The organism is Kocuria sp. APC 4018, assembly GCF_030407675.1.
GTDB classification, from domain to species: domain Bacteria; phylum Actinomycetota; class Actinomycetes; order Actinomycetales; family Micrococcaceae; genus Kocuria; species Kocuria rhizophila.
In genome coordinates this window covers 1-57,671 of record NZ_JASDCY010000010.1, presented here as the reverse complement: position 1 = coordinate 57,671, position 57,671 = coordinate 1, and the positions used below count along the sequence as shown (strand labels likewise).

The window sequence follows — 57,671 nt, the reverse complement described above, 5'->3', positions numbered from 1 at the left end:
CGAGGCTCGCCGGGCCGGTGCTGCCGTGGCAGCCGCCCAGGATGTTCGCGCACACCACGAACCAGCGGGTGGTGTCGATGGCCGCTCCCGGTCCGATGAGCCCGTCCCACCAGCCGCCGGTGTCCGCCGCGACACGGTGCCCGGCCATGTCGAAGGGCGCTGTGTCCCCGTACCCCACGGCCGTGCCGCGCGCCGCGTGCGAGTCGCCCGTGAGCGCGTGCTCGACCAGCACCGCGTTGGAGCCGTCCGGGGCCAGCTCACCCCACGTCTCGTAGGCCAGGCGCACGTCCGGCAGCCGGAACCCGGACTCCAGGGTGAGCTCCCCGATCTCCGCGGCCCGCACCACACCGTCCCGGCGCACCGCCGGGGCTGTCTGCACCACGGTCATGCCGCGGGCTCGGCGGCCACGTCCGCACGCGCCGTCGACGACGCCGCAGGGCCGCCTTCCGCGCCGGTCCCGGCAGCCGCGGCGGGCTCCGCACCGGCGTCCGCGATCGGCTCCATGCTTCCCAGGGGCCGGTCCGCCGGTGAGGTCGCCGGGTCCCGATCGCCCCGCTCGTGGGTCGACTCCTGGGTGCCCGGTGCCGCGGCCACCGCTGCGAACCCCGCTTCCAGGTCCGCCAGGATGTCCTCGATCCCCTCGGTGCCCACCGAGAGCCGCACGAAGCCCGGCTCCACGCCCGCCGCGAGCTGCTCGTCCTCGGAGAGCTGCGCGTGCGTCGTCGACGCCGGGTGGATCACCAGGGACCGCACGTCCCCGATGTTCGCCACGTGGGAGTGCAGGCTCAGCGCGTCCACGAACGCGATCCCCGCCTCCTTGCCGCCCTCCAGCACGAAGCCGAGCACGGAACCCGCCCCGCGCGGTGCGTACTTCCGCGCGCGCTCGTGCCACGGCGAGGACGGCAGCCCCGCGTAGGACACCGAGCGCACCTCGGGGCGGGACTCGAGCCACTCGGACACCCGCTGGGCGTTGGCCACGTGGCGCTCCACGCGCAGGGACAGGGTCTCGATCCCCTGCTCGATGAGGAACGCGTTGAACGGGGAGATGGACGTGCCCAAGTCCCGCAGCAGCTGCACCCGGGCCTTCAGGACGTAGGAGAGGTTCACGCCGAAGGCGCCGTCCGCGCCCAGGTCACGGGCGTACACCAGACCGTTGTAGGTGGGGTCCGGCTGGTTGAAGCCCGGGAACCGCTCCGGGTCCGCGCCGTAGTCGAAGCGCCCGGCGTCCACGATGAACCCACCGATCGCGGTGCCGTGCCCGCCCAGGAACTTGGTGCCCGAGTGCAGCACGATGTCCGCGCCCCACTCGATGGGCCGCACCAGGTACGGGGTGGCCACTGTGTTGTCCACGATCAGCGGCACCCCGGCCTCGTGGGCGATCCCGGCAACGGTCTCCACGTCCAGGACGTCGTTGCGGGGGTTGGGGATCATCTCCCCGAAGAACGCCACGGTGGTGGGGCGCACGGCGTCCCGCCACTGCTGGGGGTCGTCCGGGTCCGCCACGAAGGTGGTCTCCACGCCCAGGCGCGGCAGCGTGTGCTTGAGCAGGTTGTAGGAGCCGCCGTAGAGGGACGGGCTGGCCACCACGTGCGTTCCCGCTCCGCCCAGGTTGAGCACCGCGAGCGTGGCCGCGGCCTGCCCGGAGGAGACCATCAGGGCTCCCACCCCGCCCTCCAGCGAGGCGAGGCGCTTCTCCACCACCTCGGTGGTGGGGTTGGTCAGGCGGGAGTAGATGGGGCCCATGTCCTGCAGCGCGAAGCGCGCGGCGGCCGTGTCCGCATCCGGGAACACGAAGGACGAGGTCTGGTGGATGGGCAACGCCCGCGAACCCGTCACGGGGTCGGGGTTCTGGCCCGCGTGGATCTGGCGGGTCTCGAACGCCCAGTCCTGGGAGTTGTCGGGGGTGGGTGCAGTGCTCATGGCCGTGCTCCTTCTCGGAAGGATCAGGGGCCAGGCGACCGTCCGCACGGTGCCCGTACGAACGGGCGACCGGTGGCCCGCGCTTGCCGTGGACGTCGGACGACGTCACGGCCAGGTCTTCACCCAGGGCACCCCGCCGCGGTAGGGAGGGTTGCCGGTCAGCAAGCTGGGGCTTGGCGCTGACTCTCGTGACCTAGACCTCAAGTGTGGGAACCGGGGGGCCGCCGCGTCAAGTTCGGTGTCCGCAGTGTTGCACCCGCCGATTTGGACCCCCGTGTGACGGGTGCCACCATGACTGCATGAAGCTGGACCACGTTTCCTTCGCAGCGCAGCCGGACGGGCTGGAGGCCACCACCGAGCGGATAGCGGACCGCCTGGGGATCGAGCCCGTGAAGGGCGGCGTGCACCCCCGGTTCGGCACGCAGAACATGATCCTGCCGCTCACGGACCACCAGTACGTGGAGGTCGTGACCGTCCTGGAGCACCCCGCCGCGGACAAGGCGCCGTTCGGTCAGGCCGTCCGCGCGCGTTCGGAGGCTGGCGGCGGCTGGCTCGGGTGGGTCGTGGAGGTCCCGGACCTCGCCCCGTTCGAGCAGAAACTGGGCCGCCCCTCCGTGCCGGGCGGCCGGATCTTCCCGGACGGCCGCCGCCTGGACTGGCACCAGATCGGCGTCAAGGGCCTGATCGCGGATCCGCAGCTGCCGTTCATGATCCACTTCGACTCCGCGGACGAGATGCACCCCTCCCAGGCGCGGCTCACGGACGTCCGACTGACCGGCATGGACATCGCCGGCTCCCCCGAGCGCGTCACGGACTGGCTCGGTGGCCCTGTGGAGGACGTCCTGCGCTCGGTGGACGTCACGTGGTCCGCTCCCCACGGCACGCCCGGTCTCATGGCGGTCACCTTCGGCACGCCGGACGGGCCCGTCACCATCTGATCCGGCGGGGCACGACGCCGCCACCCACCCAGGCGGTCAGCCCGCCAGGAGCTGCGGTGCGAGGAAGCCGACTGCGTCCAGCAGGAAGTGCGCGACCAGAAGCGGCATCACACGCCCGTACCGGCGGTAGCACCACACGAACACGAGCCCCATGACCAGGTTGCCCAGCGCCGGTCCCACCCCCTGGTACAGGTGGTAGCTCGCCCGGAGCACTGAGGACACGATCGCCACCGTCCACCACGAGCGGCCCAGCCGCCGCATCCGTTCCGCGAGGAACGCCACCACGATGATCTCCTCCACGAGCGCGTGCCGCAGGGCGGTGAGCAGCAGCAGCGGAACCGTCCACCACGTGTTCTCCAGGGTGGACGTGGTGATCTCCGCCGTGATCCCGAGCGCCCGCCCGGCCTGGTAGAGCACGAGGGTCCCACCGCCCATCACGGCGAACAGCGCGAGGCCCCGGGCGGCGTCGTGCCCCGGGCGGCGCGCGTCCGCACCGATGCCGCGCAGGACCGCGGGGATGCGGGAGGTGGTTCCCGCCAGGAACCACAGGGCGAGCACCACGGGCACGATTGCGAAGCAGATGCTGGTGAGGCGCCGCAGCGCGTCGATCACCGGAACCGGGCTGAGGGGCTGGTTGAGCGTGGTGGAGCTCTCCGCGATCGAGGACTGCACCGCCATCTCCACGAGGTCCAGCACCGAGTACACCGCGGAAGCGCCCAGGGACACCCCGAGCACCAGCAGGATCTGCATGCGGAGGTCGGCGCGCGGCACACGGGGCGAGGTGTCGAGGGAGGCGATCACCCCACCATTGTGCGTGGTGCACCCGGACAGCCCCGCGAGCGACCTCGGTAGGGTGAACCCATGCACCCCGCCCCGGACACCTCCCCGCCCCACCGCGCCCTGCCGCCGGGGTGGCGCTGGCGGGATGCCCGGGGTGCCGGCGTGCTGGCCCTGGCCGGCGTCGAGCTGGTGTACCTCTCCGACTTCGTGCAGTCGGTCCCGTGGAAGGCGGATGTCGGGTGGGTTGCCCTGGGCGCCGTCGTGCTGGCCGCCCCGCTCGCATGGCGGCGTCGCTTCCCCGTGGCCGTGATGGTGGCGGTGTCCTTCGTGTACTTCGCGCTGGTCACGTGGGTCGGGATCGAGATGTACGCCTCCCAGGTGGTGCTGTTCCTGGGCTTCTACTCCGTGGGGGCCTGGTGCCCGGACCGCCGTCGCGCCACGTGGTCCCGCGCCGCCGTGGCCGTGGGGATGGCGGTGTGGCTGGGCTGGAGCACCGTGGAGCAGTTCACGGATCCGGAGGTGGGTGAGCGCGGCGTCAACGCCTACATGGCGATCGCCGCGATCCAGTTCGTCGTGAACATCGCCTACTTCGCCGGGGCGTGGGTCTTCGGCGACGGGGCGTGGAACGCGGCCATCGAGCGGCAGGAGCTCGAGGCCGCCCACGCCGAGATCCGGCAGCAGCAGGAGCGGCTCGCGGAGCAGGCCGTGAGCCTCGAACGGCTCAGGATCGCCCGCGAGCTGCACGACGTAGTGGCCCACCACGTCACGGCCATGGGCGTCCAGGCCGGGGCGGCGCGCCTCACCATGTTTCAGGATCCCCGCGCCGCCGCCGAGCACCTGCGCGGTGTGGAGTCCTCCGCACGGGAGGCCGTGACCGAGCTCAAGACCATGGTCCACACCCTGCGCGACGGCGAGGAGGCCCCCGACTCCGTGCCCCGGCTCTCCGACCTCGAGGCACTCGTGGCCGACGCCCGGGCGATCGGCCAGGACGCAGTGCTCAAGCGGATCGGCCCGGAGCCGCAGCTGCCGCCGCCGGCCCAGCTGGCGCTGTACCGCACGGCACAGGAGGGGCTCACCAACGCCCGCAAGCACGCCGGGCCACGGGCGGTCGTCACGGTGCGGCTGCGCACGGAGGCCAGCCGCGTGGAGCTGGAGATCAGCGACAACGGGCGCGGCGCCCGGCCAGGGAAACCGGCCGCCCACGGCACGGGCACGGGCCTGATCGGCATGGAGGAACGGATGGCGTCGATGGGCGGCACACTGGACGCGGGCCCCAAGGCGGACGGCGGCTGGCTCGTGCGGGCCACGGTGCCCGTCCACGCCCCGCAGGAGGTCCTGCCGTGAGCCTGAGTGTCCTGCTCGTGGACGACCAGCCGCTGATTCGCCTCGGCTTCTCCGCCATCCTCACGTCGCAGGAGGACATGGAGGTGGTGGGAGAGGCCGCGGACGGCGAGGAGGCCCTGGAGCTCGCCGCGGCCCTCGACCCGGACGTGGTGTGCATGGACGTGCAGATGCCGCGGCTGGACGGCATCGAGGCCACCCGTCGGCTCGTCGCCTCGGATTCCCGTGCCGCCGTGCTGATCCTCACCACGTTCGACACGGACGAGGCCCTGTTCGCGGCGCTCTCCGCCGGTGCCTCGGGGTTCCTGCTGAAGTCCGCGGGACCCGAGGAGCTGATCCAGGCGGTGCGGGTGCTGGGCCGCGGCGACGCGCTGCTGGACCCTCTGGTCACGCGCAGGGTGCTGGCACGCACCGTCGAACCGGCGGCGGAGGTCGATGCGCAGACCGGCCGTGCCCCGGCGGGTGACGCGGCGGCGTCGTCCGCCGGCCGTCCCGGCCCGGAGTCCGAGATCGCGGACGGGCAGGACGACGCCGCCCGCGCGGGTCTCACCGCCCGCGAGACCGAGGTGCTGGCCGCCATGGCGCGCGGCCTGTCCAACGATGAGATCGCGCGCGAGCTGTTCGTGGGCAGGGCCACGGTCAAGACCCACGTGTCCAACGTGCTGCTGAAGACGGGGGCGCGTGACCGGGTCCACGCCGTGATCTGGGCGTTCGAGCACGGTGTGACCGGTGCCTGAGACCGGCCCCACCGCGCAGTGGGCGTCTCCTCCCCCGGGCGGAGGATCGCGGGGGTGCAGAATCCGCCGCCCGGGGGAGTCGGACGCGGGCGTGACTTCCTAGGCTCGAACCATGATCACAGTGAACGGGGTGAACAAGTCCTTCGGGTCGGCGCACGTGCTCGAGGACCTGACCTTCAGCATCCGCCCGGGCCTCATGACGGGGTTCGTGGGCGGCAACGGCGCGGGCAAGACCACCACCATGCGCATCCTCCTGGGGGTGCTCTCGGCGGACTCGGGACGGATCGAGGTGGACGGCTCCCCCATCACCGCCGACTACCGCGCGGGCATCGGGTACATGCCCGAGGAGCGTGGGCTGTACCCCAAGATGACCGTGCTGGACCAGCTGGTCTACCTGGGCCGGTTGCACAGCATGACCGGCGCGGACGCGAAGGCCCGGGCCATGGCGCTGCTCGAGCGCCTGGGGCTCGCCGGCCGCGCGGGCAGCCGGCTCGAGGAGCTGTCCCTGGGCAACCAGCAGCGGGCCCAGATCGCCGCCGCACTCGTGCACGACCCGGTGGCCCTCGTGCTGGACGAGCCCTTCTCCGGGCTGGACCCCCACGCCGTGGAGACCACGGTGCAGGTGCTGCGGGAGACCGCGGACACCGGGGTTCCCGTCCTGTTCTCCTCCCACCAGCTGGACGTCGTGGAGCGGCTGTGCGACGAGCTCGTCATCCTCGCGGACGGGCGGGTGCGCGCCGCGGGCTCGCGCGCCGAGCTGCTGGCCGCCCACGCCGTTCCCGAGTGGGAGCTCGACGCCGCCGCGGACACCGGCTGGGTGCGCGAGGCCCCCGGCGTGGAGGTGCTCGCCTTCGACGGCGGGCGCGTCCGCTTCCGGGCGGCCTCGGACGCCACGGCCCACGCCGTCCTCACCGAGGCCGTGGCCCGGGGCACCGTCCACCGCTTCGGACCCGTCACCCGCACCCTGCACGAGATCTTCACGGAGGTCACCCGATGAGCACCGCCACCGCCACCCCCACGAGCACCACCCACCAGCGCCAGCCACGGCGCACGCCCTTCTGGTCCGCGGTGGGCACCGTGGCCGCACGCGAGATGGGGGTGAAGGCCACCTCCAAGCCCTTCATCATCACCACGCTGATCCTGCTGGCCGCCGCACTGGCCGCCACGCTGCTCGTGCCACGCCTGGGCGACCTGTTCGCCGGGGACGCCACGAGCGTGGCCGTGGTGGACCAGACCGCACCGTCCGTCCAGGCCCTCGGCGAGGACTACGCTCCGCAGACCGTCGCCTCCGCGGACGCGGCACGCGAAGCTGTGCTCTCCGGCGCGGCCGACGCCGCCGTGGTGCCGGATCCCGGCAGTCCGGCCGGTGTGAGTGTCCTGGCCATGACGGACGCCCCCTCGGGTCTGGTGCAGGCGCTGTCCACGAGCCCGGGGGTGGAGCTGCTGGACCCCGCAGCGCCGAACCCCGCGCTGCGGTACCTCATGGCCTTCGGCTTCGGACTCGTGTTCTTCATGGCCGCCGTGACGTTCGGCCAGCAGATCGCGGTGTCCGTGATCGAGGAGAAGCAGTCGCGGGTCGTGGAGATCCTGCTCGCAGCAGTCCCGGCGCGGGCCATGATGGCCGGGAAGGTACTGGGCAACGCGGCCATGGCCATCCTGCAGGTGGCGCTGCTGGCTGGGGCACTGCTGCTGGGGATGCAGATCAACGGCAACGTGCTGCCCCTGGACGGGATGGGTGTGCCCATCCTGTGGTTCGTGATGCTGTTCTCCATCGGGTTCGTGATGATCGCGGCCCTCTACGCCGCCGCGGCGTCCATGGTGTCCCGGCAGGAGGACATCGGCTCCACGTCCATGCCCGTGATGATGCTGATCATGCTCCCCTACTTCGGTGTGATCTTCTTCAACGACAACCCGGAGGCGCTGCGCATCATGAGCTGGATCCCGTTCTCCGCCCCGGTGGCCGTGCCGCTACGCATCTTCCTGGACCAGGGCGAGTGGTGGGAGCACATCGGCTCCCTGGTGCTGCTGATCGTGACGACCGCCCTGGCCATCTGGCTCGCCGCGGTGATCTACGAACGCTCCATCCTGCGCACGGGCAAGGCGCTCAATTGGCGGGAGGCCCTGAGGGGCTGACGGCCTGGCCACCGGTCGCGGACCCCGGTCCCGCAGCAGGCGGGTCCGGCGCGCGAAGGTTTGGGGCGCGGCTCCCGCGCCGGGCCTGGCAAGCCGCAACTGGAACGCAGCGCCACCCCGGTGGGCCGTGCGGTGAGACTCCCGCACGGCCCACCGCCGCGTCCCTAGACTGGGGCGCATGACTTCCGAGCAGCAGACCTTCCCCGTGGCACCCCGCCGTCCCGTGGAGCGCACGTTCCACGGTCACACGTTCGCCGACCCCTACGAGTGGCTCCGCGAGAAGGACTCCCCCGAGGTCCGGGCGCACCTGGACGCCGAGAACACCTACGCGGAGGCCGTCACCGCGGACCTCGCCCCGCTGCGGGAGAGCATCTACACGGAGATCAAGGACCGCACGCAGGAGACGGACCTCTCGGTCCCCAGCCGCCACGGGGACTGGTGGTACTTCGCCCGCACCGTGGAGGGCGGCGCGCACCAGGTGTTCTGCCGGGTTCCCGTGGCGGACCCTGCGGACTGGACCCCGCCCGCCGTGGAGCCCGGAACGCCCCTGGACGGCGAGCAGACCCTCCTGGACGCGAACGCCGCGTCCCAGGAGCACGAGTTCTACGCCCTGGGGGCGTTCAGCGTCGCGGAGGACGGCTCCCGGCTCGCGTGGTCCGAGGACACCGCCGGGGACGAGCGGTTCACCGTCTACGTCAAGGACCTCACCACCGGGGAGCTGCTCGCGGACCGGATCCCCCAGACCTCCTACGGCGCGTTCCTCACCCCGGACGCGGCCCAGGTGGTCTACACCGTGGTGGACGAGTCCTGGCGTCCGTACCGCGTGTACCGGCACGTGATCGGCACGGACGTGGCGCAGGACCAGCTGCTGTTCCAGGAGGACGACCCGGGCCTCTGGCTCGGCGCCGAGCTCTCCGCGGACAAGCAGTGGCTCATGCTGTCCTCCTCCTGCTCGGAGTACAGCGAGTACCGCATCCTGCGCCTGGCTGAGCTTCCCGCGGACGACGCCGCCGTGCCGGGTTCCCATGGCCAGTCCGCCGGGGCGGCCCCCTCCACCGCGCACCGGGACGCGCCCGACGAGTGCACGGGAACGGCGCCCGGTCACGGTGATGGCACGAAGAAGGCACGCGCAGAGACCCCCGCGGACCTGCCGTGGCGGGTTGTCCTCTCGCGGGACGAGCGGGTGCTCTACGAGGTGGAACCCCTCACGGTGGCCGGCACCGATGTCCTGCTGCTCTCCCACGACGCGCACGCCCCCAACGGGCGCATCAGCCTCATGCCGCTGGAGCACGCTGGGTGGAGCCTCACGGAGGTGGACCTGGTGGACGTGGTCCCGGCCTCGGACACCGTGCGCGTGGAGTCCGGCATCCCCACGGCCACCCACCTGGTGGTGGCCTTACGTGAGAACACCACACCCCGGGTGCGCCTGATCCCCCGCACGGCCCTGGAGCCGCTGGTGGCCGGGGCGGCGCACGACGGAACGGGCGCGCGGGCGGGCGGAGCGGCGTCGTCGTCCCCGGACACCGGCACGGCGGCGGACGCCGGGCTGCTGGCCGGGACCGAGGCCGCGTTCGACGAGGACCTCAGCAGCACCGGCGTGCTTTCCGCGGAGTACGAGAACCCGGTGGTGCGGGTGTCCTACACGTCCTTCGTGACGCCGCCGCGCGTGTACGACATCCCCACGGGCGAACCCGGGGCCGGTGCGCTGGACGAGTTCGGCGTGGGCGAGCCCGTGCTGCGGCGCGAGGCCACCGTGCTGGGCGGGTACCACAGCGAGGACTACACCGTGGAGCGGGACTGGGCGGTCGCCGAGGACGGCACGCGGATTCCCGTGAGCCTGATCCACCGCGCGGACCTGGACCCCGCGGTGCCCGCGCCCGTGCTGCAGTACGCGTACGGCTCCTACGAGATCAGCACGGACCCGGCGTTCTCCATCTCGCGGCTGTCCCTGCTGGACCGTGGGGTGATCTGGGCCGTGGCGCACGTGCGCGGTGGCGGTGAGCTGGGGCGCGCGTGGTACGAGAACGGCAAAAAGAACACCAAGACCAACACGTTCACGGACTTCGTGGCCGTGACCCAGCACCTGGCCGCGCGCCCGGACGTGGATGCGCGGCGGATCGCGCTGATGGGCGGCTCGGCGGGCGGTCTGCTCGCGGGCGCAGTGCTGAACCTGGCCCCCGAGCTGTACTGCGGCGGGCTGGCCGCGGTGCCGTTCGTGGATGCGCTGACCTCCATGCTGATGCCCGAGCTGCCGCTCACCGCCCTGGAGTGGGAGGAGTGGGGCAACCCCGTGGAGTCCGCGGAGGTCTACGAGTACATGCGCTCCTACTCCCCCTACGAGAACGTGCGGGACGCCGACTACCCGCCGATCCTCGCCGTCACGAGCCTCAACGACACCCGCGTGCTCTACGTGGAGCCCGCCAAGTGGGTGGCCGAGCTGCGCACCCGCGTGGCGCACCCGGAGACCGTGCTGCTGCGCTGCGAGATGGCCGGCGGCCACGGTGGCGCGTCCGGGCGGTACGCGCAGTGGAAGGACACCGCGTGGGAGTACGCGTGGCTCGCGCGGCAGCTCGGGGTTGCGGACTGACAGGGGTCCCAGCACCCCCCCCCCGGGGATGAGGCCGTCAGCGCCCCGCGCTACTGGTAGTCGCCCAGGTCCAGCCTGAGGTCCAGGTCCTGCCGGACGTGGTCCAGGTGCTTCAGCTGCAGCGGGTGCAGAACGCCGCCCAGCATCCGGGTCCAGGAGACGGGGTAGCCCACCACCTCGCCGCGCTCCTCCCCGGGGAACTCCGCCGCCTGGTCCGCCCAGTAGCCCATTCGGCGCTCGACCTCCCGCAGCCACTCCGCGGTCAGGGGGGTGTGGGAGCGCACCAGGTAGGCCCCCATGCCCACGAGCCGGTGGTGGTGCCACGCCAGATCCGTGCCGAGCGCGCCGGTCAGCCGGGTCACGTCCTGTGCTGCTCTCTCCGGGTAGCCGCTCAGCCACGCCTGCTGGTCCGCATCCATCCGCGCGAAGGCGGCCTCCCAGGACGTCACGGGCGCCTTGAGGTCGCAGTAGCCCCCGCCCTGGTGGTGCATGAGGTATGCCCGCAGGTAGTCGGAGCGGTGGACCAGGGACAGGTTCTCGTACGCCGGGTGCAGCGGATGCCCCGGCACCAGCCACTGGTCCAGGTTCTCCCGTGTGACCAGCTCCACGGGCAGTCCGATCCGGTCCCGCATCACGTCCAGGTTGGCGCGTCGCCGCGGAGTCAGGGGATTGTCCCCGAGCCACAGGGTGACCACGCGCCGCGGCAGCTCCTGCGGCCCGTCCGGGGCCGGGGGCGTGCGGGCCACGAAGGAACGACGGTAGCGGGCGGCGTCGAACTCGTAGGTCGTCAGACGTGCGTGCCACGGCGCCGCCGTGGTGACCGCGGCGAAACGGAGGGCCTTCTGGGTTCGGCGGCGCCGCTTGTTCACCACGAACAGCGCGTGCTTGACCTGGCGCGCGGCCATGAGCGGATCCACCGGGCTCACGCGGCAGGCTCCGGCTGCAGCGCCCCCACCGTCCGAGGGCTCAACCAGTCCCCCACATGCCCGGCGACAACCTGCTCGGCCGCCGCGGTGGCCATCGCCGCGCTCGTCTGGAAGCCGTAGCCACCCTGCCCGGCGAGCCAGAACACGCCCTCGGCCGCGGTGTCCCAGCCGCACACGGGCACGCCGCACGCGCGTTCCGTCCGCAGTCCGGTCCACGCCTTCACCACCCCGGTGATGCGCAGTGCCGTGTTCTGCTGGACGGTCGCGATCAGGCGCTCGACGGCGCCCGGGTGCGGTTGCGCGTCGCACGCCTCGCTGGGCTCGGACTCCCCCACCGAGATCATGGCCCCCACGGGGTCGGGCCGGTAGTACCAGTGCTCTGCGGCATCCATGACCATGGGGTGCTCCGCGGGCATGGCCGAGTCCAGACGGACCAGGGCTGCGGTGCGGCGCAGCGGCTGCAGCCCCTGCGGCGCGGCACCCAGCAGCGAACCGACGTGCTCCGCCCACGCCCCGGCCGCGTTCACCACGGTGGCCGCGCGGACCGTGTCGCCCGGGTCCGTTCTCCGCCCGCCCACCACGGGCGACAGCTCCCAGACCTCACCGGACCGCTGCGCACCGGCCACGCGGAACCCCGTGCGGATGCTGACCCCGGCCTCCTCGGCCCGGCGCCTGTGCCACGCGAGCAGTGCCGAGGCGTCGGAGCGCACGGCGGAGTCGTCCACCGCGGCGGTGCGGTAGCGCGCCGGGTCCGCCCGGAGCTCGGGGCACAGCGCCAGCAGCTCTGCGTCGGTGGCACGGCGCAGGCCAGGCACCGTCTCCGCCGCGACGTGCTCGGCGGAACCGGCCACCATGAACGGGCTCGGCCACACCAGGGGCGAGGGCAGCTCCGCAGAGACCTCCGACAGCCGGGCAATGGACCACCGGGTCAGCTCCAGCACCGGTTCCGGGCCGTAGCTGGGAATGAGCTGCTGGGCGGAGCGCGCGGAGGTGTGCTGGGCGACGTCGTCCTCCGCCTCCAGGAGGCAGATGCCGTGCCCCGTGCCGCGCAGCCACGCCAGTTCAGAGGCCACGGACAGGCCCGCGATGCCCGCCCCAATGATCACGATGTCGAACTGCATGAGCCCATGGTGTCACCGCCACGGCGGCAACCCGTGCACGGCGGGCGGCGCGCAGGCTGCGGACGTTGGATGTCGGACGCCAGACCTCGGGCACACGAAGAACCCCGCCCCTCACCATGACGGTGAGGGGCGGGGTTCTGCGACCGACCCGGTCGATCGGCTCGGCCGGGTCAGCCGGTCATCGACGAGCGATGAGGTGCCTGGATCAGGCGGGGATGTTCAGGACCTGACCCGGGAAGATCAGGTTGGCATCGGCCACGGAGCCGGCGTTGGCGGCGTAGAGGGCCTCCCAGCCACCGTTCACACCCAGCTTGTTGGCGATGGTGCCCAGGGTGTCCCCGGCCTGCACGGTGTAGGTGCCGGCGGCGGGAGCAGCCTGCTGCACGGGGGCGGCGGGAGCGGTGTACTCGGCCACCGGAGCCTGCTGCACCGGAGCGGCCTGCTGCACGGGAGCAGCCTGCTGGACCGGGGCGGCCTTCGGCGCGGGAGCGGCCTGCTGCACGGGAGCAGCCTGCTGGACCGGGGCGGCCTTCGGCGCGGGAGCGGCCTGCTGCACGGAGGTGGACTGCGGGGCCACGGAAGCGGCCGAGGCGACGCCGCCGCCGTTGCCGTGCAGGCCCAGGCTTGCGGAGCAGGCGGGCCATGCGCCCCAGCCCTGGCCGGCGAGAACGTTCTCGGCCACGCGGACCTGCTCGGCCCACGAGGCGTTGTGGGCGGAGCCCTGGCCACCGAAGGCGGCCCAGGTGGACGGGGTGAACTGCAGGGCGCCGGAGAAGCCGTTGCCGGTGTTCGTCGAGGCGTTGCCACCGGACTCGCACTCGGCGAGAGCGTTCCAGGTCTCCATGGAAGCAGCGTTGGCGGGGACGGCGAACGCGCCCACGGCCAGGCCGCCCATCATGACAGCAGCGGTACCACGGCGGATAGCGGTTGAAGTCTTCATCATGCTCCGTCAGGCCACCTGCGCTCGTTCCCATCCCTGGGTGTCTTCGCGCCGTCGTCTACCCATAACAGTTAGGTGTGAGGGGTAGAAACTACGGAATGCTGCCATGTAGACGACGTACGGTGTGCGGCAGCATCCAGCACAATCCAGACGACGGATCGTGTGCGTCTGGTAGCGAACTTCCGCTCAGGAGAGTTCGCTGAGGAAGTTGTAAATAACGATAGCGTAACGGTTGCCCCGAGTTCAAGAGCTTCGTTACTTTTTCGTTATCCCGCTTTGGGGGACAACCCCCATCGCGGGCATGTATCACGGCACCCTGGCCGGTCAACCTGAGCCACGGTAGGTCACCCCCGCGTGACGGGTCAACCCAGGGAGCCCCGCGCTGTGCATAACGGCCGGATACACCGTTGATAACGGGAAGATTTCCCCCGCGCTATCCCGCGCTCCAGGCGGCGATCACGCTGGCCAGACGGGCCTTCTCGTACTCGGCCTCCCGCTGCTGGAGAGGCTCGGGCGCTGCGTTGCCGTGGGACTCGTCACACAGTGCCGGCGGGGCGGGGAGGTCGGGACGGTGGACCACCGCTCCGGCCTCGTGGGCGATCAGCGCGCCGGCCGCCCAGTCGTGCTCGTGCAGCGCCCGTTCCGAGTAGCCGTCCAGCGTGCCGTCCGCGACCATGCAGAGGTCCAGGGACGCGGCCCCGAGCCGTCGCATGTCCGAGTAGTCCTCCATGGTGTCCAGGAAGGATCCGAACTGTTCACGACGCACCTGGGCGTCGTAGGAGAAGCCGGTGCCGTAGAGCGCCCCCCGCTGCCCGGGCACCGGACCGCTCAGGCGCGTGTCCCTGCCCTGGCGTCGGACCCATGCGCCCAGGCCCGTGATGCCGTAGTACACCCTGCCGAGGGCTGGTGCATTGACGACCCCCACGAGCCAGTTCCCCTGCTCGTCGCACGCCGCCACCGACGTGGCGTAGTAGACGATGTCCCGGATGAAGTTGGTGGTGCCGTCCAAGGGGTCCACGGACCATCGCAGCCCGGAGCGCTGCGGCGGCACCCAGGTGCCGGACTCCTCACCCGTGATGGCGTCGTACGGCCTGCGTTCCCGCAGCACCGCCGTGACGGCCTCCTCCGCCGCGACGTCGAACGCGGTGACCCAGTCGCCGTCCGAGGACTTGGTCACCGCCTCGAAGGCCGCCGCATCCCGGCCGCGCAGCACCTGCGCCCCGGCCTCGGCCGCGGCCAGCGCCACCTCCAGGAGCTCCTGCAGCTCGTCCGTACCGGGCCCCAGGCCCTCGAGAGCATCCGCCACCGGTTCCCTCACTCCCCTTCCGCGGGAGTCGCACCCGTGGTTCCGGGAGCATCGCCGGCGGCCCCCTCGGCCAGGTCCGTGCCCTCCTCGTCCCCGAAGGCGTCCGGGCCCTCCGCGAGCAGCCGCTCGAACCCCGACTCGTCCAGCACGGGAACCCCCAGCGACTCGGCCTTGTCCAGCTTGGTCCCGGCGTTCTCCCCCGCCACGAGGAAGTGCGTCTTCCTGGACACGGACCCGGAGGCCTTGCCGCCGCGCTTCAGAATGGCCTCCTTGGCGGAGTCACGGCTGAAGCCTTCGAGGGAGCCTGTGACCACCACGGTGATCCCCTCCAGGGTGCGCGGGGTGGACTCGTCCACCTCCTCCTCCATGCGCACGCCCGCGGCGGCCCACTGCTCCACCACGCGGCGCCGCCAGGGCTCGTCGAAGAACTCCCTGACCGCCTGGGCGATCACGGGCCCCACGCCATCGGTCCCGGACAGGGTGTCCAGGTCCGCAGAGCGGATCGCGTCCATGCTGCGCAGGGACGTGGCCAGGGAACGGGCCGCCGTGGGGCCAACGTGCCGGATGGACAGTGCCACCAGCACGCGCCACAGCTCGGTGTCCTTGGCCTGCTCCATCTGGGCGAACATCTGCTCGGTGGTCTTGGACGGCACGCTGGGCCTGGCCCTGGTGGGTTTGGTCCAGAAGTACGGCACCAGCTCGGGGGTGATCCGCTGCGTCTTCTCCCCGGTCTCCTTGTCCGTGACCGTGCGGCGGGAGTCCCGCCACACCATGACGTCCCGCAGGTCCTCGGGGGTCAGGTCGAACAGCCCGGCCTCGTTGCGCAGCGGCGGAACGGAGAAGTCGCTCCCGTCCGGTGCGTCCAGCGGCACCGGCTGGGTCAGCGCCCTGGCGGCCTCCTCCCCCAGGGCCTCGATGTCGAAGGCGCCACGGCCGGCCGCGTGGTTCACCCGCTCCTTGAGCTGGGACGGGCAGGTCTCCGCGTTGGGGCAGCGGATGTCCACGTCCCCCTCCTTGGCGGGGCGCAGCGGGGTGCCGCAGGACGGGCACTCGGTGGGCATGACGAACTCCCGCTCGGTGCCGTCCCGCAGCGCCACCACGGGTCCCACGATCTCGGGGATGACGTCACCGGCCTTGCGCAGCACCACGGTGTCCCCGATCAGCACGCCCTTGGCCTTGACCACGTCCTGGTTGTGCAGGGTGGCCATCTCCACCGTGGAGCCGGCCACGCGCACGGGATCCATGAGCCCGAACGGGGTCACCCGCCCGGTGCGGCCCACGTTCACCAGGATGTCCACGAGCGTGGTGTTGACCTCCTCCGGCGGGTACTTGTACGCCACGGCCCAGCGCGGCACGCGGGAGGTGTAGCCCAGGCGGAACTGGGTGCGGCGGTCGTCCACCTTGACCACGATGCCGTCGATCTCGTGCAGCAGCCCGTGCCGCTTGTCCCCGAACTCGGCAATGAACTCGAGCACCTCCGCCACGGTGGAGAGCACCCGGGAGTACGGGCTCACGGGCAGGCCCCACCCGCGCAAGATCTCGTACGCCTCCGACTGCGTCTCGAGGTCGACGCCGCGCACGTACCCGATGCCGTGCACGAACATGGACAGGGGCCGCCGGGCCGTGACCTGGGGGTCCTTCTGCCGCAGGGAGCCAGCGGCGGCGTTACGGGGGTTGGCGAAGGGCGCACGCCCCTCCTCCACCATGGCCTCGTTCAGCGTGCGGAAGTCCTTCGAGGAGATGAACACCTCGCCACGCACCTCCACCTCCTCCGGGAGGTTCTCCCCGGAGAGCCGCTGCGGGATGGTCGTGATGGTGGCCACGTTGTGGGTGATGTCCTCGCCCGTGGTGCCGTCACCGCGCGTGGCGGCCCGCACGAGCACGCCGTCCCGGTACAGCAGGTTCACGGCCAGGCCGTCGATCTTGACCTCGCTCAGCCATGCGACCCCCGGGGCGCCGGGCAGCTCCGCGACCTGCTTCTCGGCGCGCTCGAGCCACGCCACGAGCTCGTCCGTGGAGAACACGTCCTCCAGGGAGTACATCTTCTCCAGGTGCTTGACCGGGCTGAAGGCCGCTCCGACCTCCCCGCCCACCTCCTGGGTGGGAGAGTCGTTGGCCTTGAGCTCGGGGTGCAGCGCCTCGAACTCCTCGAGCGAGCGGTAGAGCTGGTCGTACTCGGCGTCCGAGATCACGGGCTGGTCGTGCACGTAGTACGCGGCGCGGGCCTCACGGACCCGGTCCGAGAGCTCGGCGTACTCCTCCCGCAGGGCCTCGCTGGGCTCCTCGGGGTTGAGACTCTGGCCGCTGGCGTCCGTGGCGGGCTGCGCGCCCTTGGCGTTGACTGTGCTCACCGGACCATTGTGACCCAGGACTCCGACAGGCACGAGCGGCGGCCCCCGCGCCCCTCCACGGCCGTCACGCGGCGCGCCCCGGCCGGGCACCGGACACCTCCCCCGCGACCGCCCGGCCCCACGGCAGCGCCACCAGCACACGGTGTCCATGCCCGCGCATCGCACCCGCGGCACGCAACGGGCCCCTCGGATCCGTGGATCCGAGGGGCCCGGCGAGCAGTGCACCGCTACAGAGCGGCCACCCGAAAGTCCGCGTGCGGGCGGCCCCGCTTGGGATCCCACACCTGGACGCGAGATGCGCTCCAGTGGGCGCCCCGACCGTCGTCGTCCACCGCGACCGCCACCGTGGCCGGGAGGCGCACCGGTGTGGCGAACTCCACCGACCACGTGAACGGCACCTCGGACGGCACGCCCGTGAGCGCGAGCGCGCGCGAGGCCGTGTACATGCCGTGGGCGATCGCACCCTTCATGCCCAGGGCCCTTGCCGAGGGGTCCGAGAGGTGGATGGGGTTGTAGTCCCCGCTCACCGCGGCGTACTCACGGCCGGTCCCGGCGCCCAGGGACCACTGCCCGGTGGGCTGCGGCGCCTCGAACGGCGCGTGCTCGCGCTGCGCCTCGTCCTCGGCGCCCGCGCGGGGCGCGTCACCGGCGATGGCGGTGTGCACGCCCTTGGCCAGGTATCCCGAGCGTCCGGCCCACGCCACCGAGCCGTCCTCGCGCGTGAGGGTCACCACGGCGTCGAGCATGGTCCCCGCGCGGTGTGCGCGCAGGTTCTCGGTCCACGCCGTGGCCGTGACGCGCTCCCCCACGGCCACGTCCGAGACGTGGTGGACCGTGTTGGAGATGTGCACCATGCCCAGCACCGGCAGCGGGAAGTCCTTGCGCGTGAGCACGGACATGGCCACGGGGAACGCGAGCGAGTGCAGCGCGCCGGAGAACACGGCGGTCTCCGCAGAGCCCGGGGCCATGGGCCGCAAGCTGGCGTGCACCACGCGGCAGAACTTCTCGTGCCACTCGGCATCGGCGGACAGGCCCTCGACCACGTGGGCCACGCGCGGCAGCTCGAGCGCACCGGAGACCTTCTCGGCACCCGGTGTGCGCAGCGACGCGGGCAGCACCCGCCCCACGGGAGACTTCCGCAGCGCGGGCAGCACCTTGCGGGAGGCCGACGACGCCGCGCCGCCCGCCGCGCTCGTGGCCGCACGCGCCCCGGCGCTCGCGTAGAGGGCAGGCAGCTTCACCGCGCCCGAGGGCGTGGTGCGCTCGTAGTCAGCAGGAACGGACGGAACGGAATCCGTGGCGCTCACGCGATCACGCCCCCACCATGCTCTGCCCGCACACGCGCAGGGTCTGGCCGTTGATGCCGCCCGCGGCGTCCGAGAGCAGGAACGTGATGGCCTGCGCCACGTCCACGGGCAGACCGCCCTGCTGCAGGGAGTTCAGGCGGCGGGAGATCTGACGGCGCGCGGCCGGGATCTTGGCGGTCATGTCCGACTCGATGAAGCCGGGGGCCACCGCGTTGATGGTGCCGCCCTTCGCGGCGATCAGCGGTGCGGTGGCGGCCACCAGACCGATCACGCCGGCCTTCGAGGCGGCGTAGTTGGTCTGACCGCGGTTGCCCGCCACGCCGCTCGTGGAGGCGAGGCACACGATGTGCGGGGTGGCGCCCAGCTTGTCGGAGGCCAGCAGCGTCTCGTTGATCCGCAGCTGCGACTCGATGTTCACCGCGATGACCGAGTTCCACTTGGCCTCGTCCATGTTGGCGAGCATCTTGTCCCGGGTGATCCCGGCGTTGTGCACCACCAGGTCCAGGCGGCCGTAGCGGGAGGCCACGAGGTCCAGGATCTTCTGCCCGGCCTGCGGGTCCGTGACGTCCAGCTGCAGGGCGGGCACACGCAGCTCGTTGGCCAGCTTGGTCAGGGCGTCCCCGGCCGCGGGCACGTCCACGGGGACCACGGTGGCCCCCGAGGCGGCCAGCGTGCGGGTGACCTGCTCGCCGATCCCGCGCGCGGCGCCGGTGACCACGGCCACCTTCCCCGCCACGGGGTGCTCCCAGTCCACGGTCGCGTCACCGCGGTCGTCACCGACCGTGAGGAACTGCCCGTCCACGTAGGCGCTGCGGCCCGAGAGGAAGAAGCGGATGGCGCCCGTGACGCTCGGGGCGTCCCCGGCCACACCGTCCGCGATCAGGATGCCGTTGGCGGTCACGCCGCCGCGCATCTCCTGAGCGATCGAGCGCAGGATGCCCACGACGCCCTGGCGCGCCGCGGCCTGGGCCGGAGCCAGCTGCTCTGCGCCCGCCACGGTGCCCGACGCCGCTCCGGTGCCGATCCCCGGCGCCGGGCGGGACAGCGTGATCACGCGTCCGCCCGGACGCAGCTTCCGCAGCGCGGAGGCCAGCTCCAGCGCCGGGGCGCCGAGGTCCGCGGGGCTCTCGATGCCGGTGTAGTCGATCAGCACCGCACCCACGCGGTCCACGTCCGCCGCGTGGCGGCGCACGTCCAGGTTCCAGCCGAGCAGTGCCGACGCCGCGGCGTCGCCCGCCGTGCCCTTGCCGAGCACGAGGACCGCGCCGTCCGGGAAGTCAGCGCCCGCCTGGTAGCGGCGCAGGGTGACCGGCCGGGGCAGGCCCAGCTTGGAGGCCAGCTGCTTGCCGAGCCCCGAGTTGACCATGTCCAGATAAGTGTCCGTCACGTGAAGTTTCTCCCTGATCTCGTGGTGTCTCGATTGCCGTGGTGGGTGTTCAGACCGAGCGCAGCAGCATGGCCACGCCCTGGCCGCCCGCGGCGCACACGGAGATCAACGCGGTCTGGGGCTTGCCCTCGGCCTTGGCGCGGGCGGCGAGCTCCTTTGCGGTGGAGGCCACGATGCGCCCGCCGGTGGCGGCGAACGGGTGGCCGGTGGCCAGCGAGGAGCCGTTGACGTTGAGCTTGGATCGGTCGATCGAGCCCAGCGGGGCGTCCAGGCCCAGGCGCTCCTTGCAGAACTCGGGGGACTCCCAGGCCTTCATGATGGACAGCACCGTGGAGGCGAACGCCTCGTGGATCTCCACCAGGTCCAGGTCCTGCAGGGTCAGCCCGTGGCGGGCGAGCAGGCGCGGGACAGCGTAGGCGGGGGCCATGAGCAGGCCCTCGTTTCCGGTGACGAAGTCCACCGCGGCGGCCTCGGAGTCCACGACCTCGGCGAGCGGGGTGAGGCTGTGCTCAGCGGCCCACTGCTCAGAGGTGATCAGCACGGCGGAGGCGCCGTCCGTGAGCGGGGTGGAGTTGCCGGCCGTCATGGTGGCCTCCCCCGCGAGCTTCTTGCCGAAGACCGGGTTCAGGTTGCCCAGCTTCTCCACGGTGGAGTCCGGGCGCATGTTGTTGTCCTTGGTCAGACCCTTGAACGGGGTGACCAGGTCGTCGAAGAACCCGCGGTCGTACGCGGCGGCGAGGTGCTGGTGGGAGGCGACGGCCAGCTCGTCCTGGGCCTCACGGGTGATGCCCCAGTGCTCGGTGGTCAGGGCCTGGTGCTCACCCATGGACAGGCCCGTGCGGGGCTCCCCGGAGCTGGGCACGGCGGGCGCGAGGTCCGCGGGGCGGACGTCCTTGAACGCCTGGAGCTTCTGCATGGTGGTCTTGGCGCGCTGCAGCTTGAGCAGTGCGCGGCGCAGGCCCTCGCTCACGGCGATCGGAGCGTCGGAGGAGGAGTCAACACCGCCGGCGATGCCGGCCTCGATCTGGCCCAGGCGGATCTTGTTGGAGATGGAGCTGACGGTCTCCATGCCCGTGGCGCACGCCATCTGGACATCGTAGGCCGGGGTGGCCGGGTCCAGGGCGGAGCCCAGCACGGACTCGCGGGTCAGGTTGAAGTCGCGGGAGTGCTTGATCACGGCACCGGCCGCCACGGCACCCAGGCGCTCACCGGCAATCCCGGTGCGGGCCACCAGGCCGTCGATCGCCGCGGTCAGCATGTCCTGGTTGGACGCGTTGGCGTAGGCGCCGCCCGCGCGGGAGAAGGGGATGCGGTTGCCCGCGACCACCACGGGGCGGGTGCCGGAGGTGCCCGCGGGGTGCTTTGCGGCGGACCCTGCCGCGGGCGTGGCGCCGGTGCCCTGGGCGGTCGAGGTCTTGGCCGGGGTGCTCTGCGTGTTCTCGGTCATGTCTGCTCCTTGAGAGGGGGTGTGTGCGACGTGGGTCACTTGATACCCAGAGTAGCTGATACTCTCAGTATCGTGAAACAGGTCACGACCCCCGTGGACGGCAGGAACAGCCGTTGGCAGCGTCACCGCGCCAAGCGGCGCACCGAGCTGATCACGGCCGCCCGCGACGCGGTGGCCGCGAACGGTGCTGCCATCTCCATGGAGGAGATCGCCACGGCGTGCGGCACGTCCAAGTCCGTGTTCTACCGCTACTTCACGGACAAGTCCGGCGTGCAGGCGGCCGTGGGCGAGTACTTCGTGACCAGGATGCGACGCCGCATGGTGGCGGCCGTGAGTGAGGCCGACACGTTCGCGGCCATGATCCACGCGCTGGTCTCCGAGTACCTCAAGTCCGTGGCGGGCTCCGCGGAGGTCTACCGCTTCGTGGTGACCGCCCCGGAGGAGCAGGGCTCCACCATCGAGCGGTTCATCGACTCGGTGCGGGACCTGCTCATGGAGCAGTACGAGCGCCACTACGGCGAGGCGGAGACCGGGAACGGCGTCCTGCGCAGCTGGGCCGCGGCCACCGTGGGCATGGTCCGCGGCGCCGGGGAGGCCTGGCTCGCGCAGGGGGACGCCCCGGGAACGCCCGACCGCCACACCATGAGTCGCATCATCACCACGTGGGCCGTGGAGGGTCTGCGCCCCGTGGCCAGCACGTCCGCGGCGGTCTCCGCCGCGACGACGCCTTCCCGACAAGCCCGTACCCAGGACGGCCCCGCCGTCCGCGACACCCCTCAGGAGTCATGATGAGCACCACCCAGGTCAGCGGAACCATTCCCGACACCGACCGCATCGAGGACCTGCCCGAGGACGGGGCTGCCGCCCCCTCGGCGCTCGACACCGCGGAGCTCGGCAAGATCCTCCTGGGCCGCTGGCCCGAGGCGCGCCTGGCCGCCCGCAAGCGCGCCGAGGATCCCCGCTTCCACTCCCAGTACAACCAGTCCGTGGAGGACCAGCGCAACCACACGTACGAGCAGCTCAAGCTGCTCGCTGACGCCGGGCCCCAGTACCTGGGCATGCCCGAGAGCGTGGGCGGGGCCATGAGCCCCGGCGCCAACCTCTCCGCGTTCGAGGAGCTGGTCCTCGCGGACCCCTCGCTGCAGATCAAGTCCGGCGTGCAGTGGGGCCTGTTCGGCTCCGCAGTGCTGAACCTGGGCACGGAGGAGCACCACGAGAAGTGGCTGCCGTCCATCCTGGACCTCAGCATGCCCGGCGCGTTCGCCATGACGGAGATCGGGCACGGCTCGGACGTGGCCTCGATCGGCACCACCGCCACGTACATCCCGGAGACGGACGAGTTCGAGATCCACACCCCCTTCAAGGCGGCGTGGAAGGACTACCTGGGCAACGCGGCGGTGCACGGCCGCGCGGCCACGGTTTTCGCGCAGCTGATCGTCAACGGCACCAACCACGGGGTGCACTGCCTCTACGTTCCGCTGCGTGACGAGAACGGCGAGTTCCTGCCCGGCGTGGGCGGCGAGGACGACGGCCGCAAGGGCGGGCTCAACGGCATCGACAACGGCCGCCTGCACTTCGACCACGTGCGCGTGCCCCGCACCAACCTGCTGAACAAGTACGGGGACGTGGACGAGAACGGTGTCTACTCCTCCCCCATCCCCTCCCCGGGCCGTCGCTTCTTCACCATGATCGGCACGCTGGTCCAGGGCCGAGTGTCCCTGGACGGTGCGGCGACGATCGCCAACCAGGCCGCCCTGAGCATCGCCGTGCGCTACGCGGAGCAGCGCCGCCAGTTCACCACGGACTCGGACATCGAGGAGCAGACGCTGCTGGACTACCAGCGCCACCAGCGCCGGCTGATCCCGCGCATCGCGGAGACCTACGCGATGACCTTCGCCCACCAGCAGCTGCTGGACAAGTTCCACGAGGTCTTCTCCGGTGAGGACGAGTCCGACGGCAACCGCCAGGAGCTCGAGACCCTGGCCGCGGCGTTCAAGCCGATGTCCACCTGGAGCGCCCTGGACACCCTGCAGGAGTGCCGCGAGGCGTGCGGCGGCGCGGGGTTCATCGCCAAGAACCGCTTCGTGGAGCTGCGCGCGGACCTGGACGTCTACGTGACCTTCGAGGGTGACAACACCATCCTGCTGCAGCTCGTGGCCAAGCGGCTGCTCAACGACTACTCCGCCGAGTTCAAGAACGCGGACGTGGGGGTCATGGCCCGCTACGTCGCGGACCGCGCCACCGAGGCCGGCTTCAACCGTTCCGGGTTGCGCAAGCTCACCCAGGCGTTCTCGGACACCGGCGACTCCCGCAAGTCCGTCAACGCGCTGCGCGACCCCGCGGCCCAGCGTGCGCTGCTCACCGACCGCGTGCAGACCATGATCGGGGACATCGCAGACGAGCTGCGCGCCGCGGCCCGCAAGTCCCGCACCGAGCAGGCCGAGGCGTTCAACAACAACCAGAACCGTCTGCTGGAAGCCGCCCGCTCGCACGCCCAGCTGCTGCAGTGGGAGGCGTTCACGGCCGGTCTGGAGAAGATCGAGGACCCGGACACCAAGCGCGTGCTCACGTGGCTGCGCGACCTCTTCGGGCTGAGCCTGATCGAGCGGGATCTTGCCTGGTACCTCTCCTACGGCCGGTTGTCCATGCGCCGTGGCCGCGCCCTGGAGTCCTACATCAACCGCCTCATCGCGCGGCTGCGCCCCTACTCCCTGGAGCTCGTGGACGCCTTCGGGCTCTCCCCGGAGCTGCTGCGCGCGGAGATCGGCGGCACCGTGGAGGCCGAGCGCCAGAAGGAGGCCGCGGACTACTACCGCCGGCTGCGCGCGAGCGGCAAGGCCCCCGTCAAGGAGCCCAAGCCCGCCAGGGACCCGGGTGCCCAGACCCGCGGCAACCACGGCTGAGCGGCCCGCAGGCGTGCGCCGTCCCTGACACGGGGCGGCGCACGCCGGGCACAGCGCACCTCGCGCCAGCCAGAGAAGCGGCCTCGCGGCGTCGTCGAACCACGACGACGCCGCGGGGCCGCTTCCGCGTGCGGGGCGGAGCGGGGTGCCGCGAGCGGGTGGACGGCCGAGAGGTCGGCTCGGCGCACGCGCGGAACGGAGCAGGGGGCGCTGCCTGCGGGTGGATGGTCGAAAGGTGCTCTCAGCGCACGCGCGGGATGGAACTGGTGTTCGCGCGGGGGTCGTCCGCGGTGAGGACGTCAGCGACCACAAGGGTCACGTTGTCCCGCCCGCCCGTGCGCAGCGCCGCCTGCACGAGAACGTCCGCGGCCTCCTTGGGGTGCTGCACCGAGTGCAGCACCCGGGCGATGTGCACCGGGGAGAGCTCCCCCGTGAGGCCGTCCGAGCACATGAGCAGCCGCTGACCCGGCACGGCGGGAAGCACCACGACGTCCGGCTCCCAGATCTGCCCCGTGCCGAGCGCACGGGTGATCACGTTGCGGCGCGGGTGCACCAGGGCCTGGGCGGGAGTGAGCTGGCCGATCGACACCAGGTACTGCACCTCGGAGTGGTCCACCGTGAGCTGGGAGACCCCCACGGGCCCGGACTCCTCCGTGACGGGCTCCCCCACCCGCGGTCCGGTGAGCTGGTAGGTGCGGGAGTCCCCCACGTTGAACACGATCCACAGCCACGTGCCCGCGATCTGCACGAGCCACGCCCCGGTGACCGTGGTGCCGGCACGCGTGCCGCACTGGGCCTGGATGGCCTGGTCCGCCTCCCACAGCACCGAGCGCACCCGGTGCACGGCGTCGAGCGCCTCGGCCGGAATGTCCGGGTCCAGCTTGAGCTGCCGGTCGATGGTGGCCCGGAACCGGGCCACGTCCGAGCCGGGTGCAGGTTCCACGATCCGGTAGTCGCGGAAGTCCTCCAGCGTGAACAGCTCCGAGGCACCCAGGGTGGACACGCACAGGGCGCTGGCCACCTCGCCGGCCTCGTGCCCACCCATGCCGTCCGCCACGGCGCACATGGTGTCGGTGACGATCAGGGCGTCCTCGTTGGTCTCTCGACGCAGTCCGCGGTCGGTCACACCGCCCGATCGGATGGTCAGGGGAGCGGTCATTCGACCTCGTCTTCCAGTAGGGGTCCGCAGCCCTGGGCAAGCGCCACGGGGCGGACGTCCCCGAAGCCGCGGACGTTGCGGGTGGGCTGCGGCTCGAGGACGAAGCGCTCGTCCCCCCGGAGCACGCGGGCGGTGGACTCGTCCACCACCACGCCGCCCGGTTCCGTGAGCGCCACGAGCCGTGAGGCCAGGTTCACGGTGGGGCCGTAGAGGTCCCCCAGCCGGGGCAGCACACGGCCCCACACGAAGGCCACGCGCGCCTGGGGCAGCAGCGGATCCTCCTTGATGATCCGTGCCAGCGCGAGCGAGATCTGGGCCCCGCCCTCGGGGGTCTCCGAGAGGAACATGACCTCGTCGCCGATGGTCTTGATCACGCGGCCGCCGCCGATCGAGATGACCTCCGCGCAGCGCTTCTCGAAGCGCTGCACCAGGTTGGCGAGCGTGCGCTCGTTCATCTGCCGGGAGAGGGAGGTGTAGGAGACCAGGTCCGCGAAACCCACGCCCCGCGCGAGGGGCAGCGCCGAGGCGCCGACGTCCGGAGCGGCGTCGTGCAGGATGACCGTGGAGCCGTCCGGGCGCTCCCCCCGCATGGCCAGGCGCTGGACGGCCGCCGAGAGCTGGCGGCGCCACGCGTAGTCGAGCAGCTGCTCGAGCGGCTGCAGCAGGTCCGGGAGCAGGGTGAGCAGCTCACGGCGGGCCCGGGCGTCCGTCATGTCACGGTGGGCCACCATGTCCTCCACGAGGGCCTCGACCTGCCACACGACCATGCGGTCCGTGAGCTGCGCGACCGAGCGCGCGAGGGACAGCGCCGCCTCCTCGCTGAGCTTGTCGTCCTGGACCAGGCTGGACACCAGTTTGAGGGCGCGGACGTCCTCGTTCGTGAAGTAGACGTCGTCGTCGCTGAGGTTGGGGAAGCCCAGGGCCCGCCAGATCTTGCGCGCGGAGGCCGAGGAGAGGTCCGCCTCGTGGGCGGCCTCGCGGCGGCGCAGGTTCCGCTGGGAGCCGAGCAGCAGGGAGTCCAGGTGGCGCACCGCGGCCTGCGACTCCTCCGAGCCGTAGAGGTTGGACTGCACGGGGTTGTGGAGGTTCAGGTTCAGCTGCTCGGTCTGCGGGCCCGTGACCACGGGTTGCGGGGATTCCGAGGGGTCTTCAGCCACGCGGTCCTCCTTGCTGGGCGGTGTGCGGGCCGGGGCGTCCCGGCCCCGGGATGGTGCCTCCCCCACTGTAGTTGCCCACCTGCGCCGCCGACTCCCGCACGAGCTGCGTGAGACGCGCGGGCTGCGGGGCACCCGCGAGCTTGAGCCCACCCAGGGTCCCGAAATCCGCCAGCACGGTGCCGCGGTCCAGGTGTTCGCGCGCGGCACCCACCTCGGTGGCACCGCGCGTGACACGCACGGACTGCAGGGCGTCGAGCGGCAGGGACACGGCGCCGTCACGCGCCGGGGGCCCCAGCAGCGCCAGGCGTGCGGTGGTCAGGACGAAGCGGGTGCGCCACCACCGCCACACGGGCACCGCCACCCGGCGCCACGCCAGCAGCAGCGCGGCCGCGAGCAGCAACCACCCCACGAACGTGTGCAGTCCGGTCCACGGCGCGTCCGTGGGACGCCACGTGAGGTCCAGGACCCGGCGCAGCGCCGAGTACACCAGGACCGTGAGCCAGGCGGTCACCGCGGGGCCCGCGAGCGCCAGCGGGTGCGGACGCGTGGCCACCACGGTCTCCTCGCCCGGTGCCAGCTCCAGGCCGTGCCGTCCGCTCATGCGGGGCCGCCCCCACCGTGCGCGGGGCGCACGTGCACGACGTCGCCCGCGGAGTACTCGTGCTCCCTCCCGTCCCGGGCGCGCACCACGAGCTGACCGGAGTCTCCCAGGCCCGTGGCAGTCGCGGTCAGCGGATCCCGTGCGCCGGGCAGCTGCAGGCTGACCTCACGGCCGAGGGTGTCCAGCTGCGCCTCGACCTCGCTCCGCAGCTCTCCCCCGCGGCCGAGCTGCCCCGCGGGGTCCTGGGACGCGCGGTCCAGGGTGTCCGCGAACCGGCCGAGCACCGCGGTGAGCAGCCCGGCGCGGCTGGGGACGGCGTCGGAGTCCTGCACCTCGAGTGCGAGGGACGTGGCGGTGGGGACGGGGAGCTCGCGCTGGCTCACGTTGATGCCGGCACCGACCACCACGGTGGGTGCCGCACCGGGAGTCGGCGCAACCATGGTCGCGAGGATGCCGCAGAGCTTGCGGTCGCGGACCAGGACGTCGTTGGGCCACTTGACCACGGCGGGCACCCCGGTCAGCTCCCGCACCGCCCCGGTGATGCTGTGCGCCATGAGCAGGGTGAGCCACGGGATCAGCTCCTGCGGCCACGGACGGCCCGAGCGGTCCACGGGGGTGCAGGCCACCGAGAACGTCACCGCGGTGCCCGGGGGCGTGATCCAGCCACGGCCCAGCCGCCCCCTGCCCTGGCTCTGGAAACCGGTGACCACGGCCTCGAGGCCGTTCCCACGCCCCTGGTCCCCGGCGCGCGGCGCCACCCGCTCCGACAACCAGGTGTTCGTGGAGCCCACGGTGTCCACCACGGTCACCGACCGGTAGCCGTGGGACCGCAGCGCGTCCTCCAGGTCGGACTGGTGGTAGTCCGCGGCGGGCTGCTGCTCCGTGGCGTGCATGTCTGCTCCTCACAGGACGGGACGGCGTGGCCGTCGGGGGTCTCCTCCAGCTTAGGTGTACCCGCACGGCCCGGGCATATGCTGAGATCTGTCAGCCCAGACCCCCACGTCGAGCCGGAGGATCCCGAGCATGAGCGTCTACGCCCTGACCTACACCTACGGCGGCCCGTCTGAGATCCTGGCCGAGCACCGCCCCGCCCACCGCGCCTTCCTGCGTGAGCTGCAGGAGCGCGGCGTCAACCTGGCCTCCGGACCCCTGGGGGACGACGGCGCACTGATCGTGCTGCGCGCGGACAGCGCCGAGCACGTGGAGCAGCTCATCCGAGAGGACCCCCTGGTGGTCCACGGTGCGGTCACGGAGCACGTGGTCCGCAAGTGGTCCGTGACCATCGGAGCCGTGGGCTCGGACTGAACGCACGCCCCGAGCGGAGGGAGATCCCGGGCGCCGCGTGCGGTGACGGGGCACCGGAGTTGTGGAACTCCTACAAGTGCGCGCCCGGTGCCGACAACTACACTGGGGTGGATTCCGAGGGGCCGCGCCCCGCCCCGACCACGACCACGCGAGGTGTCATGAGCCACGACCTGTCCACCACAGCAGGCAAGATCGCCGACTTCCGGCAGCGCCGCGAGGAGGCTGCCGCGCCGGCAGGACAGGGCGCCGTGGAGAAGCAGCACTCCCGGGGCAAGAACACCGCACGCGAGCGGATCGAGATGCTGCTGGACCCGGACTCCTTCGTGGAGTTCGACGCCCTGGCCGTGCACCACAGCACCATGTTCGGCATGGAGAAGAAGAAGCTGCTGGGTGACGGCGTGGTGAGCGGCTACGGCACCGTGGACGGGCGCCTGGTGGCCGTGTACTCGCAGGACTTCGGGGTCTTCGGCGGCTCGCTGTCCCAGGTCAACGGCGAGAAGATCGTCAAGGTCCAGAAGTTCGCCCTGCGCAACGGCTGCCCCGTGATCGGCATCAACGACGGCGGCGGCGCCCGCATCCAGGAGGGTGTGGCCTCCCTGGCAATGTTCGCGGACATCTTCCGCATGAACGTCCGGGCCTCTGGCGTGATCCCGCAGATCTCCCTGATCATGGGGCCGTGCGCCGGCGGTGCCGCGTACTCCCCCGCCCTCACCGACTTCGTGGTGATGGTGGACAAGACCTCCCACATGTTCATCACCGGCCCGGACGTGATCAAGACCGTGACCGGCGAGACCGTGGACATGGAGACCCTGGGTGGTGCCCGCTCCCACAACGAGCGCACCGGCACCGCCGCGTACCTGGCCTCGGACGAGCAGGACGCCTTCGACTTCGTGCACGAGCTGCTGGAGTACCTGCCGGGGAACAACCTGCAGGACTCTCCGCTGCTGGACCACGACCAGGTGGACGAGGTCACGGACGAGGACCTCGCCCTGGACGAGCTGATCCCGGACTCCGCGAACCAGCCCTACGACATGCGCACCGTGATCGAGACGGTCGTGGACGACGGGCAGTTCCTGCAGATCCAGGAGCTCTACGCCCCCAACGTGATGGTGGGCTACGCCCGGGTGGAGGGCCACACCGTGGGGATCGTGGCCAACCAGCCCATGCAGTTCGCCGGCACCCTGGACATCGCCGCGTCCGAGAAGGCTGCGCGCTTCGTGCGCCACTGCGACGCCTTCAACATCCCGATCCTCACGTTCGTGGACGTCCCCGGATTCCTTCCCGGCACGGACCAGGAGTTCAACGGCATCATCCGCCGAGGCGCCAAGCTGCTGTACGCGTACGCCGAGGCCACCGTTCCGCTGATCACCCTGATCACCCGCAAGGCCTACGGCGGGGCGTACATCGTGATGGGCTCCAAGAAGCTGGGCGCGGACATCAACCTGGCGTGGCCCACTGCCCAGATCGGCGTGATGGGGTCCCAGGGGGCGGTGGAGATCCTGTACCGCCGGGACCTCAAGGCCGCCGAGGAGAACGGCGAGGACGCCCAGGCACTGCGCGCCGAGCTCGCCCAGCAGTTCGAGGAGGACCTCCTCAACCCCTACCAGGCCGCGGAGCTGGGCTACGTGGACGCCGTGATCTGCCCCTCCGAGACCCGGGAGCAGATCATCAAGGCGCTGCGGGGGCTCGCGGACAAGCGGGCCTCTCAGCCCGCCAAGAAGCACGGGAACATCCCGCTGTGAGCACGCCGGAGTCAGCGCGGTCCCGGGACCGCCGCACCGGGGCCGACACGTCCGGCACCGCACCGCGCACGCCCGTGGACGCCCGCCACGCCGCAGTGGCCACGCTGCCGGACGCCACCACTGACGCGGACCCGCTGTTCACCGTGACGCATGGCAACCCGAGTCCCGAGGAGCTGGCCGCCCTGGTGGCCGTCCTCGGCGCGCTGCCCGAGCCGCAGGACGCACCTCCGGCCCACCCGCGCCGTGTGCCGCGCCACCAGTCCCGCAGACTCCGGCTCGGCCTGCGCCTGCGGCCCGGCCGCGGGGCGTGGCGGTGGACGCAGCCGGAGCGGTAGCGGCTCCGGACGACGCAGCAGCGGGACAGCGCGCCTGCGGGACGGGGCACACCAGCGCCGAGGGGTTGCCGGTCTGCTCCTCTGCCCGGTCTGCCGTGCCGTGCTGCGGTCAGCACTTCGCGGGAAGGACCTGCTGACCGGACGTGCCCGCCAGCTTCGCGCACGTGCCGTCCGGATAGGTCGTGGAGGTGTCATTGCCGTCGTCGCCGCAGGTCGATGCGTTGGAGGCAGCGGTCATGACGTACTTGATCTCGGGGTAGCAGGTCTGGAGCCCCGATTTGCTGAGGTACCGGTGCGGGCGACGCCCAGTCGTGTTCACCGACGTGGGGTATCGCTTGGCCACGTTGAACTCGAGTGAGGACGTCTTCGCCTGCCCCAGGCTCGGGTCGGAAATGGTGGTGGTGCCCTGGATGGACACTCTCGAACCGGGGGAGATCGTGTACGTGTCGTTCCAGATCAGTGCGGGATTGCAATTGAGTTCCGACTGCGTCACACCATCCTGCAGCACCCGCAGGTGAACAGTGAAGCTAGGGGCAAGGGACCCGGACACCGGGCTCACACCGAGTGACCACCGTGAGTTCTGGCTGTAGTTGAGGGTGGGAACTTCATTGTTGGAACCACCGGACATGGTCACCGTCCACGCGAACTCGGTCCCCTTGGGGATCACCGTGCTCGTGGAGTAGACCCCCAGGTACACCTGGAGTCCCTGGTAGCTGGTGCTCGCACCCGCCGGATAGAACAAGCTGCAGATGGTGGGTCCGTAGACGTCCGTGGATGCCGCGTACGCCGGCGCCGCCACTCCCAGCGCAATGGTGGGCAGGGACCAGGCCGCGCCCTTCGCGAGAGTGCGCCGGGACACTGTCGCCGCTCCGGCGGGCACAGGAGTGGCGTGGGGGGACTCCCGGGGCGCACGAGAGCCCCGGCCCTGCGCGCTCAGCGTCGTGGGGGACGTGCAGTGCCATGCCATGACGTGTGCCCTTGGGCTCATGGTGGAATCCTCCGCGGTCTGTCAGGGGTATCGGACCCGGACGAACGCCCCGACCCCTGTGTTAGGAAACAGATAGTTCCGAACTCGATGCCGATAATACATGCGTCCACATGGACACCCGTTCCTGTCATCTGTGTGTTCACCCCGACCCCCCCGTCCGGGCGCGCACCCGCCTCAGCCCCTGTCCAGCGCACGGGGCCGCGACCCAGCACGGTGGGGATAATGGTCCGGTGACTGTCATCGCCGTCTCCGCCCTCGTCTCGCTCGCGACCGTGCTGCTCCTCAGCGGCGCGGCGAAACTCGCGGTGCCGGGCACCGGCCGCACCATCCTCACCACCGCACCGCTCCCCCGAGCCCTGCGCGCCCCCTGGTTGCAGCGCGCCCTCCCCTGGGGGGAGATTCTGCTGGCCGCGTGCCTCCTCCTCGGCTCCGGCCCGTTCCTGCTGCTGAGCACTTTTGCGGCCACGGCACTGTTCACCGTCTTCACCGTGGTGGTCCTCCAGGGCACTCGGGCACCTGATCCTGCCTCGTGCGGGTGCTTCGGCGGGCTCTCCCGTGCGCCGGTCTCACGCCGCACCGTGGTGCGCAACGCCGCCTTCACCCTCACGGCCGCCCTGGCACTCGTCCTGTCCGCGGTCGTGTTCCACGGCCCCGTGCTCCATCTGCCGTGGTGGGGCGTGACCGGCCTCGCCATCCCCGTGCTCCTCGTGCTGCTCATCCTCTGGAGCGAGCAGCCCGCACGCGGCGGGGCCGGCGACCCGAGCGACGTCGCCCGCGTCCCACCGCTGCCCCGCACCCTGCGCGAGGACGGCGACGCCGCGGCGTCGCCCCCCGTGAGCCCCGGCACGGCCGCCGCGGACGCGGTCGCGACGGAGGGGCCGGCCCACGAGTCCGGGGTGCCGCAGCCGGCGGACGACGAGCCGCAGGACTACGAGCGGCTGCCGATCCCCTACGCGGGGCTCACCACCGCGGACGGCCAGGTGGTGACGCTGCGGGGTCTGTCCGCCACTCGAGCTCGCGCACTGGTGACGGTGAGCCTCACGTGCGGCTGGTGCGCCCCCGTGATCGAGCGGCTCACCGAGCTCGGGAGCCACACCGGCCCGGTGGCGCTGCACGCCGTGGTGGCGCACGAGGACGAGCGCGAGCAGCTTCCGGAGGCCCTGCGCGGCGCGGCGCTGGTGGATGCCGACCAGGCCGCCGCCATCGTCTTCGACCGGCCCGGCAACCCCTGGGCCGTGGTGCTGGGCGCGGACGGGCTGCTCGCGGGCGGACCGGTGGCGGGCAGCGGAGCCGTGCTGGAACTGCTGGACGAGCTCGCCGAGCGCTTTGCCGGGTGACCGCCGTGCGCGGCGGTGCTTGTCCGTGTCGCCAGTGTGACTAGGGTTACATCCTGTGACTCACACCGACACCTCATCCCCGTCCCACGAACCCCTCGCACCCCTGGGTTCCACGCAGCGAACGGCCACGGCGGCGGACCAGCTCGCCGAGACCTACTTCCACGAGAGCCTCGCCCTGAATCCGAGCGACGCCACCTTCCTGGGCTTCCCCGGGCACGAGACCGAGTACCCGGACTTCGGCCCCGCCGGCCGTTCGGCCCGTGCCGAGCTCGTCCGGTCCACCCTCGCGAGCCTGGAGGAGGTCACCCCGGAGGACGACGTGGACCGGGTGACCCTGCACGCCATGCGCAACGAGCTGGAACTGGAGCGCGACCGCCACGAAGCCAACCTGGACGTCTCCGTGGTCAACAACATCGAGTCCCCCGTGCAGGGCATCCGCCAGGTGCTGGACGCCATGCCGCGGGAGACCGAGCAGGACTGGAAGCACATCGCCGGGCGCATGACCAGCATCCCCGCCGCCCTGGAGCAGTACCGCGCGGGACTGGACGAGGCCGTCTCCCTGAACCGGCCGCCGTCGGCCCCGCAGATCGTGGAGGCCTCCCAGCAGGCGGAGCAGTACGCGTCCGACGACGGCTTCTTCGCCTCCCTCGTGGCGGATCCCGCCGCCCCGGAGTCCCTCCGGGACGAGTTGCGCACCGCGTCCGACGCCGCCCGCGCCGCCTACCGGGACATCGCGCGGATCCTGCGCGAGGACTTCGCCCCGGTCGCACGCGAGTCCGACGCGTGCGGGATCGAGGACTACCGGCTGCACCTCGCGTCGTTCCTGGGCGCGCGTCGTGATCCCCGCGAGGTCTACGACTGGGCCGTGCAGAAGCTGCTGGAGCTGGACGCCGAGCAGCGCGCCGTGGCCGAGCAGATCAAGCCCGGAGCCACCGTGCAGGAGGCCATGGCCGCACTGAACGCGGACCCCGACAGGCAGCTGCACTCCCCCGAGGAGCTGCAGGCGTGGATGCAGAAGCTCTCGGACACCGCGCTGGCGGAGATGGCCGGGACGCACTTCGAGATCACCGAGTCCATGAGCACCCTGGAGTGCTGCATCGCCCCCACGCACGACGGCATCATCTACTACACCCCGCCCAGTGCGGACTTCTCCCGCCCGGGGCGCATGTGGTGGTCCGTGCCGGAGGGGGTCTCCCAGCACAACACGTGGGAGGAGACCACCACCGTGTACCACGAGGGCATCCCGGGCCACCACCTGCAGTGCGCCACGGCCCTGGCCAATGCGGGCGAGCTCAACGAGTGGCGCCGCATGGGCATCTGGGTCTCCGGCCACGGCGAGGGCTGGGCCCTGTACGCGGAGCGGCTCATGGACGAGCTCGGCTTCCTGGACGACCCCGGGGACCGCATGGGCATGCTCGACTCGCAGCGGCTGCGCACCGTGCGCGTGATCTTCGACGTGGGCTTCCACTGCGGCTTCGAGATCCCCGAGGCGCTCGGCGAGATGCTCGGTGGCGCCCGCGCAGGGGAGGTGTGGACCCCCGAGGACGGCTGGAAGTTCCTGCGCCACAACGTGGCGATGGCGGAGGGCACCCTGCGCTTCGAGTGGCTGCGGTACATGGGCTGGCCCGGGCAGGCACCCTCCTACCGGATCGGGCTGCAGATGTGGCTCGACGCCCGCGAGCAGGCCATGGCGCGCGAGGGCGAGGACTTCGACCTCAAGCGCTTCCACAGCCGCGCGCTGCGGCTGGGCTCCGTGGGCTTGGACACACTCACCTACGCCCTGGCGCTGTAGGGAGCGGATTCCCGGGGGCTTCCCCGGGCTGTCCCAGGATCCGGGCGTCACAGTTCGTCACGAGGGGTGTGCGGATTACCATTCGCCGCCCTATCGTGGCGCACATGAATTCCGCAGAAAGTACCCGGCGTCTGCCGCGGTGGATGACCTCCTTCGGGTGGCAGATCCTCATTGCCCTGATCGCGGGCGTTCTCCTGGGGTCCCTGGCCTCTGCCATGGGCGGGGACCCCGAGGAGAGCCCCAACTGGCTCATGACCACGCTGGGCACCATCGGCTCCAGCTACGTGACCATCCTCAAGGCGGCCGTGGTGCCGCTCGTGGTCACCGCGGTCATCTCCTCGATCGCCAACCTCCGCGACGTCTCCAACGCCGCCCGGCTGGCGTGGAAGACCCTCATGTGGTTCGCCATCACCTCGCTGATCGCGGTGGTGATCGGCATGGTGCTGGCCGTGGTGGTCCAGCCCGGTGTGGGCACCGGCCAGCCGCAGCCCGAGACCTACTCCGGCACGGAGGGTTCGTGGCTCGCGTTCCTCAAGGGCCTGATCCCCGTGAACTTCCTGGGCCTGGAGACCACGTCCAAGGTCATCGACCCCGAGACGGTCAAGACCACCGTGAACTTCAACATCCTGCAGATCCTGGTGGTCTCCCTGGTGGTCGGGATCGCCGCCCTCAAGGTGGGCCGGGAGGCCGAGCCCTTCCTTAGCCTCATGAAGTCCGGGCTGGCCATCATGCAGAAGGTCGTGTGGTGGATCATCCGCCTGGCCCCGCTGGGCACCCTGGGCCTGATCGGCACCGCCGTGTTCGAGTACGGCTGGACCTCCATGGGCTCGCTCGTGAGCTTCGTGCTCACCGTGTACGCCGGGCTGCTGCTGGTGGCGTTCGTGGTGTACCCAGTGATCGTCAAGCTCAACGGCCTGTCCGTGAAGCAGTTCTTCGCCGGTGTGTGGCCCGCCATGCAGCTGGGCTTCGTGTCCCGCTCCTCCCTGGGCACCATGCCCGTGACCCAGCGCGTGAGCGAGTCCAACCTGGGCGTGCCCGGGCACTACGCGTCCTTCGCCATCCCGCTGGGTGCAACCACCAAGATGGACGGCTGCGCCGCGATCTACCCGGCGGTCGCCGCGATCTTCGTGGCCCAGTTCTACGGCGTGGAGCTCATGCCCATGCACTTCGTGCTGATCGCGCTGGTCTCCGTGCTGGGCTCGGCCGCCACCGCGGGAACCACCGGCGCCACGGTCATGCTCACCCTGACCCTGTCCACCCTGGGCCTGCCCCTGGACGGCGTGGGCCTGCTGCTGGCCGTGGACCCCATCCTGGACATGGGCCGCACCGCGCTCAACGTGACCGGCCAGGCGCTGGTGGCCACGGTCGTATCCAAGCGCGAGGGCATCCTGGACCTCCCCCGCTACAACGCCCCGCTGGCCGGTCGCCCGTTCAAGGACGACGACGCCGCCACCGGCCTCCCCGGCAACGGCACCTCCGCGCGCGAACCGGAGCACGCGGCGTCGGCGTCCGGTGCCACGCTGTCCCAGACCTCACCCGGGGCGACGGACGGGCAGCGCACCGTGTAGCACGCGCGTCACCGCCGGCACCTTCTGCGAACGGGGCGGCTCGGGTTGATCCCGGGCCGCCCCGTGGCGTGCGGGGGTCGATCGTGTCAGCGCTGGGCACTAGGCTGTGATCCACCTCACTACCGATCCAAGGATGGTCACCATGAGCGTGTACAGCCAGCCAGGCACGGACGGATCCGTCGTCACTTTCAAGCCCCGCCACGAGCACTTCATCGGGGGCCAGTGGGTTCCGCCTGTCAAGGGTCAGTACTTCGAGGACGTCACCCCCGTCACGGGCCGGGCGTTCACCGAGGTGGCCCGGGGCACCGCCGAGGACATCGAGGCCGCGCTCGACGCCGCCTGGGCCGCCGCCCCTTCCTGGAACGCCTCCACCCCCGCGCAGCGCGCGCTCATGCTGAACAAGATCGCGGACCGCATGGAGCAGCACCTCGAGACCATCGCGGTGGCCGAGACCTGGGACAACGGCAAGCCCGTGCGGGAGACGCTCAACGCGGACATCCCCCTGGCCATCGACCACTTCCGGTACTTCGCCGGTGCCATCCGCGCGCAGGAGGGCCACCTGTCCCAGCTGGACGAGGACACCGTGGCGTACCACTTCCACGAGCCCCTGGGCGTGGTGGGCCAGATCATCCCGTGGAACTTCCCGATCCTCATGGCCGTGTGGAAGCTCGCCCCCGCGCTGGCCGCGGGCAACTGCGTGGTGCTCAAGCCCGCGGAGCAGACCCCGGCGTCCATCATGGTGCTCATGGAGCTGATCCAGGACCTGGTCCCGGACGGCGTGGTGAACATCGTCAACGGCTTCGGCGTGGAGTGCGGCAAGCCGCTGGCGTCCAACAAGCGGATCCGCAAGATCGCGTTCACGGGCGAGACCACCACGGGGAGGCTGATCATGCAGTACGCCTCGGAGAACATCATCCCCGTCACCCTGGAGCTGGGTGGCAAGTCCCCCAACATCTTCTTCGAGGACGTGGCACGGGAGAAGGACGGCTTCTACGACAAGTCCCTGGAGGGCTTCGCGTTCTTCGCCCTGAACTCCGGCGAGGTCTGCACGTGCCCGTCCCGCGCCCTGATCCAGGAGTCCATCTACGACTCCTTCCTGGCGGACGGCATCGAGCGCGTCACGCAGATCAAGGCCGGCAACCCCCTGGACACCGACACCATGATCGGCGCGCAGGCCTCCACCGACCAGCTGGAGAAGATCCTCTCCTACCTGGACATCGGCAAGAAGGAGGGCGCCAAGGTGCTCGTGGGCGGCGAGCGCGCCGAGCTCGAGGGCGACCTCGCGGGCGGCTGCTGCGACGGCTCCGCACCCATGTGCTTCCCCGCCGGGGGGTTCCGCACGGGGGACTCCGACGTGCTGCTGGGCACCGCCCGGCTGACCGCGGCGGACTCGTCCGAACTGGGCCCGGTGGATTTCTGGATCTCCGCGGAACAGTTCGAGGCGTGGCGGCGGACCCGGCTGGTGATCGACGCGGTGCCGGGGCGGGGGTCCGGGTTCTCCCTGGAGACCCCCACCGGGCGCCGGTTCCTCACCCGCAGCGAACTGTGCGCCGTGTGACTCCCAACCCGCGCTAACCTGGGGTGATGGAGCGATCCGACATCCCCCTGGCGGCACGGGTGGAGTTGGCGCACGCCGAGATCCAGGCGGTGGCGCGGGCCCGTGGGGTGGACGCCCTGCTGGTCAAGGGCTACGCCGCGGACCCCCGGCTGTACGTGCGGGGGCGGGTGAGCAGCGACGTGGACGTCCTCACCCGGCCCTCCCACGCGGACCTCCTGGTGCAGGCGCTGCACGAGTACGGCTGGGACACCGTGTCCACGTTCCGATCCGGCTCCATCTTCCAGCACGCCCAGACCATGCGGCACCCCCACTGGGGGCTCGTGGACATCCACCGCTCGTTCCCGGGCTTCGAGATGGACCCCGAGGCCCTGTTCGACCAGCTGTGGGCGCAGCGCCTCATCCGCCTCGTGGCCGGTTACCCGTGCGACGTGCCGCGCACGCTCGAGCACGCCCTGATCATCCTGGTGCACGCGGCACGCAGCCCCGAGTCGATGACCCAGGACGTGGGGCACCTGGCCGAGGTGCTCACCGAGGCCGACTGGCGACGCCTCGAGCAACGGGCCGCAGAGCTGGAGGCCACCGTGGCGTTCGCGGCCGCCACGGGTCAGCTGCCCCGCTACCGTGACCGCCCCACCCACGACCTCTGGCTCGTGCTGTCCCACGAGGGCACACGCTCCCAGGAGTGGCGGGCCCGGATGAAAGCCGCCACCACCGTGGGCGGCAAGCTCGCCGTCGCACTGCGCGCGCCGCTCCCCAACGTGGACCACCTGCGCATGGACCTGGGCCGGGAACCCACTGCCCTCGAGATCACGCGAGCCACCGTGTCCCGCCCCGTGCGCGCCGTGACGGAGCTGCTCACCGGCCAGGCGCGACGTCGTCCCGACACGGCGGACCGACCGACCGCCGGGGCCTCCCCCGGTGCCGCTCCCCTCCCCGGTGGGGTGCACGCCGCCGTCCATCTCCACGAGGTTGCGCCGGCCCACCCCGGTACTGTCCTGACGAGCCCGGCTCCCGGCCCGGACGCGGCGTCGTCGATGCCCCTGCCCCCCGCTCCCGGGACTCCGAGCACCGCGCCCGCGGACACCACGGCGCCGGACCAGCCCGCAGCACCGGACCCGCGGGGGCCCGGTTCCCCGGCGGGAGCACCGGGTCAGCCCGACTCGTGGCTGCTCGGCCCGGAGCCCACCACGTCTCAGGCCCGGCACGCTCCGGCCCGGACCGGCGTGCTGCGCCCCGCGCCGGGTGCCGCCGCCGTGGACGTGGCCCCCTCGGAGACCGTGCTCGGCAGCGTGTGCCTCGCGCTCGTACCCGGCGGCCGGCCCGTGGTCCTCAACGACTCCGCCGCGCTGATCTGGCACCTGGCGCAGTCCACGCCGGAGGACTCGCTGCCACAGGTGGTGGCCGAGGCGACCGGCGCACCCCTCACGGAGATCGGGCCGCAGGTGCGGGACTTCGTGTCCGACCTGGTCACACAGGGATTCCTGAGCCGGTAGGGGCAGTGCCGCTCCGGGGAGCAGCCGTGAATCATTGCTAAACTCCAGGAAATCGCATCTGCCACGCAGCGCGCTGCAAGATCCGGTGAATCCCTCCGGTCCCCGCGCCCGCGGATGTCGGTGATCCCCCCGCACAGACCCACCCCCAGGACCGGCATGACCGTCATTGACTTCCTGCGCCTCACCCGCGCCAACCTCGTGCTGCTGCTGGCGGCCACCCTTGCCGGGCTGCTGCTGGCCTTCGGCGTGGCCCTGGCCCAGCCCAAGATCTACACGTCCTCCTCCACGGGGTTCGTGACCACCACGGGCAGCAGCTCCCTGGGGGACGTGCTCAACGGGGACGTCGCCGCCCAGAACAAGGCCAACGCCTACATCCCGGTGATCTCCTCCCGCTCGGTGGCGGAGAAGATCGCCCAGGATCCCGCCCTTGGCCTGACGGCGGACGAGGTGGCGGGCCACCTCACCGCGAGCGTGGTCCCCAACTCCGCACTGATCAAGGTGGACGCCACCGCCGACGATCCGGAGAAGTCCGCGGCTCTCGCCAACTCGGCGCTGCAGGCGACCGCCGAGGTGGTCCAGGACCTCGAGGGCAGCAGTTCACCCGTGCGCGTGGTGCCCCTCGAGGACGCCCAGGTCCCCGGCGGGCCGTCGAGCCCCAACACCAAGCGGTACCTTCTGGCCGGCGCCGCCGCCGGGCTGCTGGCCGGCTACGCCGTGGCGTTGCTGCGCAAGGTGTCCGACGTGCGCATCCGCACCTCCCACGAGGTCGAGGAGCTCACCGACGCCGGCGTGCTGGGCATCCTCCCCAAGACCCCGTCCCTCAAGGGCAACAACCGCGGTGAGGTGGAGGACGACGCCGCCCACGAGGCGGTCCGCCAGCTGCGCACCAACCTCCGGTTCGTGAGCGTGGACAACCCGCCGCGGTGCGTGGTGGTCACGAGCCCCAACCCGGGTGAGGGCAAGTCCACCGTGACCACGGCCATCGCCAACTCCTTCGCGCACGCGGGCGAGGCGGCCGTGATCGTGGACGCCGACCTCCGTCGGCCCACCGTGGCGGGAGTGTTCGGGGTGGACGGCTCCGTGGGACTCACGCAGGTGCTGTCAGGTCAGGTCGCGCTGCAGGATGCCCTGCAGCAGGTCCCCGGCTCCTCCCTGATGGTGCTGCCCGCCGGGCGCATCCCACCGAACCCGTCCGAGCTCGTGGGCTCACAGCGCATGAAGCACGTGCTCACCGAGCTGCGGGAGTCCTACATGGTGTTCGTGGACGCCCCGCCCGTACTCCCCGTCACGGACGCCAGTCTGCTCGCGGCGGCGGCCGACGGGGCGATCCTCGTGATCGAGGTGGGTGGCACCCGCAAGGAGCAGGTGGAGCTCGCGGCCTCGATGCTGCGGCGCGTGTCCGTGACACTGCTCGGTGCCGTGCTCAACCTGGCTCCGGCGCGGGGCGTGGGCTCCTCCCACTACGGCTTCGGCTACGGCGGGTACCGACGCGGCTACTCGTCCTACTACGGCGAGACCAAGAAGTCGTCGCGGGGGTTCCGGGCCAAGCGCCGCGCCACCCCCGCCCGGTCCCGGAGGTCCTCCTCGGCCGGCTCCTCGGCGTCCTCCCACTCCGCCCGCGACGTCTGACGGCGGGCCACGAGTGCGTGAGGTGACGGGCGGCTCCCCCGTGGTGTCCGTGGTCATCCCGTGCGGCCGTGACGCGGAGACCCTCCCTCTGCAGCTGGCCGCTCTGGCGCGGCAGCTCTCGGCACCGGCCTTCGAGGTGCTCGTGGTCAACAACGGGGCGCCGGGCGCCCTGGACCACCTCGTCGACGATCACCCCGACCTCCCTTTCACACTGCGAGTGGTGGAGGCCACCGAGCGGAAGGGTTCCTCCTACGCGCGCAACGTGGGCGCGGCGCGGGCACGTTCCGGGCTGCTGATGTTCTGCGACGCGGACGACGTGGTCTCCGCGCACTGGGTCCGCTGCGGGATCCAGGCGTTCGAGCTCGCGCCCGTGTGGACCGGGGCGGCCACAGCCTTTGACAACCACGTCTTCCAGGACGGTCACGCACCGGTGCAGCAGCTCGTCGACCGTGACCTCGAGGATTCGGAGCCGGTTCCGGACACCCCCTCGGAACCCACCGTCCTGATGGGGTGCAACTTCGGAATCCGTCGGGATCTCTACCGTGCCGTGGGTGGCTTCGACGTGACGGTGCCCCACCACGGGGATGACAACGATCTCGCGGCGCGTCTACGAGCACACGGCGCACCCGTTCCGCGTGTGGAGTCGGTGCGCGTGGCATACCGCCAGCGCCGGAATGTCGTGCAGAGGGGCCTGCAGGCCCATGCGGACTGCAGGGCGGCACAGCTTTTGGCGGCGCGCGTGGCACAACCGCTCCCCCGGCGTGACGCACTGCTGCGCGTGGCCGCCCTCGCCCTGCGCGCCCCGTTGTTCCCCGTGGGCATGGCCCTGCGGCGGCAGTGGGAGCCGGCGGCGGTGGTGACCAGGTGGTGCCACGTCCTGGGCACGGTGGACGGGCTCGTGCGCTACGCCGTCCTGCGGCGCGTGCCGCCCCGGGAACTCGGTGTGGGGTGGGACGCCCCTCAGGGGTGAGACCGGGCGGCGTCGTCCGCGCGGGCGGCCACCACCTGGTGCAGACGCGCCACGAAGCGGTCCTCCGAGAAGCGGCGGGCGTGGTCCCTGATGGCCTGCTCGTCCCAGTCGTCGGAGCGGAAACGGTCCAGCACCCTGCCGATGGCCTCCGGGGTGGGCTCCTCGAAGAACGCTCCCGTCATGCCGGGGACGACGGTGTCCAGGTAGCCGCCGCCGCGCAGGGCCAGGGTGGGCCGCCCGAAGGCGAAGCCCTCCAGGGGGGTGATCCCGAAGTCCTCGTGGGACGCCGCCACCACGGCCATTGCCCCGCGGTAGAGGCCGCGCATCTGCGCGTCCGAGAGGTCCGAGAGCATGAGCACGTTCTCTGGGCACAGCTGGCGCAGCTGGTGCTCCAGGGGACCGGTGCCCACGAGCACGAGACGACGGTCGGGCCGGACGCGCAGCGCCTCCATGACCCGGTCCACGTTCTTGTACGGGAGCAGGCGGGAGACGGAGAGGAAGTACTCGCCGTCCCCGGCGAAACCCGCCATCTGCGGCACGGCCTCGGTCTCCGTGCTGTCCTGCATGCGGTGCGGCGGGTGCTCGATCTCCACGTCCCGCCCGTAGACCTCCTTGATGCGGTCCCGCACCACCGTGGAGTTCGCCACCATGTGCTGCACCGACGACATGGCACGGCGGTCCCAGCACTCCAGCAGGGGCCGGGCGAGCAGCATGGCCCACCCCGTGGGTGAGGAGGACGGCGCGGAGCCCAGGTACTGCTCCAGGAGGTAGACCCAGCGGGCCGGCGTGTGGCAGTACACCTCGCGGACGCCGTCCGTGCGGAAGCCGTGCGCCCAGCCGCTCGTGGACACGAGCACCACGTCCGCGGGCACGCGCATCCAGGAGGAAGCCAGGGGAAGAAACGGCAGCGCCCACCGGTGGTGACGCCGCAGAACCCCCACCCGGTTGAGCGGAGAGGTGATGATGGTGGCCTCCCGGAACTCGGGGTAGGTGCCGTCCGGGTCGTAGAGGGTGGTGTAGATGGGGGCGTCCGGGAATGCGCGGTGCATGGCCAGCACCACCCGCTCCGCTCCCCCGCGCTGCGTGAGGTAGTCGTGGGCGATCGCCACCCGGACCCCTGGGACACCGTGGGCTCCACCGTTGACCGGGCGGGCGAACTCACCGGCACGGGTCGGGGGATCCTGTGCCGGGGTGACGGCGGGGCCGTGGGCCATGGGGGGTGTCTCCTCGTCGGATGGGGGTCCGATGTGCTGCGGTGCGGGCGGGGGCCCTCAGAACCTGCTGCCGGCCCGGCGGGGGTGCCGCGCCCCGGCGGCGTTGGCGGCCTCCACGAGAAGGGCGACCGCTTTCTCGGCCGCCCAGGGGGGCAGACGGTCCGAGACGGCGTCGAGAGCGGGGCACACGACCGCAAGGGTTCTCTCGGTGACCAGTTTAGCCGTGACCAGCACCGATACCCGCCAGGGGGTGAGACGACCCCCGTCCGCGGGTTCTGCGAGCGGGCCGTGGATCTCCCGGAAGCGCCGCCGGGCGGCCCCCGCGTGCAGGGCGCGCACGGTGCGCGAACGGGTGGTCGTGGCACCCATCCGGTGCTCGGTGGTCAGCTCCGGTGCCACGAGCACAGGGATGCCCGCAGAGTGCAGCCGGAACCCGTAGTCCACGTCCTCCCACCCGTAGCCCCGGTACCGCTCGTCGTAGGGTCCAATGCTCCGGGCCGTGTCCGAGGTGACGGAGACGTTGCCGCCCCACAGCCGCCACACGCGCTCCGGGGGGCAGTCCTGCGCGGCCCGCAGGGACCGTTCGGACGCGGCGTTGCCGTAGGACCGGGCGAAGGCGGTGTCCGGCAGGACGTTGTGGCACGGCCCCACCACGGCCATCGTGCGCCCCTCGTGACGCCGCACGTGACCCGCCACGAACTCCGGCCCGGGAACGAGGTCGTCGTCGCACCGGATGAGCACGCGCCCGCGGGCCGCGCGGATGCCGGCGTTGAGGGCGCCCGCGCGGCCGACGTTCTCGGGCAGCACCACGGGTTCCAGCCGGAGGGTTCCCCGTGCGGCCCAGGACCGGATCACCTCCTCCGAGCCGTCGATGTCCCCGTCCACCACGAGAACCACCTCGAAGTCCCTGGTGCTCTGCTGCTCGAGCGCGGCGAGCAGCACCGGGAGACGCCGCGCGCCACCCCGGGTGGGGACCACGACCGACGCGGCCGGGCTCACGGGAGGATCCCCAGGTCCCGGAGCAGTCCGGCCACCCGCTCGCGGCCGGCGGCCGGGCTCCAGAGCGCTTCCCAGCGGCGTCGGGCCCGGGCGACGGCGTGCTCGCCCGCTTCCGTGCCCAGCGCACCGAGGGCCTGGCGCAGGACGCACGCGAGTGACACCGGATCCTCGACGCCCGCCACCCAGGGGTGGTCGGGGCCCACCACCTCGGGAAGCGCGCCGGCGTCGGTGACCACCACGGGCACCCCGGCGGCCATGGCCTCAGCGGCCACGAGACCGAACGACTCCGGCACCCGGGAGGGGCACACGAGCACGTCCACGCGCGAGAGGAAGTCACGGCGCTGCACCCCCCCCTCCCGGAGCAGCCTGGCCCCCAGCCTTCCCATGGCCCGTGAGAGCTCCTCCGCCTGCTCCTCGGAGACGAACAGCGCCTCCCCGCCCACGCGCACCACCGGCCGCAGCGCCACGCCCTGCTCGTCGAGCAGCTCCACGGCCTTCACCAGGTCCACCAGGCCCTTCTCCGGGGCGATCCGCCCCAGGTACCCCACGACCGGCGGCTCCCCGGTCCGGCGACCACGCGGGGCGGTGGCGTCGAACGGCTCGGCCGCCGGGGCGCCGTCGTGGTCTCCGCGGGTTCCGGGACCGAGGGAGGTGTCCTCGCTCCAGTTGCCGAGGACGTGGGCGCGGCGGGCCAGGTGACGGGGGAGGAACCCGCGCGTGGACTCGGAGGGAACCACCACGGCCCGGCTGCCGGCGGCCGCGGCGGCCAGCACCGGCATCTGCGCGCGGGTCGGAACACGGTGGACGTGCGCGATGCGTCCCGGGATCCCAGCCGTGGCCACCACCGGACGCAGACCGTGGCACCACACGGGCGCTCCGGCATCCTGCGCCCGCACACCCGCCACGGCCCTGCGGGTGGCCCGGGCGGCCCGCCACCAGGGATCCTCCGGGTGGGTGGGCACCTCGACGGTGGCGTGGCCCGCGCACCGGGCCGCCGAGAGCACGTGCGAGGGGGCGGTGGGTGCCACCACCACGGGTTCCATCCCCACGGCGGTGAGGGCGTCCGCGCACGCGAGGAGCATGACCTCACCCCCGCCCAGGTCCCCGTGGCCGGCCACCAGGACGATGCGCCCGCTCACTTCAGGTTCCCCGCGACCTGACCGCGCGCGATCCGTCTGGCCCACCTGTCGAGCCGCTCCTGCTCGCGCTCCGCCCGCAGCTGCGCCCGCTGCACCGCCAGGTGGTGGCCGGCGAAGCCCAGCACCAGCGCACCCGGGATGGCCAGGAACACCTCGCCCAGGTTGGTGGCACACACCGCCAGCGCCACAAGTGCCCCCTCGAGCCAGACCGAGCGTCGCGCGGTGGGCAGCGCCACGAGCGCCACGAACGTGGCCGCGAACAGCCCCACCACCAGGGCGAAGCCGATCCACCCGGCCTCTGCCCGGATGGCCAGGTAGGAGTCGTGGAAGAAGAACGTCATGTCGTCCAGCTGCACCTGCGCACTGCCCGCCCCGTTGCCCACGAGCGGCTGCTGGGCCACGAGCAGCTGCTCCTGCTCGGAGATGCGCTCACGCAGCGCGTCCGAGCCCTCCCGCCCCTCGAACGGCCCCGTGGTGGCCACGGAGTCCGGCAGCCGGAGGATCCAGGCGACCGCGGCCACCACACCCAGCACGCCCAGGATCCTGTTGAGCCGCCCTCCGAGCACCATCCAGAGGAGGGCGATTCCTGCCGCGAGCCAGGTGGTGCGGGAGAACGTCATCACCAGCGCGGTGATCCCCACGAGCAGCACCACCACGGTGGTCTTCTTGGACGGCAGGTACGGCAGGCTCAGCAGCAGCACGGTGAGCAGGAAGAGGCCGGCGGTGTTGGGGTCCCCGAACCAGCCCGTGACGCGGCCCTCGTAGGCGCTGCTGCCGATGGTGGCCAGGGCGTGCGCTCCGGCCACCGTGATCCCGAGCGCGAGCCCCCGTGCCGCCATGAACAGGGGAATCCGCCCGGAGGAGAGCACCAGGGCAGTGGCCGCCCACAGCGAGATGCTCGCGATCCGTTTGGCGTCCACCTCGCCGTTGAGCACGGAGGCCACCGCCATCCAGACGGGCACGAGCACGATCGCCAGGGGGAACCAGGTGGGTCGCGGTGGCGCCGTGGAGGCGAAGAAGAGCGAGCCCAGCACCAGGGGCACGAGTGCCACCGAGCTCAGGGGCAGCGGGGCGCCCGGGATCTCCTGTCCCTCGCACACCGCGGCGGCGAACAGCAGCAGCACGGGGATCGCGCTGGAGACACCCTGCCGGATGCCGGCCGTCTCCACGCCCGTGAAGCGGTCCGCGAGCATCCGCTGCACGGCCGAGGCGCCTCCCCGCGGGGACGCGCGGTGCTCGGCTCGTCCCCTGGCGCCCCAGGCGCCCGTCTCGGTTGCGGTGTGAGTCCTCATGCGGGGGTCCCCGTCCTGTCAAGAAGCATCGTGTACAGCGCGCTCACCGCGCGGGTGGTGTCCTGGGGCGTGGGCCAGTCGGTCGGCGGCCCGGGGCGTCTGCGGGGATCGGCCTGCTCCGCGACCGTGCGGGCCACGGCCGCGGGAAGCTCCGGGTGCCCCGGGGGCACCAGGCACCGCGCCGGCAGGATCTCAGCGTTCCCACCCACGTCGGTGGCCACCACCCCGAGCCCGGACGCGGCGGCGTCGAGCAGGGTGTAGGAGCAGTTCTCCCAGCGCGAGAGCTGGACCACCACGTCGTGCTCGGCCATGGGCGTGCGGGGGTCCAGGTGCCCGGGCAGGGTCACGCGGTCCGTGAGGCCGAGGCGTTCGACGCGCGCCAGGAGCCGGTGGCGCTCCTCCCCCTCCCCGGCCAGGGTGAGCCGCGCTCCAGGGTGGGTGGTGCGCAGCAGGGCCAGGCTGTCGAGCAGGGCGTCCAGGTTCTTCTCCGGAGCCAGCCGGCTCAGGGACAGCACGCGCGGGGCGTCCGGTGCAGGGCGCGGCGCGGCCGTGGGCTCCGGGCGGTCGATCCCGTTGGGGACCACGACGACGCCGCGGGCGCCCCACCGCTCCCGCATCACCGCCGCGGTTGCGTGCGACACGGCGATCGCCGCGTCCGTGCGCCGCAGCCTGCGCGTGTGCAGGGCGGCCATCGCGCGGGCACGCCGTGGGTTCGCGTGGTAGAGCCCGGGGTCGCCCGCGATCCCGTGCTCGGTGCTGACCAGCAGCGGCACGCCCCCGACGCGTGCGCGTCCCGGGACACCGGGCACGCGCAGCCCCCGAAGGACCGCGGCGCACACGAGGTCCGCGTAGGCCAGGTGGGAGTGCACCACTGCGGGGCGCAGGGTGCGCACCGCGTGGCGCAGCGTGGCCGCCGACGCCGCGGCCGCCCGGACCGTGCCCGCCACCCGGTGCGCGGCGTCGTCGCCGTCCGTGTCGTGGGAGGCGCCGTCCACCCCGTGCGAGACCCCGTCCGTGCCGTGGGGAGCCACGCCCGGGGTGCGGATCGCTGCCCCCGAGCCGCCGGACGCGGCGCCCGGGCCGAAGGGCCCGGTGAGGACGGCGACACCGGCGGCGTGCAGCTCGTCCGCCAGGCGCCCGGGTGGGCACAGCACGGCCAGCCGGAATCCGGGGATGCCCGCGCGCGCCACGTCCAGGACGTAGCGCGCCACTCCCCCGGTGTCCGAGACCGGGGTGACCCACAGGGCGAGGGGATCGAGCATCAGAACCACCGCTCCAGCCGTTCCAGGGCGGTCCAGAAGCCGTGGCCGCCGTCCACGTGACCCATCCAGATCTCGGGGATGAAGCCCGCGTCCGGGCAGTGCACGGACAGTCGCCGCGCGAGGTCCGCGAAGTCCACGTCCCCCTCGCCCACCTGCACGCCCTCACCGTCCACACCGGTGGCGTCCACCACGTGGAGGTGGGCGGTGCGCGGCGCCAGCAGGTCCACCGCGTCCGCGAACGGGAGATCCAGGAACGTGGCGGCGAGCTGACTGTGGGAGACGTCCAGGGTCAGGGGGACGTCGAACGCGCGGGAGAACTCGGCGGTGTCCCTCGGGTCCACGAACAGGTTGTGGAACCACTGCCCGCCCAGCAGCCACGGGAACGGCGGCAGCGTCTGGGCGGTGAGCCGCACCCCGGAGGAGTCCAACCGGGCCAGTGCCGCGCCGATGCGCTCGTAACCCCGGGCTCGCTCGGACTCCGGGATGTGGCCGTGGCGGGTGAAGCCGCCCATGGTGAGGACCATGAGCGGGTCCTGCTCGCCCTCGAAGAACGGGACCAGCTCCCGGGTGCGGTGGATGGTGCGCTGCACCTCCGCGATCGAGCGCTCCCACGTGGCGGGGTCCGGGCTCGCGAGGTCCACCACGAAGTCCCCCGGGAACAGGTCCGGCAGGTGGGTGGTGAACGCCGTGGGCAGGCGTCCGGTGAAGACCGACGCGGGGTCCAGGTCAAGGTCACGCGCGGAGAAGTGGAACTCCAGGAAGTCCGGCTCCCGGTCACCCATGAGCTCCCGGGCGTCGTGGTACCGCACGGGGATCCCCCAGGGGCGGTCGAAGCGGTAGGTCCGCGCGCGGGTCGCCTCCCGGCGCAGGTCGCCCGGGTAGAAGAAGTCACCCTCCGCGACCGTGCGGTGCATCCTGCGCCCCACCAGTTCCTGCATCCGGTCCGGCTGCAGTCCGCGCCCGGGGCTGCGCACCGTGACATCCTCCGCGCGCACCCGCTCCCCCTGCGCAACCGTGCGGGCTGCCACCAGGGACGTGGCCAGGTTCACGCGGTTCATGGACTCCCCGGGGGTCACCCGGCGGGGTTCCGCGGTGCCGATGGCCTGCTCCACCTGGCGGATCTGCTCGACCATCTGCGCGAACTCGTGGGGCAGCAGGGACACTGCGTGGTCGTTGCCCTCCATGTCCCGGTCCACCGTGAAGTGCTTCTCCACGATGTGCGCCCCGCGTGCCACGGCGGCCACCGGAACGTGGCTGCCGCGTTCGTGCCCGGAGTACCCCACGGGGCACCCGCCGAGCTCCGCGAGCCGGTCCATGTACGCGATGTTGAGGTCCTTGTACGGCGCGGGGTAGGTGGACTGGCACTGCAGCAGGGCGAACGGGGCGCCCACCTCCCGCAGCACGGCCACGGCGTCCAGGATCTCGTCCTCGCTGGACATCCCCGTGGACACGATCAGCGGCACACCGCGGGAGCCCGCGTCGCGCAGCAGCCCGTGGTGGGTGAGGTCTGCGGAGGCGATCTTGAACGCGGGGACCCCGTACTGCGCCAGCACCTGCACGGAGGGCGGGTCCCACGGCGTGCACAGGGCGTCGATGTCCCGGGCCCGGCAGTGCTCGAGCACCTCGAGCATCTGCGCGGCGTCCAGCGAGAACCGGGACAGCAGGTCCAGCGTGTACTGGACCCCCAGGTCCTCTCCGTCCGAGGCCGCTCCGGCCTGGCGGTAGAGGGCGTCCAGGTCCCGCAGCTGGAACTTCACGGCGTCCGCGCCGGCCTCCTGGGCGAGGTCCACGAGGTGCTTGGCGAGCGCCACGGAGCCGTTGTGGTTGTTGCCGATCTCCGCGATCAGCAGCGCCGGGTGCCCCGCGCCCACCGTGTGCCGGCCGATGCGCAGCTCGCCCCCGCCCGGCTCGCGCACCGGCTCCGGGGCACGACGCCGCACGGTCCCGTCCGCGACCCGCCGCGCGCGGGCGTCCGTCTCCGCCGTCATGCCGCACCTCCCGAGCCGGGGTCCGCAGACCCCCGGGAGAGCTCGTGCTCCTGGCGCCGCAGATACCGCTCGGCGAGCTCGAGGTCCTGGAACGTGTCGATGTCCACGCCCTCCTCCTCGGCCATGACGAACAGGCCGATCTCGCCGCCCAGCCGGTTGTCCAGGCGCTCGTAGATCTCGGTGCGGGTGATGTAGAGGGAGCCCGTCTCCCGGTAGCGCTTGTCCGTGGGTCCCATGTCCTGTCGGCGTGGCCGCGCATCCACCGGGTAGGCCGCGCGCGGCGGGTCGGTGAGCTCCCACAGGAACGGCGCCACGGGAACCACCCCCACCATCGAGTCCACGCCGGTCTCCGCGAACTGCGCGACGGCGCGGTCCAGGGTGCCGGGCTGGCGCACCGGGGAGGTGGCCTGCAGCAGCATCACGGCGTCCGGGCGCCGGCCCTGCGCGGTGCGGGCGTCGATCGCGTGGCGGATCACGGGTTCGGTGGGGGTCTCGTCCCGCGCGAGCTCGGCGGGGCGCAGGAAGGGGACGTCCGCACCCGCGGCCCGTGCGACGTCGGCGATCTCCTGGTCGTCCGTGGAGACGAGGACGTCCAGGGCGGGCCGGGCGGCGAGCGCCTGCTCGATGGTCCAGACCACGAGAGGGCGCCCGGCCACGGAACGCACGTTCTTGCGCGGCACGCCCTTGGAGCCGCCGCGCACGGGGATCACGCACAGGATGTTCACGGGACCTCCCGGTGGCTCGGATCGACGACGCCGCCCGCGAGCTCCCGCAGGATGCGCGCCACCGCGCGGGCCGGCTCCTCGGCGGGCACCGCGGGCGCGGGTGTGGCCGGTGCCGACCCGCTCGGGGCGGCGGCACCGGCGGGCGTCCCGTTCCAGCGGGCCATGCCGTACCGGCCCCAGAAGGCCTCGAGCCAGCGCGGCGGGGCGGGGTGCGTGACGCGGGCGGGAAGACCGCGCGCGGCGGCCTCGAGCACACCCGTGGAGAACACGGAGCCCACGGGCGCGTCCACCTCGGTGAGAGCGTCCCCGACGCGGTCCACCGCGAGTCCCCTGGCCCGCCACACGGCGTGCTGGGCGCGGGAGAGTCTGTCCGTCTCCCCGGGGTGCGGCCGGTAGAGCGCCCCCGTGCTCGCGCAGAAGAGCTGGGCCGCACGGGCGCTGTCCCGGCGCGGGAGCTCCGCGCCGTGCAGCTGCCCCAGGAACACGGGGCGGTGGCCCGCGGCGGACCCGGACGCGCGGTGCTCGGGCCGGGACGCGGTCCACAGCAGCTGCGAGCCGACCACCCGGCTGCTCACGTCCTCCCGCCGCCAGCCGTAGAACGCGGCGTCCTGCTCGGAGAACGCGAGCAGCAGCGAGTCCGCCGGCAGGGGCGGTGCGAACGGCGTGAGCAGACCGTGCTGGACCACGGCGAACGCGGCCCCGAGGGCGCCCGCCCAGTGGTGCGCGCGGGCCCCCGCGGGAAGGTAGTCCCCCGTGGCGGCCACGGCGCGCAGCCCATCCAGCACCTCGGGCACACTGGTGCCGGGCGCCTCTGTGCCGCGCCACAGTGCGGGGTCCTCACCGTGGGCGGCCAGGGCGTCCCGCGCGGGTTGCGGGGACAGCACGGCCACGTCCGTCCCGTCCAGGTGGGCGAGCGGGCGCAGGACGGCGGCGATCTGGGTGGGCGTGGTGGCGTCCACCGCGAGCAGCACCGCTGGGTGCTCACCGCGCCACGCGAGGTGCAGGGTGGGTGCTCCGGCGGGGTCGGGTCCACGACCGGGGCGCAGCGCTCCCACAGCGCGGTCCCGGGCGGCGCGCAGGGGGTGCGCCCCGCGCTGCCACTGCCGCCACAGCCCGAGGTCTCGGGGGAAGGCGAGGTGCCCCGAGGGAATGCTGCCCAGGATCATGACCAGCACCTCTCCACCAGCGCGACCCGGTGCGCGAACGTGTGCTCCGCGAGCGTGCGGCGTCGTCCCCGCTCCCGGATGCCCTCCGCCCAGGCGGTGTCGCGACGGGCCCGCGCCGCCAGCTCGGCGAGCTCCTCCGGCGTGCGGTAGACCAGGGTCTCCGTGCCCACGTCGTAGAAGCGGGAGACGTCCTCCCGGTCCACGGCCTGCAGCCCCGCCATGCCGGGGACCTCGAACGTGCGTATGGACAGCCCCGCCTGGTCGCCGTGGGCGTTCACCGCGAGCAGCCCCTCCGCCTGGATGCGGTACGCGTCCGCGAGGGGGACGTCCCGCTCCGCCGGGAGGTCCGGGCGCGCCCAGCGCCACGTGCGCAGCCGGTCCACGGGGTGGTGGGACCAGCCCCGGCCCCACGCCCGCACGGGCACCCCCGCGCGGTGCACGGCGAGCAGCAGCCGCTCCCGGTTGGGGTACCACGAGCCCACGAAGACGACCTCCGGGCGGCGTGCCGGGCACGGTCTCGCGAGGCGGGGGTCGAAGCCGTTGGGGACGAAGTGGGCGTCCACGCCGTGGCCGGCGAGCATGGCCGTCTCGTCCGCGCTGTAGCTCAGCACGGGGCCCACCTCGCGGAGGAAGTCCAGGGAGTGCGGCTGGCGGGAGAGGTCGTCGTAGAGCCACAGGATGCTCGGGATCCCGCGGCCGCGCAGGGCCTCCCACACGCGGTCGTCCAGCAGGTCCCCCTTGATCACGACCACCCTGTCGGGGCGCACCTCGTTCAGCACGCGCAGGGTCCGCTCGGAGGCCCACGCACGGGCCGCTGCACCGTCCGGGACCCCCCACCGGGACAGCCCCACCCGGGCCGGGAGCTCGTGCGCCACCTTGTTGCGCACCTTCTCGCCCCAGGACGCGTAGGAGTCGTAGCAGTGCGTGCGCACCACGTAGCCGAGGTCCTCGAAGGCCGCGGCGATCGAGCGGTGGTACCCGTGGAACGCCGGGCTCACGAGTAGCAGCGTGGGCGTCCTGCCCGGTGCGGCGTTCACGAGGCACCCCCGGTCCGGGCGCGCAGAGCGGGGTGGACCAGCGCCAGCTCCTCCCGTGCCACGCGCACCGGATGGACGTCGCGTCCGGCCGCGGCGCGCGCGGTGTTCACCACGAGGTTTGCGCCCGTGGCCGCGGTCAGTGCGGCGGCGAGCGCCCGCGGGTGGCCCCAGCGCCGTGCGTACCGGGCGCGCGCGTCCACGAGCCAGGTGCGGCGGTGCGCGGCGTCCGAGGACCCGCCGCCGGCGTGGACCACGCTGACCCCTCCGGCCACGAGGGAGGGGATGCCGTGCTCGCGGAGTCTGCGCTGCAGGTCCACCTCCTCGGCGTTCATGAAGTACCCCTCGTCGAAGCCGCCCACGGCGCGCACCTGCTCGACCGGCAGCAGCATGGCCGCTCCCACCACCCAGTCCACGCTCGTGACGGCGTCCGGGCGCACGCGGGTGTCGTGCCCCACCAGTTCGTGCAGGGCCCGGGTGTGGCGCCAGCGCGCGAGCGGGGAGAGCCACTCCACGGTCTGGTGCCCGATCGAGGGGAAGTGCCGGCCGCTGTGCTGCTCGGTCCCGTCCGCGGAGAGCACCCGGGGGGCGACGACGCACGGGTGCCACGGGTGCGCGGCGTCCAGCATCTGCGCCACGAACCGCTCCCCCACGATCAGGTCGGAGTTGAGCACGAGTGCCAGCGGGGTGCGGACGCGGCCGAGGCCGGTGTTGACGTTCGCCCCGAACCCGCCGTTGCGCGCCCGGCGCACGAGCTCCACGGGGCGGGCGGGCGCCGGTTCGTTGTCCGCTCCGCCGGTTGCCACGCGGTCGTCGGGGGGAGCGGTCCCCGGACCCAGTGCGGTGTCGGGGGTGAGGGTGAAGGGGACGGGCGAGGCGTCGTCGGACACCACGATCCGCAGCCCGGGCACGTCCCGCTGCGCGCGCAGCTGGCGCAGCAGCGCACGAGTGGCCGCGGGGTCCCCGTAGTGGGGCACCACCACGGTCACGAGGTCGGACGCGGGGGCGCCCAGTTGGGGGGTGATCACGCATTCTCCCTGGTCAGGATCGCGAGTCGGCGGTGGCCCGCGCGGGGGTGGGGCGGCAACCGATGACGATTCATCCTATCGGGTGGAGGGCCAGAGCCGGGGTGCGGGCGGCCTGCCCAGCACCCGGTAGCGCAGGTGACCGGCCACCGTCCCCCACGCCCAGCCGAGCCCGTGCGCACTGGCACCGCCGTCCCTGCGCCCCCAGCCGTGCAGTGCGCCGGCCGTCACCTGGACGGCCTCCCGCACGGAGCCCGTGAAGGAGACCGGGGGCCGCACCCCGGTCTCGGCCAACCGGGTCCACAGCAGCATCCGGCCCTGGGCGTAGTGGAACGCCTGCCGGGCCTGTCCCCGAGCGTCCGGGCGCTGGGTGTAGAGGATGGCCGTGGAGTGCACGGGGTGCAGGGGGTGGCCGTGCGCCGTGAGCCGCCGGCAGAAGTCCACGTCCTCGTGGCCCGCCGGGAAGGACTCGTCGAATCCACCCACCTCCGCCCACACCGACCGGTGGATTCCCAGGGCCCCGCACAGCACGTAGTCCACGGAACCGAACACCGTGTGCAGCCCGGACTCCTGGGCCTGCTCCACGCCGCCCACCACGGGCACGGCGTCCGAGCCGACCACGGGGAACTCCTGCAGCGCCCGGGCCATCTCGCGGACCCAGTTCGGCTGCACGCGGTCGTCCGCGTCGCAGATCAGGATGTGCTCGGCCCGTGCCTGCTGGCAGCCGCGGTTGCGCGCGTGGCTCACACCCTGGCGGGCCGGGGCGCCCACCACACGCAGTCCGCACGGGAACGCGCCCGCCCAGCGCCGCGCCGTCGCCGCCGTGCCGTCCGTGGAACGGTTGTCCGCGACCACCACCTCGAACGGCGGGGCCCCCACCTGGTGCGCGAGCGCACCGAGCTGCCGCCCGATCGTCGCCGCCGCGTTGAACGCGGGAACCACCACCGTGACCTCGGGCTCCACGGTCTGTCCGCCGTGCCGTTCGCTGCCGCTGACCTCGCAACCGCTGTGTGCCGCGGGGGCGAGGGGCGGCACGGCCTCCGCGCCGTACAGCCGGGTGAGCGCCTCCCGGAAACCCCGCATCCCGTAGGCCTCGAACACCTCCCGCCGGGCCCGGCGGGAGCGCTCCTCGGCACGCGGCTGGTCCGCGAGCACCGTGAGCACGGCGTCCGCGAAGTCCTCCGGTGCATTCGCCACCCCCGCGAACCACCGGCCCGGGCCCACGCCCTCGGCCCCCACCGAGGTGGTGACCACGGGAACCCCGGCGGACAGCGCCTCCACGGTCTTGAACTTCAGTCCGGCTCCCCGCCGCAGCGGAACCACCACGGCGTGTGCCGCGGCGAGCAGCGGGTCCAGGTCCGGGACGAACCCCAGCAGCTCGACGCCGTGCTCCCCCGCCAGCCACGTCAGTTCCGGGCCTGCTCCGCCACCGGCCACCCGCACGCGCAGGTCCGGGTGGTGGGAGCGCAGCAGCGGCAGGACGCGCAGCGTGAACCAGCGCAGGGCGTCCTCGTTGACCTCCCGGGACAGCAGCGCGACCATCAGCAGCTCCGCAGACGCCGCAGAGGGAGCCCGCACGACGTCCCGGTGCCTGCCCCCCAGCGGCGGCGGGAGCACCGCCACCGGCACGGAGCCCTCCGAGAGCAGACGGGCGTCCTTCCGCGAGAGGACCGCCACGGCGTCGGGAGTGTGCGCACCGGGTGCCGCTCCGCCTGCCCGCGCCTCGATCGCGAGCGAGCGGCGTCGTGCCCAGGACCAGCGGGCGCGCAGCAGCCGCGAGCGCACGGAGGACCCCTCGATGCCGTCGCGGAACCGCTCGGCGACCTGGGACACCACGTCGTGCAGCGTGAGCACCACGCGCGCCCGGGGGTTCACGCGGCGCACCCACGGCACGAGCACGGCGTGCTCCTCCCACTGCAGGTCCACCACGTCCGCCGCGGCGACCGCCCGCAGTGCCTGCTCCGACTCCCGCAGACGACGGACGAACCACGGCTCGGCCACGCCCGTGCGGACGTACGTGTTCCAGCGTCTCTCCCAGGCGGACTCCACCCTTCCCGGGGAGGGCTCCACGACGATCAGCTGGTCGATGCGCGGATGGGGTGCGGCTCGCCGCACCGCGCCGCCGTCCTGGACGATGACCGTGAGGTGCACGCCGGGGTCGAGCGCGGCGACGACCTCCCGCAGCAGCAGGCCCCCGGCATGCTGGGGCACCTGTTCGGGCACGGCCTCGCTCACCATGACGAGCCGGGGGCCTGGGCGGTTCACGTGAGCTTCCCCAGCTCCACGAGGTGAGCGAACTCCTCGCTGTCCCGCAGCAGCTCGGCAAAGGTGCCCTGCGCGGCGATCCGGCCGTCCGCCATGAACATCAGCTGGTCCGCGTGCTTGACCGTGGAGAGCCGGTGGGCCACCACCAGGATGGTCATGTCACCGCGCAGCGAGTCGATCGTGCGGGTGATCCGCTCCTCGGTGAGGTTGTCCAGCGCGGACGTGGCCTCGTCCAGCACCAGCACGTCCGGGTCCCGGTAGAGCGCCCGCGCGATCCCCACGCGCTGACGCTGCCCTCCGGACAGCCGCACGCCGCGCTCCCCCAGGCGGGTGTCCAGGCCGTCGGGCAGAGCCGCGACGATGCCCGTGAGGTCGGCGCGCTCCACGGCGCCGGCCATGGCGGCGTCGTCGATCTGGTCGGCCTCGAGCCCGAACGCGATGTTCGCCCGCACCGTGTCGTCCATGAGGAAGACGTCCTGGGGCACCACGCCGATCTGCGAGTGCCACTGCGCGGGGTCCTCGAAGATGCTGCGGCCACCGCACGTCACTTCACCGGACGTGGGGCGCAACAGCGCGAGGACCACGTCCAGCAGGGTGGACTTCCCGGCTCCGGAGCCCCCCACGAACGCCACGGTGGTGCCTGTGGCGATGCGTGCCGAGACGTTCGTCAGCACGGGCTCCGAGGCATCCGGGTAGGCGAAGCTCACGTCCGAGAGCTCCAGGTCTCCGCGGTAGGGCAGACCCCCGGGACGCCGCGGGCGGTGCGTCTCGCCGGCTGCCAGATCGTCCAGCTGCCCGGTGAGGATCTCCAGACCCACCGCGCCCGCCCGCATGGAGGCGGTGGTGCCCAGTGCCCTGTTGAGCACGGGGACCATGCGCACCGCCGCCACCGCGAAGACCCCCAGGACGCTGAACGCCTCGGCGGGATCCATGAGGGCGAACAGCACCACCGCCACGAGGGCGACTCCCACGATGAGGGCGATCTCCAGGATGTACTTGGGCAGCTCGGACACGATCGAGAGCCGCCGGTGCGCGGACGCGTCCACCGCCAGGGCGTTGCCGTAGCCCGTCACGAACCGCTGGGCGGTGCCGCTGAGCCGGGACTCCCGGAACCCGTTGATCCCGGGCATCAGTGCCTCCCACGTGGCCAGCCCGCTGTCCGCGAGTTCCTGGGCGATGCGCCGGTGCGCGGGCTTGAGCAGCCGCTGCGTCCCCAGGGTCACGGTTCCGAAGAAGACCACGGCCAGCACGGCGGCCACGGGAGAGGCCGCGAACAGCACCGCGGTCACGGCCACGAGGGTCAGCAGATCCGGAGCCAGGGTCAGGAACCCCATGATCACCTGGTTGAACGTCTGTCCCACCGCGGCCGACAGCGCCCGGTGGACCTCGCTGAGCCTGCGCCCCCGGTGGTCCATGTAGGAGGAGGACATGTAGCGGCGGAAGAGCTCCGCCCCGGCCTCGGCGGCCAGCATGGTGGAGTGGCCCAGCAGCCACCACCGGAAGGCGATGGTGAGCAGGGACTTCACCAGGAAGGCGCCCGCCACCACTGCGGCCATGGCCACGATCACCGTGGCGGTGTCCGTGGTCCCGAGCCACCGTGCCAGCACGGCGGCGAAGCCGGATTCCAGGTCCCCACCGGCCACCAGCTGCATGAGGGGCAGCGTGGCGGCCACTCCGAGCATGTCCAGCCCGGCAATCACGAGCGAGCCGAGCACCGAGCCGACCATCCAGCCACGGTAGGGGTGGGAGAGCAGACCGAGCGCCTGCGCGATCCGACGGCCCACGATCCGGTACGTCCCCTGCC

At 72.4% G+C, this 57,671-nt stretch carries 45 protein-coding genes, 1 pseudogene and 1 riboswitch (1 of these 47 running past the window's edge); of the genes and pseudogenes, 18 read left to right on the top strand and 28 right to left on the bottom strand.

From position 1 onward, the window contains the following. Nucleotides 1-388, bottom strand: the 5' portion of a protein-coding gene (locus tag QL985_RS03455; RefSeq protein WP_191550901.1) for a homoserine O-acetyltransferase. The gene continues 839 nt to the left of window position 1, outside the view; only the first 388 of its 1,227 coding nucleotides appear in the window; the start codon lies at nucleotides 386-388; the stop codon falls past the left edge of the window. After that, entirely contained in the window at nucleotides 385-1,920 is a 1,536-nt protein-coding gene (locus QL985_RS03450; RefSeq protein ID WP_070636318.1) for a bifunctional o-acetylhomoserine/o-acetylserine sulfhydrylase, read from the bottom strand. Before QL985_RS03450 ends, QL985_RS03455 begins: the two co-directional genes overlap by 4 nt. A gap of 74 nt (nucleotides 1,921-1,994) precedes the next feature. Continuing rightward, nucleotides 1,995-2,114, bottom strand: a riboswitch (SAM riboswitch). Between the two features lie 105 nt (nucleotides 2,115-2,219). On the opposite strand from QL985_RS03450, the gene QL985_RS03445 reads away from it, so the two are divergent. After that, entirely contained in the window at nucleotides 2,220-2,858 is a 639-nt protein-coding gene (locus tag QL985_RS03445) for a VOC family protein (protein WP_047979057.1), read from the top strand. Nucleotides 2,859-2,894: 36 nt separating this feature from the next. Here the strand turns inward: QL985_RS03445 and QL985_RS03440 are convergent, their stop codons facing one another. After that, nucleotides 2,895-3,659, bottom strand: coding sequence for a CPBP family intramembrane glutamic endopeptidase (locus QL985_RS03440; RefSeq protein WP_101888458.1), 765 nt, complete (start codon nucleotides 3,657-3,659; stop codon nucleotides 2,895-2,897). Nucleotides 3,660-3,719: 60 nt separating this feature from the next. On the opposite strand from QL985_RS03440, the gene QL985_RS03435 reads away from it, so the two are divergent. The 5 genes from QL985_RS03435 to QL985_RS03415 all read left to right on the top strand — a co-directional run bounded on the left by QL985_RS03435 (nucleotide 3,720) and on the right by QL985_RS03415 (nucleotide 10,436). Then, nucleotides 3,720-4,982: a sensor histidine kinase gene (locus QL985_RS03435; RefSeq protein WP_145000819.1), complete on the top strand. Its 1,263-nt coding sequence runs from the start codon at nucleotides 3,720-3,722 to the stop codon at nucleotides 4,980-4,982. After that, nucleotides 4,979-5,716: a response regulator transcription factor gene (locus QL985_RS03430; RefSeq protein ID WP_145000821.1), complete on the top strand. Its 738-nt coding sequence runs from the start codon at nucleotides 4,979-4,981 to the stop codon at nucleotides 5,714-5,716. The genes QL985_RS03435 and QL985_RS03430 overlap by 4 nt, the downstream gene beginning before the upstream one ends. 112 nt (nucleotides 5,717-5,828) lie before the next feature. After that, nucleotides 5,829-6,713, top strand: coding sequence for an ATP-binding cassette domain-containing protein (locus QL985_RS03425; protein ID WP_070636312.1), 885 nt, complete (start codon nucleotides 5,829-5,831; stop codon nucleotides 6,711-6,713). Further along, nucleotides 6,710-7,849, top strand: coding sequence for an ABC transporter permease (locus QL985_RS03420; protein WP_259921788.1), 1,140 nt, complete (start codon nucleotides 6,710-6,712; stop codon nucleotides 7,847-7,849). The genes QL985_RS03425 and QL985_RS03420 overlap by 4 nt, the downstream gene beginning before the upstream one ends. A 178-nt stretch (nucleotides 7,850-8,027) precedes the next feature. Then, nucleotides 8,028-10,436, top strand: a complete 2,409-nt coding sequence (locus tag QL985_RS03415; protein WP_290147588.1) for a prolyl oligopeptidase family serine peptidase — start codon at nucleotides 8,028-8,030, stop codon at nucleotides 10,434-10,436. Between the two features lie 50 nt (nucleotides 10,437-10,486). Here the strand turns inward: QL985_RS03415 and QL985_RS03410 are convergent, their stop codons facing one another. The 8 genes from QL985_RS03410 to QL985_RS03375 all read right to left on the bottom strand — a co-directional run bounded on the left by QL985_RS03410 (nucleotide 10,487) and on the right by QL985_RS03375 (nucleotide 21,221). After that, complete coding sequence (locus QL985_RS03410) at nucleotides 10,487-11,362, bottom strand: hypothetical protein (RefSeq protein WP_259921780.1); 876 nt, start codon at nucleotides 11,360-11,362, stop codon at nucleotides 10,487-10,489. After that, nucleotides 11,359-12,483 (bottom strand): FAD-dependent oxidoreductase, encoded by a 1,125-nt coding sequence (locus QL985_RS03405; protein WP_121566805.1) that lies wholly within the window; start codon nucleotides 12,481-12,483, stop codon nucleotides 11,359-11,361. The genes QL985_RS03410 and QL985_RS03405 overlap by 4 nt, the downstream gene beginning before the upstream one ends. 205 nt (nucleotides 12,484-12,688) lie before the next feature. Beyond that, nucleotides 12,689-13,423, bottom strand: coding sequence for a transglycosylase family protein (locus tag QL985_RS03400; protein ID WP_183085982.1), 735 nt, complete (start codon nucleotides 13,421-13,423; stop codon nucleotides 12,689-12,691). 433 nt (nucleotides 13,424-13,856) lie between these two features. Continuing rightward, the gene (locus tag QL985_RS03395; RefSeq protein ID WP_100205701.1) at nucleotides 13,857-14,729 is read right to left on the bottom strand and encodes an inositol monophosphatase family protein; all 873 of its coding nucleotides are present in this window, start codon (nucleotides 14,727-14,729) and stop codon (nucleotides 13,857-13,859) included. Between the two features lie 8 nt (nucleotides 14,730-14,737). Continuing rightward, entirely contained in the window at nucleotides 14,738-17,080 is a 2,343-nt protein-coding gene (ligA, locus tag QL985_RS03390) for an NAD-dependent DNA ligase LigA (RefSeq protein WP_271074061.1), read from the bottom strand. A 227-nt stretch (nucleotides 17,081-17,307) separates the two neighbouring features. Next, nucleotides 17,308-18,387, bottom strand: coding sequence for a MaoC/PaaZ C-terminal domain-containing protein (locus tag QL985_RS03385; RefSeq protein ID WP_121566633.1), 1,080 nt, complete (start codon nucleotides 18,385-18,387; stop codon nucleotides 17,308-17,310). Between the two features lie 4 nt (nucleotides 18,388-18,391). Beyond that, nucleotides 18,392-19,774, bottom strand: coding sequence for a 3-oxoacyl-ACP reductase (locus tag QL985_RS03380; RefSeq protein WP_145000832.1), 1,383 nt, complete (start codon nucleotides 19,772-19,774; stop codon nucleotides 18,392-18,394). 49 nt (nucleotides 19,775-19,823) lie between these two features. After that, entirely contained in the window at nucleotides 19,824-21,221 is a 1,398-nt protein-coding gene (locus tag QL985_RS03375; protein ID WP_121566635.1) for an acetyl-CoA C-acetyltransferase, read from the bottom strand. A gap of 72 nt (nucleotides 21,222-21,293) precedes the next feature. On the opposite strand from QL985_RS03375, the gene QL985_RS03370 reads away from it, so the two are divergent. Further along, nucleotides 21,294-22,010 carry a TetR/AcrR family transcriptional regulator gene (locus tag QL985_RS03370; RefSeq protein WP_223110469.1) on the top strand — a complete coding sequence of 239 codons (717 nt, stop codon included), beginning with the start codon at nucleotides 21,294-21,296 and terminating at the stop codon, nucleotides 22,008-22,010. After that, on the top strand, nucleotides 22,010-24,124 hold the full coding sequence (locus tag QL985_RS03365; protein WP_121566637.1) for an acyl-CoA dehydrogenase: 2,115 nt from the start codon (nucleotides 22,010-22,012) through the stop codon (nucleotides 24,122-24,124). Before QL985_RS03370 ends, QL985_RS03365 begins: the two co-directional genes overlap by 1 nt. Nucleotides 24,125-24,365: 241 nt before the next feature. Here QL985_RS03365 and QL985_RS03360 read toward each other — a convergent pair whose 3' ends face one another. Genes QL985_RS03360 through QL985_RS03345 form a run of 4 tightly spaced genes read right to left on the bottom strand, consistent with a single transcriptional unit; the run spans nucleotide 24,366 to nucleotide 27,934 of the window. Continuing rightward, the gene (locus tag QL985_RS03360) at nucleotides 24,366-25,283 is read right to left on the bottom strand and encodes a protein phosphatase 2C domain-containing protein (protein ID WP_070636292.1); all 918 of its coding nucleotides are present in this window, start codon (nucleotides 25,281-25,283) and stop codon (nucleotides 24,366-24,368) included. Next, entirely contained in the window at nucleotides 25,280-26,440 is a 1,161-nt protein-coding gene (locus QL985_RS03355) for an adenylate/guanylate cyclase domain-containing protein (RefSeq protein ID WP_070636291.1), read from the bottom strand. The genes QL985_RS03360 and QL985_RS03355 overlap by 4 nt, the downstream gene beginning before the upstream one ends. Further along, complete coding sequence (locus tag QL985_RS03350) at nucleotides 26,433-27,041, bottom strand: hypothetical protein (RefSeq protein WP_101888467.1); 609 nt, start codon at nucleotides 27,039-27,041, stop codon at nucleotides 26,433-26,435. The genes QL985_RS03355 and QL985_RS03350 overlap by 8 nt, the downstream gene beginning before the upstream one ends. Beyond that, nucleotides 27,038-27,934: a biotin--[acetyl-CoA-carboxylase] ligase gene (locus QL985_RS03345; RefSeq protein ID WP_191872929.1), complete on the bottom strand. Its 897-nt coding sequence runs from the start codon at nucleotides 27,932-27,934 to the stop codon at nucleotides 27,038-27,040. The genes QL985_RS03350 and QL985_RS03345 overlap by 4 nt, the downstream gene beginning before the upstream one ends. Nucleotides 27,935-28,064: 130 nt before the next feature. Here QL985_RS03345 and QL985_RS03340 point away from each other — a divergent pair, with 130 nt between their 5' ends. From QL985_RS03340 to QL985_RS03330, 3 genes are all read left to right on the top strand, one after another. After that, a complete protein-coding gene (locus QL985_RS03340) occupies nucleotides 28,065-28,346 on the top strand; it encodes a YciI family protein (RefSeq protein ID WP_101888469.1) in 282 nt (93 codons plus the stop codon). 158 nt (nucleotides 28,347-28,504) lie between these two features. Further along, nucleotides 28,505-30,088, top strand: a complete 1,584-nt coding sequence (locus QL985_RS03335; protein ID WP_047979345.1) for an acyl-CoA carboxylase subunit beta — start codon at nucleotides 28,505-28,507, stop codon at nucleotides 30,086-30,088. Continuing rightward, on the top strand, nucleotides 30,085-30,423 hold the full coding sequence (locus QL985_RS03330) for an acyl-CoA carboxylase subunit epsilon (protein ID WP_271074064.1): 339 nt from the start codon (nucleotides 30,085-30,087) through the stop codon (nucleotides 30,421-30,423). The genes QL985_RS03335 and QL985_RS03330 overlap by 4 nt, the downstream gene beginning before the upstream one ends. Nucleotides 30,424-30,532: 109 nt before the next feature. Here the strand turns inward: QL985_RS03330 and QL985_RS03325 are convergent, their stop codons facing one another. Continuing rightward, nucleotides 30,533-31,282, bottom strand: coding sequence for a hypothetical protein (locus QL985_RS03325; protein WP_101888471.1), 750 nt, complete (start codon nucleotides 31,280-31,282; stop codon nucleotides 30,533-30,535). A gap of 359 nt (nucleotides 31,283-31,641) precedes the next feature. On the opposite strand from QL985_RS03325, the gene QL985_RS03320 reads away from it, so the two are divergent. The 7 genes and pseudogenes from QL985_RS03320 to QL985_RS03285 all read left to right on the top strand — a co-directional run bounded on the left by QL985_RS03320 (nucleotide 31,642) and on the right by QL985_RS03285 (nucleotide 41,758). After that, nucleotides 31,642-32,748 (top strand): MauE/DoxX family redox-associated membrane protein, encoded by a 1,107-nt coding sequence (locus QL985_RS03320; protein WP_101888472.1) that lies wholly within the window; start codon nucleotides 31,642-31,644, stop codon nucleotides 32,746-32,748. Between the two features lie 55 nt (nucleotides 32,749-32,803). Beyond that, complete coding sequence (locus QL985_RS03315; RefSeq protein ID WP_101888473.1) at nucleotides 32,804-34,540, top strand: DUF885 domain-containing protein; 1,737 nt, start codon at nucleotides 32,804-32,806, stop codon at nucleotides 34,538-34,540. Between the two features lie 104 nt (nucleotides 34,541-34,644). Continuing rightward, nucleotides 34,645-36,108 (top strand): dicarboxylate/amino acid:cation symporter, encoded by a 1,464-nt coding sequence (locus QL985_RS03310; protein WP_121566644.1) that lies wholly within the window; start codon nucleotides 34,645-34,647, stop codon nucleotides 36,106-36,108. Between the two features lie 142 nt (nucleotides 36,109-36,250). After that, nucleotides 36,251-37,642 (top strand): annotated as a pseudogene (locus QL985_RS03305) (aldehyde dehydrogenase family protein); the annotation flags it as partial. A gap of 50 nt (nucleotides 37,643-37,692) precedes the next feature. After that, the gene (locus QL985_RS03295; RefSeq protein ID WP_271074066.1) at nucleotides 37,693-39,159 is read left to right on the top strand and encodes a PqqD family peptide modification chaperone; all 1,467 of its coding nucleotides are present in this window, start codon (nucleotides 37,693-37,695) and stop codon (nucleotides 39,157-39,159) included. 156 nt (nucleotides 39,160-39,315) lie between these two features. Further along, nucleotides 39,316-40,788, top strand: coding sequence for a polysaccharide biosynthesis tyrosine autokinase (locus QL985_RS03290; RefSeq protein ID WP_183085993.1), 1,473 nt, complete (start codon nucleotides 39,316-39,318; stop codon nucleotides 40,786-40,788). 13 nt (nucleotides 40,789-40,801) lie between these two features. After that, nucleotides 40,802-41,758 (top strand): glycosyltransferase family A protein, encoded by a 957-nt coding sequence (locus QL985_RS03285; RefSeq protein WP_121566932.1) that lies wholly within the window; start codon nucleotides 40,802-40,804, stop codon nucleotides 41,756-41,758. Here QL985_RS03285 and QL985_RS03280 read toward each other — a convergent pair. The 12 genes from QL985_RS03280 to QL985_RS03225 form a co-directional block, all read right to left on the bottom strand. Beyond that, nucleotides 41,749-42,972 carry a glycosyltransferase gene (locus QL985_RS03280; RefSeq protein WP_271074069.1) on the bottom strand — a complete coding sequence of 408 codons (1,224 nt, stop codon included), beginning with the start codon at nucleotides 42,970-42,972 and terminating at the stop codon, nucleotides 41,749-41,751. The two genes, QL985_RS03285 and QL985_RS03280, sit on opposite strands and share 10 nt — an antisense overlap. A gap of 57 nt (nucleotides 42,973-43,029) precedes the next feature. Beyond that, nucleotides 43,030-43,971 carry a glycosyltransferase family 2 protein gene (locus QL985_RS03275; protein WP_183085975.1) on the bottom strand — a complete coding sequence of 314 codons (942 nt, stop codon included), beginning with the start codon at nucleotides 43,969-43,971 and terminating at the stop codon, nucleotides 43,030-43,032. After that, nucleotides 43,968-45,110 carry a glycosyltransferase family 4 protein gene (locus QL985_RS03270; protein WP_290147587.1) on the bottom strand — a complete coding sequence of 381 codons (1,143 nt, stop codon included), beginning with the start codon at nucleotides 45,108-45,110 and terminating at the stop codon, nucleotides 43,968-43,970. Before QL985_RS03270 ends, QL985_RS03275 begins: the two co-directional genes overlap by 4 nt. Then, nucleotides 45,107-46,402 carry an O-antigen ligase family protein gene (locus tag QL985_RS03265; protein WP_147435343.1) on the bottom strand — a complete coding sequence of 432 codons (1,296 nt, stop codon included), beginning with the start codon at nucleotides 46,400-46,402 and terminating at the stop codon, nucleotides 45,107-45,109. The genes QL985_RS03270 and QL985_RS03265 overlap by 4 nt, the downstream gene beginning before the upstream one ends. Beyond that, on the bottom strand, nucleotides 46,399-47,664 hold the full coding sequence (locus QL985_RS03260) for a glycosyltransferase family 4 protein (RefSeq protein WP_183085976.1): 1,266 nt from the start codon (nucleotides 47,662-47,664) through the stop codon (nucleotides 46,399-46,401). Before QL985_RS03260 ends, QL985_RS03265 begins: the two co-directional genes overlap by 4 nt. Then, the gene (locus QL985_RS03255) at nucleotides 47,664-49,652 is read right to left on the bottom strand and encodes an N-acetylneuraminate synthase family protein (RefSeq protein WP_271074071.1); all 1,989 of its coding nucleotides are present in this window, start codon (nucleotides 49,650-49,652) and stop codon (nucleotides 47,664-47,666) included. Before QL985_RS03255 ends, QL985_RS03260 begins: the two co-directional genes overlap by 1 nt. After that, on the bottom strand, nucleotides 49,649-50,377 hold the full coding sequence (locus QL985_RS03250) for an acylneuraminate cytidylyltransferase family protein (RefSeq protein WP_121566772.1): 729 nt from the start codon (nucleotides 50,375-50,377) through the stop codon (nucleotides 49,649-49,651). Before QL985_RS03250 ends, QL985_RS03255 begins: the two co-directional genes overlap by 4 nt. Then, nucleotides 50,374-51,543 (bottom strand): RNA-binding protein, encoded by a 1,170-nt coding sequence (locus QL985_RS03245; protein ID WP_121566777.1) that lies wholly within the window; start codon nucleotides 51,541-51,543, stop codon nucleotides 50,374-50,376. Before QL985_RS03245 ends, QL985_RS03250 begins: the two co-directional genes overlap by 4 nt. After that, nucleotides 51,540-52,541, bottom strand: coding sequence for a glycosyltransferase (locus QL985_RS03240; protein ID WP_290147586.1), 1,002 nt, complete (start codon nucleotides 52,539-52,541; stop codon nucleotides 51,540-51,542). Before QL985_RS03240 ends, QL985_RS03245 begins: the two co-directional genes overlap by 4 nt. 35 nt (nucleotides 52,542-52,576) lie before the next feature. Continuing rightward, nucleotides 52,577-53,605, bottom strand: a complete 1,029-nt coding sequence (locus tag QL985_RS03235) for a glycosyltransferase family 2 protein (protein WP_259463938.1) — start codon at nucleotides 53,603-53,605, stop codon at nucleotides 52,577-52,579. A 75-nt stretch (nucleotides 53,606-53,680) separates the two neighbouring features. Continuing rightward, entirely contained in the window at nucleotides 53,681-55,867 is a 2,187-nt protein-coding gene (locus QL985_RS03230) for a glycosyltransferase (RefSeq protein ID WP_121566774.1), read from the bottom strand. Beyond that, on the bottom strand, nucleotides 55,864-57,671 hold a 1,808-nt coding region (locus tag QL985_RS03225; RefSeq protein ID WP_290147585.1), incomplete at its 5' end, for an ABC transporter ATP-binding protein. The genes QL985_RS03225 and QL985_RS03230, both read right to left, overlap by 4 nt.

Bases quoted from the DNA above. Each gene is read 5' to 3' on its own strand.
- QL985_RS03450 (WP_070636318.1), bottom strand. From the start codon at position 1,920: ATGAGCACTGCACCCACCCCCGACAACTCCCAGGACTGGGCGTTCGAG.
- QL985_RS03445 (WP_047979057.1), top strand. From the start codon at position 2,220: ATGAAGCTGGACCACGTTTCCTTCGCAGCGCAGCCGGACGGGCTGGAG.
- QL985_RS03435 (WP_145000819.1), top strand. From the start codon at position 3,720: ATGCACCCCGCCCCGGACACCTCCCCGCCCCACCGCGCCCTGCCGCCG.
- QL985_RS03425 (WP_070636312.1), top strand. From the start codon at position 5,829: ATGATCACAGTGAACGGGGTGAACAAGTCCTTCGGGTCGGCGCACGTG.
- QL985_RS03420 (WP_259921788.1), top strand. From the start codon at position 6,710: ATGAGCACCGCCACCGCCACCCCCACGAGCACCACCCACCAGCGCCAG.
- QL985_RS03415 (WP_290147588.1), top strand. From the start codon at position 8,028: ATGACTTCCGAGCAGCAGACCTTCCCCGTGGCACCCCGCCGTCCCGTG.
- QL985_RS03405 (WP_121566805.1), bottom strand. From the start codon at position 12,483: ATGCAGTTCGACATCGTGATCATTGGGGCGGGCATCGCGGGCCTGTCC.
- QL985_RS03400 (WP_183085982.1), bottom strand. From the start codon at position 13,423: ATGAAGACTTCAACCGCTATCCGCCGTGGTACCGCTGCTGTCATGATG.
- QL985_RS03375 (WP_121566635.1), bottom strand. From the start codon at position 21,221: ATGACCGAGAACACGCAGAGCACCCCGGCCAAGACCTCGACCGCCCAG.
- QL985_RS03365 (WP_121566637.1), top strand. From the start codon at position 22,010: ATGAGCACCACCCAGGTCAGCGGAACCATTCCCGACACCGACCGCATC.
- QL985_RS03360 (WP_070636292.1), bottom strand. From the start codon at position 25,283: ATGACCGCTCCCCTGACCATCCGATCGGGCGGTGTGACCGACCGCGGA.
- QL985_RS03350 (WP_101888467.1), bottom strand. From the start codon at position 27,041: ATGAGCGGACGGCACGGCCTGGAGCTGGCACCGGGCGAGGAGACCGTG.
- QL985_RS03345 (WP_191872929.1), bottom strand. From the start codon at position 27,934: ATGCACGCCACGGAGCAGCAGCCCGCCGCGGACTACCACCAGTCCGAC.
- QL985_RS03340 (WP_101888469.1), top strand. From the start codon at position 28,065: ATGAGCGTCTACGCCCTGACCTACACCTACGGCGGCCCGTCTGAGATC.
- QL985_RS03335 (WP_047979345.1), top strand. From the start codon at position 28,505: ATGAGCCACGACCTGTCCACCACAGCAGGCAAGATCGCCGACTTCCGG.
- QL985_RS03310 (WP_121566644.1), top strand. From the start codon at position 34,645: ATGAATTCCGCAGAAAGTACCCGGCGTCTGCCGCGGTGGATGACCTCC.
- QL985_RS03295 (WP_271074066.1), top strand. From the start codon at position 37,693: ATGGAGCGATCCGACATCCCCCTGGCGGCACGGGTGGAGTTGGCGCAC.
- QL985_RS03290 (WP_183085993.1), top strand. From the start codon at position 39,316: ATGACCGTCATTGACTTCCTGCGCCTCACCCGCGCCAACCTCGTGCTG.
- QL985_RS03280 (WP_271074069.1), bottom strand. From the start codon at position 42,972: ATGGCCCACGGCCCCGCCGTCACCCCGGCACAGGATCCCCCGACCCGT.
- QL985_RS03265 (WP_147435343.1), bottom strand. From the start codon at position 46,402: ATGAGGACTCACACCGCAACCGAGACGGGCGCCTGGGGCGCCAGGGGA.
- QL985_RS03260 (WP_183085976.1), bottom strand. From the start codon at position 47,664: ATGCTCGATCCCCTCGCCCTGTGGGTCACCCCGGTCTCGGACACCGGG.
- QL985_RS03255 (WP_271074071.1), bottom strand. From the start codon at position 49,652: ATGACGGCGGAGACGGACGCCCGCGCGCGGCGGGTCGCGGACGGGACC.
- QL985_RS03245 (WP_121566777.1), bottom strand. From the start codon at position 51,543: ATGATCCTGGGCAGCATTCCCTCGGGGCACCTCGCCTTCCCCCGAGAC.